56 protein-coding genes, 5 tRNA genes, 4 pseudogenes and 1 other annotated feature (1 of these 66 cut by a window edge) are annotated in these 57,671 nt (G+C 37.2%); of the genes and pseudogenes, 40 read left to right on the forward strand and 25 right to left on the reverse strand.

The genetic code is table 11. The features are described from left to right. Window positions 1-307 precede the first annotated feature (307 nt). From ACLU24_RS03975 to ACLU24_RS14645, 3 genes and pseudogenes are all read left to right on the forward strand, one after another. Window positions 308-922 (forward strand): TetR/AcrR family transcriptional regulator, encoded by a 615-nt coding sequence (locus tag ACLU24_RS03975; protein ID WP_412610478.1) that lies wholly within the window; start codon window positions 308-310, stop codon window positions 920-922. 2 nt (window positions 923-924) lie between these two features. After that, window positions 925-1,845 carry an alpha/beta fold hydrolase gene (locus ACLU24_RS03980; protein WP_412610479.1) on the forward strand — a complete coding sequence of 307 codons (921 nt, stop codon included), beginning with the start codon at window positions 925-927 and terminating at the stop codon, window positions 1,843-1,845. Between the two features lie 110 nt (window positions 1,846-1,955). Continuing rightward, window positions 1,956-2,057: pseudogene (locus ACLU24_RS14645) on the forward strand (CHAP domain-containing protein); the annotation flags it as partial. Here ACLU24_RS14645 and ACLU24_RS03990 read toward each other — a convergent pair. Then, a complete protein-coding gene (locus tag ACLU24_RS03990) occupies window positions 2,054-2,431 on the reverse strand; it encodes a helix-turn-helix domain-containing protein (protein ID WP_412610480.1) in 378 nt (125 codons plus the stop codon). The pseudogene ACLU24_RS14645 and the gene ACLU24_RS03990 overlap by 4 nt on opposite strands. Window positions 2,432-2,620: 189 nt before the next feature. Here ACLU24_RS03990 and ACLU24_RS03995 point away from each other — a divergent pair, with 189 nt between their 5' ends. The 14 genes and pseudogenes from ACLU24_RS03995 to ACLU24_RS04060 all read left to right on the forward strand — a co-directional run bounded on the left by ACLU24_RS03995 (window position 2,621) and on the right by ACLU24_RS04060 (window position 11,159). Further along, window positions 2,621-2,800 carry a helix-turn-helix domain-containing protein gene (locus ACLU24_RS03995; RefSeq protein ID WP_412610482.1) on the forward strand — a complete coding sequence of 60 codons (180 nt, stop codon included), beginning with the start codon at window positions 2,621-2,623 and terminating at the stop codon, window positions 2,798-2,800. Window positions 2,801-2,922: 122 nt separating this feature from the next. Beyond that, complete coding sequence (locus ACLU24_RS04000; protein ID WP_412610483.1) at window positions 2,923-3,498, forward strand: helix-turn-helix domain-containing protein; 576 nt, start codon at window positions 2,923-2,925, stop codon at window positions 3,496-3,498. Window positions 3,499-3,600: 102 nt separating this feature from the next. Beyond that, complete coding sequence (locus ACLU24_RS04005; RefSeq protein WP_412610485.1) at window positions 3,601-3,909, forward strand: hypothetical protein; 309 nt, start codon at window positions 3,601-3,603, stop codon at window positions 3,907-3,909. 190 nt (window positions 3,910-4,099) lie between these two features. Then, a pseudogene (locus tag ACLU24_RS04010) lies at window positions 4,100-4,204 on the forward strand (cysteine-rich KTR domain-containing protein); the annotation flags it as partial. 354 nt (window positions 4,205-4,558) lie between these two features. Beyond that, window positions 4,559-5,311, forward strand: a complete 753-nt coding sequence (locus tag ACLU24_RS04015) for a 4Fe-4S binding protein (RefSeq protein ID WP_412610487.1) — start codon at window positions 4,559-4,561, stop codon at window positions 5,309-5,311. Continuing rightward, window positions 5,301-5,852, forward strand: a complete 552-nt coding sequence (locus tag ACLU24_RS04020; protein ID WP_412610488.1) for a PadR family transcriptional regulator — start codon at window positions 5,301-5,303, stop codon at window positions 5,850-5,852. The genes ACLU24_RS04015 and ACLU24_RS04020 overlap by 11 nt, the downstream gene beginning before the upstream one ends. A 3-nt stretch (window positions 5,853-5,855) precedes the next feature. Continuing rightward, complete coding sequence (locus ACLU24_RS04025) at window positions 5,856-6,341, forward strand: hypothetical protein (RefSeq protein WP_412610683.1); 486 nt, start codon at window positions 5,856-5,858, stop codon at window positions 6,339-6,341. A 244-nt stretch (window positions 6,342-6,585) separates the two neighbouring features. Then, complete coding sequence (locus tag ACLU24_RS04030; RefSeq protein WP_412610489.1) at window positions 6,586-7,050, forward strand: helix-turn-helix domain-containing protein; 465 nt, start codon at window positions 6,586-6,588, stop codon at window positions 7,048-7,050. Window positions 7,051-7,237: 187 nt separating this feature from the next. Next, the gene (locus tag ACLU24_RS04035) at window positions 7,238-7,435 is read left to right on the forward strand and encodes a cysteine-rich KTR domain-containing protein (RefSeq protein WP_412610490.1); all 198 of its coding nucleotides are present in this window, start codon (window positions 7,238-7,240) and stop codon (window positions 7,433-7,435) included. A 200-nt stretch (window positions 7,436-7,635) separates the two neighbouring features. After that, entirely contained in the window at window positions 7,636-8,415 is a 780-nt protein-coding gene (locus ACLU24_RS04040; protein ID WP_412610491.1) for an SDR family NAD(P)-dependent oxidoreductase, read from the forward strand. A gap of 1 nt (window position 8,416) precedes the next feature. Beyond that, a pseudogene (locus tag ACLU24_RS04045) lies at window positions 8,417-8,605 on the forward strand (cysteine-rich KTR domain-containing protein). Window positions 8,606-8,846: 241 nt separating this feature from the next. Next, on the forward strand, window positions 8,847-9,074 hold the full coding sequence (locus tag ACLU24_RS04050) for a type II toxin-antitoxin system PemK/MazF family toxin (protein WP_475495302.1): 228 nt from the start codon (window positions 8,847-8,849) through the stop codon (window positions 9,072-9,074). A 65-nt stretch (window positions 9,075-9,139) separates the two neighbouring features. Next, complete coding sequence (locus ACLU24_RS04055; protein ID WP_412610493.1) at window positions 9,140-9,343, forward strand: hypothetical protein; 204 nt, start codon at window positions 9,140-9,142, stop codon at window positions 9,341-9,343. A gap of 115 nt (window positions 9,344-9,458) precedes the next feature. Beyond that, window positions 9,459-11,159, forward strand: a complete 1,701-nt coding sequence (locus ACLU24_RS04060) for a recombinase family protein (protein ID WP_412610495.1) — start codon at window positions 9,459-9,461, stop codon at window positions 11,157-11,159. On the opposite strand, the pseudogene ACLU24_RS04065 reads toward ACLU24_RS04060, so the two are convergent. The 3 genes and pseudogenes from ACLU24_RS04065 to ACLU24_RS04075 form a co-directional block, all read right to left on the reverse strand. Beyond that, window positions 11,075-11,290: pseudogene (locus ACLU24_RS04065) on the reverse strand (manganese catalase family protein); the annotation flags it as partial. The gene ACLU24_RS04060 and the pseudogene ACLU24_RS04065 overlap by 85 nt on opposite strands. Before the next feature lie 2 nt (window positions 11,291-11,292). Beyond that, entirely contained in the window at window positions 11,293-11,550 is a 258-nt protein-coding gene (locus ACLU24_RS04070; RefSeq protein ID WP_022264038.1) for a spore coat protein CotJB, read from the reverse strand. After that, complete coding sequence (locus ACLU24_RS04075) at window positions 11,547-11,753, reverse strand: spore coat associated protein CotJA (RefSeq protein ID WP_412610497.1); 207 nt, start codon at window positions 11,751-11,753, stop codon at window positions 11,547-11,549. The genes ACLU24_RS04070 and ACLU24_RS04075 overlap by 4 nt, the downstream gene beginning before the upstream one ends. A 247-nt stretch (window positions 11,754-12,000) precedes the next feature. On the opposite strand from ACLU24_RS04075, the gene ACLU24_RS04080 reads away from it, so the two are divergent. Together ACLU24_RS04080 and ACLU24_RS04085 are read left to right on the forward strand one after the other, a co-directional pair. After that, a complete protein-coding gene (locus ACLU24_RS04080; RefSeq protein ID WP_412610498.1) occupies window positions 12,001-12,696 on the forward strand; it encodes a radical SAM protein in 696 nt (231 codons plus the stop codon). 1 nt (window position 12,697) lies between these two features. Continuing rightward, window positions 12,698-13,402 carry a queuosine precursor transporter gene (locus ACLU24_RS04085; RefSeq protein WP_412610500.1) on the forward strand — a complete coding sequence of 235 codons (705 nt, stop codon included), beginning with the start codon at window positions 12,698-12,700 and terminating at the stop codon, window positions 13,400-13,402. A 171-nt stretch (window positions 13,403-13,573) separates the two neighbouring features. Here the strand turns inward: ACLU24_RS04085 and ACLU24_RS04090 are convergent, their stop codons facing one another. From ACLU24_RS04090 to ACLU24_RS04115, 6 genes are all read right to left on the reverse strand, one after another. Then, window positions 13,574-14,128 (reverse strand): phosphatase PAP2 family protein, encoded by a 555-nt coding sequence (locus ACLU24_RS04090; RefSeq protein ID WP_412610501.1) that lies wholly within the window; start codon window positions 14,126-14,128, stop codon window positions 13,574-13,576. 404 nt (window positions 14,129-14,532) lie between these two features. Next, window positions 14,533-16,134, reverse strand: coding sequence for an NAD(P)/FAD-dependent oxidoreductase (locus ACLU24_RS04095; protein ID WP_412610502.1), 1,602 nt, complete (start codon window positions 16,132-16,134; stop codon window positions 14,533-14,535). Then, window positions 16,131-16,571 carry a hypothetical protein gene (locus ACLU24_RS04100; RefSeq protein WP_412610504.1) on the reverse strand — a complete coding sequence of 147 codons (441 nt, stop codon included), beginning with the start codon at window positions 16,569-16,571 and terminating at the stop codon, window positions 16,131-16,133. Before ACLU24_RS04100 ends, ACLU24_RS04095 begins: the two co-directional genes overlap by 4 nt. A 22-nt stretch (window positions 16,572-16,593) precedes the next feature. Further along, complete coding sequence (locus ACLU24_RS04105) at window positions 16,594-17,814, reverse strand: aminoacetone oxidase family FAD-binding enzyme (protein WP_412610505.1); 1,221 nt, start codon at window positions 17,812-17,814, stop codon at window positions 16,594-16,596. 2 nt (window positions 17,815-17,816) lie between these two features. Beyond that, window positions 17,817-18,878, reverse strand: coding sequence for a hypothetical protein (locus tag ACLU24_RS04110; RefSeq protein ID WP_412610506.1), 1,062 nt, complete (start codon window positions 18,876-18,878; stop codon window positions 17,817-17,819). Next, window positions 18,875-20,650, reverse strand: a complete 1,776-nt coding sequence (locus ACLU24_RS04115) for an HSP90 family protein (protein ID WP_412610507.1) — start codon at window positions 20,648-20,650, stop codon at window positions 18,875-18,877. Before ACLU24_RS04115 ends, ACLU24_RS04110 begins: the two co-directional genes overlap by 4 nt. Before the next feature lie 363 nt (window positions 20,651-21,013). On the opposite strand from ACLU24_RS04115, the gene ACLU24_RS04120 reads away from it, so the two are divergent. The 5 genes from ACLU24_RS04120 to ACLU24_RS04140 all read left to right on the forward strand — a co-directional run bounded on the left by ACLU24_RS04120 (window position 21,014) and on the right by ACLU24_RS04140 (window position 21,485). Next, a tRNA-Val gene (locus tag ACLU24_RS04120) sits at window positions 21,014-21,089 on the forward strand. Between the two features lie 3 nt (window positions 21,090-21,092). Continuing rightward, window positions 21,093-21,169 (forward strand) — tRNA-Asp (locus ACLU24_RS04125). A 6-nt stretch (window positions 21,170-21,175) separates the two neighbouring features. Beyond that, a tRNA-Phe gene (locus ACLU24_RS04130) sits at window positions 21,176-21,251 on the forward strand. A 5-nt stretch (window positions 21,252-21,256) separates the two neighbouring features. Beyond that, window positions 21,257-21,332 (forward strand) — tRNA-Gly (locus ACLU24_RS04135). Between the two features lie 79 nt (window positions 21,333-21,411). Continuing rightward, a tRNA-Cys gene (locus ACLU24_RS04140) sits at window positions 21,412-21,485 on the forward strand. A 387-nt stretch (window positions 21,486-21,872) separates the two neighbouring features. Here the strand turns inward: ACLU24_RS04140 and ACLU24_RS04145 are convergent. After that, window positions 21,873-22,445: an adaptor protein MecA gene (locus ACLU24_RS04145; protein ID WP_412610509.1), complete on the reverse strand. Its 573-nt coding sequence runs from the start codon at window positions 22,443-22,445 to the stop codon at window positions 21,873-21,875. Window positions 22,446-22,620: 175 nt separating this feature from the next. Between ACLU24_RS04145 and ACLU24_RS04150 the strand changes: the two genes are divergently transcribed. From ACLU24_RS04150 to ACLU24_RS04165, 4 genes are all read left to right on the forward strand, one after another. Then, window positions 22,621-23,283 (forward strand): HAD family hydrolase, encoded by a 663-nt coding sequence (locus ACLU24_RS04150; protein WP_412610510.1) that lies wholly within the window; start codon window positions 22,621-22,623, stop codon window positions 23,281-23,283. Further along, on the forward strand, window positions 23,280-24,371 hold the full coding sequence (locus ACLU24_RS04155) for a DUF3810 domain-containing protein (RefSeq protein ID WP_412610512.1): 1,092 nt from the start codon (window positions 23,280-23,282) through the stop codon (window positions 24,369-24,371). The genes ACLU24_RS04150 and ACLU24_RS04155 overlap by 4 nt, the downstream gene beginning before the upstream one ends. A gap of 18 nt (window positions 24,372-24,389) precedes the next feature. Continuing rightward, window positions 24,390-24,881 (forward strand): GNAT family N-acetyltransferase, encoded by a 492-nt coding sequence (locus ACLU24_RS04160; RefSeq protein WP_412610514.1) that lies wholly within the window; start codon window positions 24,390-24,392, stop codon window positions 24,879-24,881. A 91-nt stretch (window positions 24,882-24,972) separates the two neighbouring features. Continuing rightward, a complete protein-coding gene (locus ACLU24_RS04165; RefSeq protein ID WP_412610515.1) occupies window positions 24,973-25,551 on the forward strand; it encodes a helix-turn-helix domain-containing protein in 579 nt (192 codons plus the stop codon). Here the strand turns inward: ACLU24_RS04165 and ACLU24_RS04170 are convergent. Further along, window positions 25,541-26,884: an alanine/glycine:cation symporter family protein gene (locus ACLU24_RS04170; protein ID WP_412610516.1), complete on the reverse strand. Its 1,344-nt coding sequence runs from the start codon at window positions 26,882-26,884 to the stop codon at window positions 25,541-25,543. The genes ACLU24_RS04165 and ACLU24_RS04170 overlap by 11 nt on opposite strands. Window positions 26,885-27,079: 195 nt before the next feature. Between ACLU24_RS04170 and ACLU24_RS04175 the strand changes: the two genes are divergently transcribed. From ACLU24_RS04175 to ACLU24_RS04220, 10 genes are all read left to right on the forward strand, one after another. Then, window positions 27,080-27,961 (forward strand): NADAR family protein, encoded by an 882-nt coding sequence (locus ACLU24_RS04175; protein WP_412610518.1) that lies wholly within the window; start codon window positions 27,080-27,082, stop codon window positions 27,959-27,961. Between the two features lie 56 nt (window positions 27,962-28,017). Next, window positions 28,018-28,258, forward strand: a binding site (T-box leader). 288 nt (window positions 28,259-28,546) lie between these two features. Then, a complete protein-coding gene (pheS, locus tag ACLU24_RS04180; RefSeq protein WP_022263633.1) occupies window positions 28,547-29,566 on the forward strand; it encodes a phenylalanine--tRNA ligase subunit alpha in 1,020 nt (339 codons plus the stop codon). Between the two features lie 13 nt (window positions 29,567-29,579). After that, the gene (gene pheT / locus ACLU24_RS04185; protein WP_412610519.1) at window positions 29,580-31,973 is read left to right on the forward strand and encodes a phenylalanine--tRNA ligase subunit beta; all 2,394 of its coding nucleotides are present in this window, start codon (window positions 29,580-29,582) and stop codon (window positions 31,971-31,973) included. A gap of 96 nt (window positions 31,974-32,069) precedes the next feature. Further along, window positions 32,070-32,315: an IreB family regulatory phosphoprotein gene (locus tag ACLU24_RS04190; protein WP_412610520.1), complete on the forward strand. Its 246-nt coding sequence runs from the start codon at window positions 32,070-32,072 to the stop codon at window positions 32,313-32,315. 197 nt (window positions 32,316-32,512) lie between these two features. Further along, a complete protein-coding gene (locus ACLU24_RS04195) occupies window positions 32,513-32,818 on the forward strand; it encodes a hypothetical protein (protein WP_412610521.1) in 306 nt (101 codons plus the stop codon). A gap of 123 nt (window positions 32,819-32,941) precedes the next feature. Beyond that, complete coding sequence (lon, locus tag ACLU24_RS04200; RefSeq protein WP_412610522.1) at window positions 32,942-35,347, forward strand: endopeptidase La; 2,406 nt, start codon at window positions 32,942-32,944, stop codon at window positions 35,345-35,347. A gap of 12 nt (window positions 35,348-35,359) precedes the next feature. Beyond that, window positions 35,360-35,950 carry a ribosome biogenesis GTP-binding protein YihA/YsxC gene (yihA, locus tag ACLU24_RS04205; RefSeq protein WP_412610524.1) on the forward strand — a complete coding sequence of 197 codons (591 nt, stop codon included), beginning with the start codon at window positions 35,360-35,362 and terminating at the stop codon, window positions 35,948-35,950. A gap of 20 nt (window positions 35,951-35,970) precedes the next feature. Continuing rightward, window positions 35,971-36,501: an NUDIX hydrolase gene (locus ACLU24_RS04210; RefSeq protein WP_412610525.1), complete on the forward strand. Its 531-nt coding sequence runs from the start codon at window positions 35,971-35,973 to the stop codon at window positions 36,499-36,501. A gap of 1 nt (window position 36,502) precedes the next feature. Further along, window positions 36,503-36,886 carry a DUF3783 domain-containing protein gene (locus ACLU24_RS04215; protein ID WP_412610527.1) on the forward strand — a complete coding sequence of 128 codons (384 nt, stop codon included), beginning with the start codon at window positions 36,503-36,505 and terminating at the stop codon, window positions 36,884-36,886. Between the two features lie 191 nt (window positions 36,887-37,077). Continuing rightward, window positions 37,078-38,388, forward strand: coding sequence for a CCA tRNA nucleotidyltransferase (locus ACLU24_RS04220; RefSeq protein ID WP_412610528.1), 1,311 nt, complete (start codon window positions 37,078-37,080; stop codon window positions 38,386-38,388). A gap of 56 nt (window positions 38,389-38,444) precedes the next feature. Here ACLU24_RS04220 and ACLU24_RS04225 read toward each other — a convergent pair whose 3' ends face one another. The 7 genes from ACLU24_RS04225 to ACLU24_RS04255 form a co-directional block, all read right to left on the reverse strand. Continuing rightward, on the reverse strand, window positions 38,445-39,776 hold the full coding sequence (locus ACLU24_RS04225) for a cation:proton antiporter (protein WP_412610529.1): 1,332 nt from the start codon (window positions 39,774-39,776) through the stop codon (window positions 38,445-38,447). A gap of 152 nt (window positions 39,777-39,928) precedes the next feature. Further along, on the reverse strand, window positions 39,929-41,017 hold the full coding sequence (locus ACLU24_RS04230; protein WP_412610530.1) for a CAP domain-containing protein: 1,089 nt from the start codon (window positions 41,015-41,017) through the stop codon (window positions 39,929-39,931). A gap of 17 nt (window positions 41,018-41,034) precedes the next feature. Further along, the gene (gene scfB, locus ACLU24_RS04235; protein WP_412610532.1) at window positions 41,035-42,393 is read right to left on the reverse strand and encodes a thioether cross-link-forming SCIFF peptide maturase; all 1,359 of its coding nucleotides are present in this window, start codon (window positions 42,391-42,393) and stop codon (window positions 41,035-41,037) included. A 108-nt stretch (window positions 42,394-42,501) separates the two neighbouring features. Beyond that, window positions 42,502-42,657 carry a six-cysteine ranthipeptide SCIFF gene (gene scfA, locus ACLU24_RS04240; protein ID WP_022263620.1) on the reverse strand — a complete coding sequence of 52 codons (156 nt, stop codon included), beginning with the start codon at window positions 42,655-42,657 and terminating at the stop codon, window positions 42,502-42,504. A gap of 143 nt (window positions 42,658-42,800) precedes the next feature. Beyond that, a complete protein-coding gene (secF, locus tag ACLU24_RS04245) occupies window positions 42,801-43,805 on the reverse strand; it encodes a protein translocase subunit SecF (RefSeq protein ID WP_412610534.1) in 1,005 nt (334 codons plus the stop codon). A gap of 2 nt (window positions 43,806-43,807) precedes the next feature. Beyond that, complete coding sequence (locus tag ACLU24_RS04250) at window positions 43,808-45,250, reverse strand: preprotein translocase subunit SecD (RefSeq protein ID WP_412610536.1); 1,443 nt, start codon at window positions 45,248-45,250, stop codon at window positions 43,808-43,810. Between the two features lie 195 nt (window positions 45,251-45,445). Beyond that, the gene (locus ACLU24_RS04255; protein ID WP_412610538.1) at window positions 45,446-46,726 is read right to left on the reverse strand and encodes an aspartate aminotransferase type Ic; all 1,281 of its coding nucleotides are present in this window, start codon (window positions 46,724-46,726) and stop codon (window positions 45,446-45,448) included. Between the two features lie 215 nt (window positions 46,727-46,941). Here ACLU24_RS04255 and ACLU24_RS04260 point away from each other — a divergent pair, with 215 nt between their 5' ends. Further along, window positions 46,942-47,307, forward strand: a complete 366-nt coding sequence (locus tag ACLU24_RS04260) for a hypothetical protein (protein WP_412610539.1) — start codon at window positions 46,942-46,944, stop codon at window positions 47,305-47,307. Between the two features lie 319 nt (window positions 47,308-47,626). Next, window positions 47,627-50,404, forward strand: coding sequence for a type I pullulanase (pulA, locus tag ACLU24_RS04265; RefSeq protein WP_412610541.1), 2,778 nt, complete (start codon window positions 47,627-47,629; stop codon window positions 50,402-50,404). A gap of 263 nt (window positions 50,405-50,667) precedes the next feature. Here the strand turns inward: pulA and ACLU24_RS04270 are convergent, their stop codons facing one another. The 6 genes from ACLU24_RS04270 to ligA form a co-directional block, all read right to left on the reverse strand. Next, window positions 50,668-51,330 carry a redox-sensing transcriptional repressor Rex gene (locus tag ACLU24_RS04270; RefSeq protein WP_412610543.1) on the reverse strand — a complete coding sequence of 221 codons (663 nt, stop codon included), beginning with the start codon at window positions 51,328-51,330 and terminating at the stop codon, window positions 50,668-50,670. Window positions 51,331-51,621: 291 nt separating this feature from the next. Next, window positions 51,622-52,833, reverse strand: a complete 1,212-nt coding sequence (locus tag ACLU24_RS04275) for an NADP-dependent isocitrate dehydrogenase (RefSeq protein WP_412610684.1) — start codon at window positions 52,831-52,833, stop codon at window positions 51,622-51,624. Between the two features lie 44 nt (window positions 52,834-52,877). Further along, entirely contained in the window at window positions 52,878-54,809 is a 1,932-nt protein-coding gene (locus tag ACLU24_RS04280) for an aconitate hydratase (protein ID WP_412610545.1), read from the reverse strand. Between the two features lie 411 nt (window positions 54,810-55,220). After that, window positions 55,221-55,949: a hypothetical protein gene (locus tag ACLU24_RS04285; protein ID WP_412610547.1), complete on the reverse strand. Its 729-nt coding sequence runs from the start codon at window positions 55,947-55,949 to the stop codon at window positions 55,221-55,223. Window positions 55,950-56,184: 235 nt separating this feature from the next. Beyond that, window positions 56,185-56,841: a hypothetical protein gene (locus ACLU24_RS04290; RefSeq protein WP_412610549.1), complete on the reverse strand. Its 657-nt coding sequence runs from the start codon at window positions 56,839-56,841 to the stop codon at window positions 56,185-56,187. Window positions 56,842-56,855: 14 nt separating this feature from the next. Then, window positions 56,856-57,671, reverse strand: the 3' portion of a protein-coding gene (gene ligA / locus ACLU24_RS04295; protein ID WP_412610551.1) for an NAD-dependent DNA ligase LigA. The gene runs 1,218 nt beyond the window's last position; the window shows 816 of its 2,034 coding nt (coding positions 1,219-2,034); its start codon lies off the right edge, out of view — the gene reads right to left on this strand; it ends in the stop codon at window positions 56,856-56,858.

Raw genomic sequence — 57,671 nt, forward strand, 5'->3', positions numbered from 1 at the left:
GGCTTTCTTGATAGACAGACCGATTGGCGTAAAATCGAAATCAAAATCATTATTTTTCGCCTATAAGTTCACCACCTTGTACCGATATAATATTTCTATTATATTTTACAGAAATAAGAGTTCTTATTGAACGGTCTAAAATCTCTTGTTGCAGGATATAAAATCTCTGATTATAAGAAGTAATAACACTCGACGAACTTGTTTGATTTGTATAACTACAATTTATTTACACAATTACCCTTGACAGCTAATTGAAATTAGCTTATAATAAGTGTAGCTAATGGCAATTAGCTTTAGGAGGTATTTTATGAATACAAAACAAAAAATCTTAAATGAAGCACTCACTCTTTTTTCTGAAAAAGGATATAGTTCTGTTTATGTCGGTGATATAGCCGATGCTGTCGGTATTAAAGCTCCGTCGTTATACAAACACTATAAAAATAAACAAGAAATTTTTGATTCTTGCATAAAAGTTTTTTCCGAAAGAATGGAAGACATTAGGACTTGTCTGCGATTGCCCGACACTTCTAAAGCAGATATTAACTATCAAACCGCAAATATGGAAACTATTATTGAAATAGCGAACAGTTTGTTTATGTTTTATTGGCAAGATGATGTTGCTGCAAAATTCAGAAAAATGCTGATGATTGAACGCTATCATAATCCAGAATTAAATGAGTTGTTTGAGGATTTATTTATAAATGGTGCAATAAGACACGAAGAGAAGATATTTTATGATTTAATACAAGCAAAAATCATCAAGAAAGAAAATCCACATATTATTGCGCTACGCTTTTATACGCCTATTTTCTATTTGTTGCAAAAATATGATATGCACCCTGATATGATTGAAGAAGCAAATGAGGAATTAACCTTAATGGTACAGGAATTTTGCAATACTTATGGGATAAAGGAGCACTAATGATGAGAAGAAAGGCTTGGTATAAACGGATGTGGATATATATCGTTGGAGGTATTCTACTTTTATTTGTAGTATATCTTATTGTTCAAGGAATACGGTGTAATATTGCCGTGAAAGAAAGTAAAGAACGGCTTACCACTTATGGGGCAGAAACAGTTAATTTGAGTTATGGGAAAATGAGTTATGTTGACACTGGCAAAGGCGAAGCAATCTTGTCTGTACACGGGATTTTTGGGGGCTATGACCAAGCCTATGACACCTGCAAAGATTTAAGTTCAGATTACAGGATTATCGCACCATCGCGGTTTGGATATTTAGGTAGCGATATTTTGGGTGACGGAACGCCCGCTGAGCAAGCAACAGCATATGTGGAATTGCTAGATAAATTAGGTATTGACAAGGTGTATCTACTGGCAACATCGGCAGGAGGAAGCGTTGCTATTCGCTTTGCTTTGGATTATCCGGAACGCACAAAGGGGTTGATTTTATACTGTTCTGCAATGCCTTTTATAGAAAAGCCAGAGAATTATTCTGAATATGCGGGACCGCCTGCATTTTTGTGTAATGATTTTACAATGTTTCTTATTAGTCCACTATTTGAACCCATTATGGGTATGGAGCCGTCTACGATTTACAGTATGCTTCCTGTTAGTGAGAGAAAAGATGGTGTGGTATTAGATTCCTCTGTAACCAATCTTGATATGGCAAGAAATTATGACGATTATCATATTGAAGATTTGCAAGTGCCAACATTGGTTTTTCAAGCAAAAGACGATAAATTGATAAGCTATTCAGATACCGAAAAAGCTGTCAAAAGAATTCCGAATTGTACCTTTATTCCTTTTGAAAGCGGTGGACACTTGATGGAAGGACACGGGGAAGAAATTAAGGAAGCTGTTTCAAAATTTATAAAAGAGCGGTAATTTACGCCATTATAAAATGCTTGGAGGGGGATATAAATATGGAAAAACAATTTCTGAATGTCTACATTGCCCCATCTGCGGCAATAAAACAAGGGCGTAGATATGTGATGATTGTCTATACCGTTGAGGGTAACTCTGGCGATGCTTGCAGGCAGAAGCAATACGCCGTCGGCAGCAGCGTTATCTACAGGTACGGTATTCCCGCCTATTAAAAAGGGCAAAAGAAAAACAGAGGTTTTTCCTTCCTCTGTTTTTTTGCCTTACATAAACTGTTGACGGTTGTTTCTGCAATGGACAGTTCTTTATCATCTAAATTGTCGAGCTGTGCGTCTAAACGTTTGCAGGCGGAATTCTTATTGACTTCCTTATTGGGGAATATGTACTCGTCAACCGAAATGTTGAACATCGTCACAAACTGAATAAATAACTCGATACTTGGCGTTTGTTCATCATTTTCGATAGCCTGTAAATGCTTTGGGTAATAGTCAACGATACTGGCAAGCTGTTCTCCTGTCATACCCTGTGCTGTTTTGGCTTTTTTGATAGCCAGACCGATTAGTGTAAAATCGTTATTTCTTTCGTCCATAAGCTCACCACCTTGTGCCAATATAATTCTCTTATTATATTGATTTGTGTTTTCTTATTAAACGATGTAAAAATGCCGACTGTGAGATATTTCACTTCCTATAAACAGAAACATAAATTCATATTTGAACACTTGATATATTTCGTTCAAACGGCTGTAATAGAAACAGTACGCTAAGGGGGAATAGCTATGTTTGAGTATATGACCGCACAGGAAGCCGCAGAAAAATGGAATGTATCTCTGCGTTGGGTACAACGGCTATGCAAGGCAGGACGGATTGACGGTGTTATGAGTGTTAGTCGGGTATGGCTGATACCAAAGGATACAGAAAAGCCGATAGATATGAGAAAGAAGAAAAATGTGAAATAAAAGGGAGTTTTTTGTAGTTGCAACTGTCAGTTGACATATTGAATGGTCTGGATTGGTGGTTAGCAACTTCACAAAATGCTAAAATATGAGCATAACAATCAAATTAACAGGAGGATAAAAATATGATTTTTGCCGATAAGCTTATTTTGTTACGAAAAAAAGCAGGTTGGTCGCAAGAGGAGTTAGCTGAACAAATGAATGTCACACGACAATCTGTTTCAAAATGGGAGGGAGCACAATCTGTTCCAGACCTTGAAAAAATGATACGCCTTTCCAAACTATTTGGAGTAAGTACAGATTATTTACTTAAAGACGAAATTGAAGAAGCCGAGCATATCAACTCGTCCAATGATATGCCGTCATTAAAGCGTGTATCTATGGAGGAAGCAAATGCTTTTCTTTCTGTAAAATCAAGGACAGCTAAAACAATAGCGTATGCTGCTTTTTTGTGTATCTTATCTCCGATAGCTCTTTTGATGTTGGGTGCAATTAGCGAAAGTACGGCAGGTGTCTTGAACGAAGATATTGCTAATGGAATTGGAATGATTGTTCTTATTATTCTTGTAGCAATAGCCGCCGTAATGTTTATATCAAGTGGTAGCAAAACTGCCCCCTTTGCATATTTGGAAAAAGAAAAGTTTGAAACCGAGTATGGTGTGAGTGGAATGGCTAAAGAACGCAAAGCACAATACAAATAATTGCACAAAAAGAATAATATTGCGGGAACTTGCTTGTGTATTATTGCCTTAATTCCTCTTTTTATTGGAGCAATAATTGATGCTGATAATGACCTGTTTCTAATGATTATGCTTTCTCTTTCATTTCTCATTGCAGGCGTAGGTGTGATTTGTTTTATTAAGACAGGTATTATATGGGCGAGCTATGAAAAGCTTTTGCAAGAGGGCGAATATTCTAAAGAAAACAAGGTAAAACCGTCTATTGCTGGTACTATATATATCGCATATTGGATAATTGCAACAGCAATTTATTTAGGATACAATCTATCATCAAATAATTGGGGGCAGAGTTGGATAATTTGGGTTGTTGCGGCAGTAATATTTCCTGCTATCGTTGCAATTACTAATGCCTTTGAGAAAAAATCAAAATAATAGAATGGATACTCAGTCCGATTTGTGGCAGTAAAATTCGTCAGAAATAGCGGATACATATATTGTATCACGCAGGAACGAGGATATATTATATGTAAAATCTTTTGATACGACAAATTCGCTTAATGTAAAAGAATTTTGATAGAAACATTTGCGTTTTGAGTGATAGTATGCTCTTAGGTCAAGAACTAAAACCCGTAGCAGAATTAGAGAGGATACGATATTAAGAAACTATCCTTTTTATTGTCCAAAATGCAAGCAGGAAACTTTAATCAATGCCAAGTGTTACACATAAACTGTTATCAAAGAACCAGACACAAAAACGCAGAGCCGATGAACTTGTGAGACACCTCACAGCTCGTCGGCTCTATTTTATTACATAAAGCTTTAAGGCGAAAGCACGCCATTACTGCCTAAACCTTTGTGTAAAATAAAAATCATTGTACCGATATAATACTTCTATTATATTTTACAGAAACGAGGCTTCTTAATAAAACGGTCTGAAATTTCTTTCATAGGGATATGTAGAAGTTAATTTAGAAAATTTGGCGCAAATGCTTGACTTATATATCAGGCTGATATATAATAAACATATCAGTCTGATACATTATGAGAATATAGATGAACAGACAATAAATGGAGGTGCAACATGAAAAGACAGAAAATAAGGAAATTGTTACTTATAATTTCACTACTTTTATTTCCTGTAACGCTCTATTATTTTAGCCCTGCCTTAATCATAAATGCAGGATTGCAAGGAATAATTAACGGGAGTTTTATAGTATTTGTTTTAATGTTTCTACTTTCCATTCCTTTTGGGCGACTATTTTGTTCCTATTTTTGCCCTGCGGGTGGATTACAAGAATGTTCTTTTTTAATCAATGAAAAGAAGCCCAAACAAGGGTGGAAAAATTATATAAAGTTTGTAATATGGGGAATTTGGATAGTTTCAGTTATCTTTTGTTATTTTTATAATGGCGAGGTTTTATCGGTAGATTTTTTCTTTGAAACAGAAAACGGTATATCCGTTTCTTCAATACAAAGCTATATTATATATTATGGAATTATTTGTTTGATATTTATCCCTTCTGTCCTGTTTGGTAAAAGGGTGTTTTGCCATTATTTTTGCTGGATGGCTCCGTTTATGATATTAGGAACAAAGCTCCGTCGTTTTTTGCATTTACCGGGGTTACATATCAAAACAAGCAAAATAGACAGTTGCATATCTTGTGGAAAATGTAATAAGTCTTGTCCTATGGGAATTGATATTATGAGTAAAACAAAGTCTGGAAAAGTTGATAATTCAGAATGTATTCAATGTGGAGCTTGTGTTGATAATTGCCCCAAAAATATCCTTTCCTATGGAATGATTGAAAAAAAGGAGAATAGTAATGGCAAATGAGAAAAAAATTGATTATGTAATTTTAGGTTTGTTAAGCCATGAAGACCTGACAGGATATGAAATAAAAAAAAGAATGGATACAACACTAAAATATTTTTGGGGTGCAAGCTACGGTAGTATATACCCCGCATTAAGTGATTTAGTTAATCGTGGATTTGCAACAAAGAAAGAAGATACGAAGAACAAAAGAAATAAACTGATTTATACCATAACAGATGAAGGGCGAAAGTACCTCAAAGAATGGCTAACATTTCCTGTTGAAAAAAATGAACTTCGTTACGAAACTTTGCTTAAATTATTTTTTGGAAATGAGCAAGGATCAGAGCAAGCGTTGTTACATATAAAATTATTCGAGGAAAAAGTAAAAAAAGAATTGCCATATCTTTTAGGTGCAGAACAAACTTTAAAAAATTGTCTGGACGATGATACTACCCACAAATACTATTTGCTTACAGTACAGTTTGGGATAAAAACTTATCATGCTTACTTAGAGTGGTGCGAAGAAGCCAAAAAAATTTTGATGGAAACGGAGAACGGATAAATGATAGGACATTTAGGTTTTTCATATATCGGATTGATATTTTTACTTTTATTATTTGTTCCTAATATTATTTGGACAAAAAGAAAGCCGCACGGATATACTTCTGCAAACGAAAATAAAGTATTGATGATTTTTGAAAGAGCAGGAGAAGTTTTGACCACAATATGTGTTTTGATTTTTGATGATTTTAATTTGCACAGTTTCTCAAACTGGACTTGGTGGCTTATTGCAGCTTTTGGCTTCATGGCAATGTATGAATGTTGGTGGGTACGCTATTTTCATAGTGAAAGAAACTTATCAGACTTTTATAGTAGCTTCTTGGGTATTCCGCTTGCAGGAGCAACACTGCCTGTAATTTCTTTTTTTCTACTTGGTATATATGGGAAAGTTATTTTGATGTTAATTGCAGCTATTATTTTGGGGATTGGTCATATAGGCATACACAGTCAGCACTATAAAGAAATTTGCAGAGTTAAAGAGAAAAAATGAAAAATGGCGAGGTAAGACGATATGAAAAGAAAAATCCTTAGCATCATTATAGACCTCGTGTTGATAATCGGCGTGTTCTGAGCTATGAACAAATCGAAATGGTTATTATGCTCCATCTACAAATACTTACGAGCGTAAAACAACCGAAAAAACATCTATTCCACCCATATTCGCTTTATAAGGGGTGTAGTTTTGCAAGTGAAAATGCTATTCTTATTATGAAGAAACAAAGGAGGTTTCAAAAATGGAACAAATCACAATAGGAAAGTTTATTGCAAAAAAACGCAAAGAACAAAATTTAACCCAAGAACAACTTGCCGAACGCCTGGGTGTTTCAAACAAAACCATTTCAAAATGGGAAACAGGAAAATGTATGCCCGATTATGCTGTAATCAAGAACTTGTGTGAGGAATTAAAAGTCTCGGTTTCTGAATTGATGGACGGTGAAGAAGCTGACGATAAAAGTGTTCGTGTATATGATGATGAACAAATCCTCGATTTGTTGAGAAGAACACAAGAATTAGAAAAGCAAAAAGTAATGCTAATTGGTGTTATTCTTATCGTTATGGGAATTGCTTTTCAAGCATTATCGCATACCTTGGGTGGTTCAAATGTCAAAGATTTTTTCTCAGGACTTTTATTGGGGCTGTCTATCGTTGAAATGTTGGCAGGTATTTGTGTGATCGCCAAAGAATGCAAAAGAAAATAATATAGGAAGTAACATATTATTACAAAAGAAATAATTATACTGATTGTTGGAACTTTTTGTTCATTGTAGGAATTGCGGCTGTTTGTGTTGGGCATAACGAAGCAAACCAAACTTTGTTATATGCGGGTGTAACTTTCACTACTATTGCATTTCTGTTATCTTGCATTTTAAGAAAAAATGACAAATAATGCTTTTAGAGGTAAAAATAGAATTTATTTTATGCCCCGTCTGTAAAAACAAAACTCGGTTGAAAATACGAGAAGATACCGAGCTAAAAAACTTCCCGCCGTTCTACCCTGAATGCAAGAATGAAACCTTAATTGATGTAAGAAATTTACATATAACAGTCATCAAAGAGTCCAACGCAAAGACGCAGAGCCGATGAACTTGTGAGCAATCACAGTCATTTACTCTGCGTTTTCTATTAAAATTACCTATCCATATTTCAATAATAGTATTGACTTTCTAACGATTGTTAGGTATAATTATATCTAACAGTTGTTAGAAAGGTTGGAGTGAATGATGGGTGATACAAAGCAGAAAATATTATATCGAGAAATTTTTTGCAGAGATAGAGGTGGTATAATGTCTAACATTGTAATTACTGGTGCAAATCAAGGAATTGGATATTATTTTGTGGAGCAGGCTCTAAAGGTTGGAAACAAAGTGGCTGTGTTAGATATAGATACAGGAAACCTTGAAAGATTGGCACAAATATTTCCGAATAAACTTCTTTACTACAAGGTAGATGTATGTGATGAGATACAGATACGCACCGCTATTGCAAACATTATTAAAATTTTTCAACGAATAGATATTGCTATTCATAATGCCTGCCTTTGTACCTTTGATAAAGAAACAGCTACCGATTTCAATGTATATGAACGGGTTTTTGATGTGAATTATTATGGCGCACTTCGATTGGTAAAGAGTGTATTGCCTTATATGCAAGAACAAAAATACGGAAAAGTTATTTTTACAAGTTCTGGTGTAGGAGTAACAGGCTTTATCGGAATTTCCCCTTATGCCTCGTCTAAAGGTGCAATAGAAGCATTGGCAAAGTGCCTTAATTTAGAATATGCTTCTGTCGGTGTTACCTTCCATATTATTCACCCGCCATTAACTCGAACAAAATCGGCGGAGCCGTTACCTGTTCCGAAAGAATTTATGGCTGACCCACAAAAAGTAGGTTATGGACTTGCAAAGCATATCTCGTCCAAACGATTTATTATTTGCCATAGTTTAGTGCAAAAAATCCAGACGATTGTCTGCTATCTTTTCCCAATTAAAATGGGCAGACTAATGTCAAAAATGACATCACGATATATAAATAGTGAAAATCAATCTAATATGAAGGATAAATAACTTGGATAAAACGGAATGGATATTTTGTCCTGTTTGTGGTAGCAAAAATGGTGATAGGTTTAGATAAGATACGGTATTAAAGAACTATCCTCTTTACTGCCAAAAATGCAAGCAGGAAACTTTGATAAATGCAAAGGAATTAAATATAACCGTCATCAAAGAGCCAGACGCACAGACGCAGAGCCGATGAACTTGTGAGAAAACTCACAGCTCATCGGCTCTTTTATTATCAATAAATTTGGCAGTACAGCCCACCAAATAAAAAAACGGTGCTTTGGTGGGCTGCTCTGTCACGCCCAAACAAAAATAGCGCAGCCTTCCAAGCTCGTTTAAGGTTTGGAGGGATTTTTTATGTGTTGGTCTAATATGACCGCAACGCTGCTCGTGGTACTCTTATGGTTTTTAAATAGAGATTTCATAGCCCTACGGTCATTATCGCCCCTATCACAAGTCGGGTACACACAAAAGCAAAACTGCCTACGCACACCTTAATTAAAGACTTCGACGGTCTGGATAAGAACTCAATTATACTGTTTGAGCAAATTCGCACCATAGATAAACAACGCCTGCGAGAGTACTTAGGAACTCTTGACAGGCGTTTTATTCATTGCGCAGACAAAGCCCTTGCCATCAGCATCGGGCTTGCAAAAAAGGATTAGCTCTCTCGTTATACGGTACAAGCGGTAGCTCATATACATTAGAAACGAGGGAGGTGTTGCGGCTGTTGCATAGAGAATTTGTTTATGTTGGCGACCCTGTTCCAGAATTAAACGAGCAGGAACACGCTGCGTTCCTTATGAATATCCAAAAGTCGATACTCCTTTCTTTGGAGAAAAGAAAGCTGCTGACACATTCTCAGCGGGAACGCTGTTTGGTCGAGCTTGAAAAGCAATATAGCAGGGAGCAAAAAAGCAGACGCCGAGCATAACGCTTGGCGTTTTTACATAGCCGAGTAAAAAAACAAATTTGCACATTCGACACCGCACACACTTTTTTCTATAATTAAATACAGTAACAAAGTTTACTGAGAAAGGAGCTTCGCTATGATAAATAGATATGAACGCCTAAACCAAGAGCTGAAGATGGTTGAAACGAAAAGAAAGGTAGCTGCCTACTGCCGTGTTTCAACGGATAATGAAGACCAAGCCAATTCGTTTGAAAGCCAGCAGCGGTATTTCAGACAGTATATTGAGCGCAATTCCGATTGGGAGCTTTATGAGATTTTTGCCGATGAGGGCATTTCTGGCACGAACACAAAGAAGCGCAAAGAGTTTAACCGTATGATAGCGTGCGCCAAGAACGGCGACTTTGATTTGATTATTACCAAGGAGATTTCCCGTTTTGCGAGGAACACCCTTGATAGTATATATTACACCCGTGAATTGAAAAAGCATGGCGTCGGTGTTATATTTATGAATGACAATATCAATACCTTAGACGGCGATGCAGAGCTTCGTCTGGCGATTATGTCCTCTATTGCACAGGAAGAAAGCCGTAAGACTTCCGAGCGTGTGAAGTGGGGACAAAAACGCCAGATGGAACAAGGTGTTGTGTTCGGCAGAAGTATGTTAGGCTATGATGTTGAGGGCGGCAAAATGACTATCAACGAAGAAGGCGCAAAGGTTGTTCGCCTTATCTTTCATAAGTTCGTCAATGAGGGCAAAGGAACGCATGTCATCGCCCGTGAGCTTCGTGAGGAAGGTATCAGCCCTATGCGGGTCAAGGAATGGAGCAATACGGTCATTCTGCGAGTGATACGCAATGAGAAATACTGCGGCGACTTGGTGCAGAAAAAGACCTATACGCCAGACTTCCTATCTCACGAAAAGAAATACAACCGTGGGCAAGAGGAATTTGTTATCATTAAAGACCATCACGAGCCGATTATCTCCCGTGAGCTGTTCGATGAAGCCAACCGCATTTTAGATGCAAAGTCGCTCTCTCAGGAGGGTAAGGCGAAGCATTCTAACCGCTATCCGTTCTCTGGCAAAATCAAATGCGGCTGCTGCGGTTCAAGCTATGTAGCAAGGTATAAAACCAGAAAGGACGGCAGCCGATATAAGGCGTGGCGCTGCAACGAAGCCGCAAAGCACGGAAGCCCCCATATCGACAAGGCAGGAAACCAAGTCGGCTGTACGGGCTTGTCTATCCGCAATGAGGATGCGACCCACATTATGTATCTCGTAACCAAGACCCTTAAATACAACAGAAACAAAGTCATAAATAACCTAACTGCCGTTATTCAGTCCATTATTGCTATGGATACGACGGGTACGGATGTCCTAAAGCTGCAAGAGCAGATTAAAAAGGTTGAGGGCAAGCGGGCTAATCTGATTGACCTGTATATGTCCAATCTGATTAACAAGGACGAATTTACCGCCACCCGTGCAAGCTGCGATGCGGAAATCGAGGAGCTTCAATCTATCATTGAAAGCGTTGATAAACAGCGGGAAATGATAGAGCAGCAACAGCAGCTTCTAAAAGAGATTGAGGACGCAATCAAAGAGATTGTCAGCGGCGTGGAGTACGAAGATGAGTTCTATAAGCACATTTTAGACAAGATGGTAGTTCAAGATAAGGACAACATAGATGTATATCTGAATTTACTTCCTATGAAGTGGAGCTATACGGTTGCAAAAGCATCAAAAAAAGCCGTAGCCTCTGAATGGAACATTTCAGAGGCTTCTCTACCTATGTCCGTCAATATTGCCTTAAGTTCAGGAAACGGCATAGAAAATCTTTGACTCAAATACCTTAGAGATGCTCCTAATTCACCGTCAGGACCGCCATATTGTGTGCAAATTATTTTTGCGAGCTTTGGATTAGGATTTTTTATTCTTATAGGATATTCAAGCTTTTTCTCGTAAACCCACATAGCTAATTCCCCTCCTCGTTGTTATCCCATGGCCATGGGTTTGAAATCCATGCCCAACGATTGGCATTATCTCTCTTTGCCTGAATAGGTCCAAATTTTTCCTCATATTCCTTTCTGAGGGCGTTGCTCTTAGCATTATAATCAGCTAACTTATCCGCAACAGCTTTATCATTCGGATGTGTATCAAGATAAATATGAAGTTCAATAACAGCAAAATCATATGACGAGATTCGTTTCATAAGTCTTTCTCGTTCAGTCATTCTTCAGCACCTCCGCACTTTTCGCAGTTCGGACAGAAAGGCTTGTCTAAGCAAGGAAACATAGTTCCGCTTGAAATTCCCTGCTCTACGCCATAAAGTCTTTGAGCATTTTGATATGGAACATAAGCCATAGCTATCACAGGGTTATCAGGAAGTGGAGAAATATTATATTCCATAGCCTTTTGCCTTACAATATCTTCCATAGAAACAAACTCCTTTCACAAATTATCAATACATAATATGCAAAATCCTAAAAACTGCTACCAGAAAAATTGACACTAATTGAAATATATGATATTATAAAAAATACGGCAGTTCGTAACCATCCTGCCGAGATAAAGCCAATAGGTACTTTGTCTAATCAAAACTAAGGAGGAAAAGGCATAAGGCATTACTATGCCCTTTTTAGTGCACCTCTTTTTAGGGTGCATTTTTTATGCCGAAAAAAGTATGGAAAGGTATAGCATTATTCCCGAAAAGAACAAACGAGAAATAGTTCTTCTGCGAGGCTCAGGTTGCATTTATAAAAAATGCACATTCTGTGACTATTATACAGATAGCTGTAAAAATCCGCAGGAAAACTATCTTCTCAACAAATCTGTCTTGGAACAAGTCACTGGTCAGTATGGCAATCTTGAGGTCATTAATTCAGGTTCAGTCTTTGAGCTTGACGAAAAGACGCTCCACTTAATTAAAGATATTTGCTACGAAAAAAAGATTTCAACTATTCATTTTGAGTCGCATTATCTCTATCGAAAGAAAATCCCTGATTTAAGAAAGGATTTCTCAGATTTCGACCTTAAAATGAAACTTGGTCTTGAAACATTTGATTATGATTTCAGAGAATCGGTTTTGCATAAGGGTATCAACGAAAAAAATCCTACTATTATTGCAGAACGCTTTGATGAAGCAAACTTTCTTTTTGGAATCAATGGTCAAACTGTTGAAAGTATGAAACGAGATATTGAGCTTGGTTTGGAAAATTTTGAACGAATCTGCCTTAATATTATGTGTGATAATACAACAGGAGTTTCACCGGATAAAGTAGTTATAAACAACTTTATTGAACGTCTCTATCCTATTTATAAGAATAATGAGCGTGTTGACATTTTGATTAATAATACTGATTTTGGAGTGGGTGATTGATATGAACGAGATTTTACTTATTTGTTCTGTAATTTTTATCTATGGTATGGCACTTATTGGCTATAAATTCTTTGGAAAAACCGGTCTTTACTGTATTTCAGCAGTTGCTACTATTCTTGCAAATGTTGAAGTTATATTACTTATAAATGCTTTTGGAATGGAACAAACTTTAGGAAATGTACTCTTTGCTGTAACCTTTCTTATAACTGATATTTTATCGGAATGTGAAAGCAAAAAATCAGCAAATAAAGCTGTATTTGTCGGAATGTTTTCTTCAATATTCTTTTTGATTTTATCACAAAGCTGGATGTTATACACTCCAAGTGTAAATGATACTATGATGGATTCCGTAAAATCGGTTTTCGGAAATACACCAAGAATGATTATTTCATCACTTCTTGTTTATACAATAAGCCAGTTATTCGATGTATGGCTTTATCATAAGTGGTGGGGCTTTACCGAAAAGAAATTCGGTGATAAAAGAAAATTTCTATGGTTAAGAAACAATGGTTCAACACTTATCAGCCAAATTCTTAATACTGCACTCTTTACATTTCTTGCTTTTGTAGGTACATATGACTTACAGACAATGATTTCTATATTCTTCTCAAGCTATGTAATTTATGTATTTACAAGTCTTTTGGACACACCATTTGTCTATTTGGCAAGGCGAATTAAGGATTCTGAAATGAAAAAATCAAAATAATATTAATAATAAATTGAAAAGTTTGTAGGGGTTAAGTATAGCGTCCTTTGTAGGGTTTAAGGGCGATGCTCTTAATATTTCTTTATTAATTTTTTCGTCCCTATTTATATACTTTTTCAGTAAGATAAAAGCGATAAGGCTAAATAAATTGCCTTATCGCTTTTATATGTTTTATTTAGTTTTTTCGTGCTTTGGCTTGTGTTTTCTGTTTGAGATAAAATTGTATAGAGCTTTTTCAATGAAATATCCTGCTATACCAAAGCCAATTCCAAATATAGCTCCCGCAATAACATCGGTAGGATAATGTACATATAAATACATTCTTGATAATGCCATAAGTATAGCAAGAATATAACAGCATATACCAATTTTTTTATATCGCATAAAGATTACCGTAGCGGCTGTAAATACAAAGTAAGTATGAGCCGATGGGAATGAAAAATCGTGTGGAGCGTTTACTATTATTTGAATCGCGGTATTGACATCATAAGGTCTGATTCTTGCGATTGCAGGCTTTAGAATCAAATTTCCTATGATAAAAACAGATACAGTTGAAATCAGTAGGGCAATACCTGTTCGCCTGGTTTTTTTGAATATAATCAAAAGAATCATAGCAACAATTATAATAGGAATAACAGCACTGCCAAAGAATTTTGAAATTGCATCAAAGACAGGATTTGAAAAATTGGCTCTGATAGAATCAAGAAAAGCAAATTCCCAATCCATAAAAATAACCCCCTTAGATATATAAATAATATATTTTACACAAAATGTGTTCAAATACTTGACATATAGAAATTTTCATTCTATAATTGAAGTATAGATATACACATTAAGTGTAACTACAAACTTTTAATTGTATTTGCGGTGAATAAGTTGCTAAAAGTAGGTGCATAAGAGCGTTGCCAATTAAAAGTTTTTTAAAAATTTAATATAGCTAATAAGTGTTAGCTTATAGCAATTCTATGGAAAATATATACTATTTAAGTGCTTAATTAACAATGAACTACCGTAGAATTAGAATCGTGTCAAGTGACTATCTGCGATAAGTTTTGCTTAAATTTTTTTCAAAATGACTATGCACTAATAACTATCATCAAAATTATGTTGATATAACAAAGCTATGTTTACTATTGTTGTTTTTGAGAAATGAGCATTTCAGCACATTTTATGCCGTCAACTGCGGCGGAGATTATTCCTCCCGCATAACCGGCACCCTCTCCGCATGGATAAAGTCCACGAAGTGTTGGAGATTGCAAGGTATCATCACGCATAATTCTCACAGGAGATGAACTTCTGCTTTCAACTGCGGTCAAGAGAGCGTCATTTGAAGAAAAACCTTTCAAACGCTTATCCATTTCAAGAATACCTTCACGCATAGACTCTGTTATGAAATCAGGTAGACAGTCATCAAGATTAGAAAGCGTAACACTTGGCTTATATGTTGGAAGAACTTCTCCAAAAGCCGTACTCTTTGTATGGTTCAGAAAATCTCCCACACGCTGACAAGGTGCTTTATATCCGCCGCCACCGAGTAAAAAAGCCGAACTTTCAAGCTTTCTTTGAAGCTCCATACCGGCAAGAACGCTGTCACTTCCAAAATCCTTTGGTGAAATTCCAACAAGTAGGGCACTGTTCGAGTTTATATTGCTTCGGTCATAAAGGCTCATGCCATTGGTTACAAGGCGGTTTTCCTCGCTTGCAGCAGCAACAACGAAGCCACCGGGACACATACAAAATGTGTAAACACCTCTGCCGTTTTTAAGATGAACGGCAAGCTTATAATCGGCAGGTGGAAGTCTAAGTTTTTCAGCTTCTGCACCGAACTGCACAATGTCAGTTGTTTTTTGCAGATGTTCAATTCTTGCTCCAACAGAAAAAGGCTTTGCCTCCATCAATATTCCGCTTTTATCGAGCATTTCAAAGGTATCTCTTGCACTGTGACCTATCGCAAGAATAATATCATTTGTTTCGATTATTTCGGCAGATTCTTCATGCTGAATCTCAGCACCGATAACAGTATTGTCCTTGGTGAGAATTTTAGTCAATTTGGTTTCAAAGAAAACCTCTCCGCCGAGAGATATTATTTTTTTGCGAATGTTCTTGACAGTAGGTCTCAGCTTGTCCGTACCGATATGGGGCTTCGCAAGATAGAGAATATCTTCGGTAGCACCATTTTCGACAAACTCCTCAAGAACTTTTCTTGCGCGAGTATCTTTAGTGCCGGTGTTTAGCTTCCCGTCAGAGAAAGTTCCTGCACCGCCCTCGCCGAACTGAACATTTGATTTTGTATCAAGAATACCAGTTTTCCAGAAGTTTTCTACATCTCTTATACGGGAATCTACATCTCTGCCACGCTCGATAAGTATAGGTTTTTCACCTGCCTGAGCGAGAATAAGAGCCGCAAAAAGTCCCGCAGGACCGCTCCCGACAACAAGCGGTCTTTGATTTAGTTTTCGTCTGTTTTCTGGAAGCTGATATTTATATGGTTCGGCTTTAAAAATACTTGAAGAACCATAGCGTTTAAGAATGGTATTTTCACCGACTGAAAGTTTTACATCAATAGTTGCGGTATAGTGGATATTATCCTTTTTTCGAGCGTCAATGGAACAGCGATAAAGAGATGCACCGCTGATTTGTGACTCGTCAATTCTAAGTTTCCTGCAAACGGCTTTTCGCATAGTTTTATCTGTAAAGCCAATCGGCAGAGAAACAGAAGTAATTCTAATCATATTTTCTTACCTTTCTTGGCTTTTGCTATATATATCAATGTACTGACCAATGCGGTTATTATTAGTAAATGTAAAATTGTATGATATAAATCAGGTATGTATTTTCCATCAATATTAAGCCATTTTATAGTTCCTGAAAAGAACTTAATTTTTCCATCTAATGAACCCATAATTCCGCTGTTGAATATGGTATACCATTCGTGACATAAAAATTGTATTAAGAACCATATCGACAACCAGAGCGCAGTAAGCCATTTGCTAATTTTTTCTTTAAAAATGAATATAAGAAAAATCACGAAATAAATTATAAAGAAAATCCCATCATCTTTATATGATGTTGTTACTAAACAATTTTCTCCGAAATATAAGCCTGTCATATCAAGAAAAAACCATATCAATAATGCTGTTAAAGGAATCATACAATATTTTTTTTTCATTTTTAACACCTCTTTTTATAGCTTAAATTTCTGCACAAAGCATACCGCTTGCCCACGCAAAGGATAGATTATAGCCTCCGCAATCGCCGTCAATATCTAATATTTCACCACAGAATTTTATTCGCTTATCTGATTTTAATGCAAGCGATTTTACATCAATTTCTTTGCTTGTGATACCGCCTGCTGTAACTTGTGCAGTAGCGTTATTGTCAGATTTTATAGGCATGAAATCCATTCTTGAGAGAATATTCGCAAGACGCTTGATTGCGCTGTCGTTTATCGACTTTATATTAATTTTCTTTGCGATATAATTTGCTAATTTCTCATCAAGGATTCCTGCAAGAAGTTCTTTACAATCGGCTTTCGGAAAGGCTTTTCGGCGATTTTGCAAGGTTGAGATTATTTCCGAGAAGGGATATTCGGGCATAAGATTAAGCTCAATTCTGATATTTTCACAGATGTTGCCGTTGACAGTGCCGAGCTTGAAAAATTCTCCAGCATATCTTGAAATATTAAAAACGCATATTCCTGAAAGTGATTTATCGGTGAATTGAATTTCGCCGTCCTCACTGTGAATTATTTGCTTATCGGCAAGAAATTTAACATTTCCACGAACACGAACACCTTTAAGCATTGAAATATTTTCAGAAACGGCAACGCTTGTAAGTGACGGAAAGAGTGGGGAATAACTTACACCGATTTTCCCGAGAAGTTCGTAGCCAAGGTTACTGCCTAAGCCCTTATTGGCTCGTGAACCACAGGCAATTATTACGCTTGAGGCTGAAATTTTACGGCTTTCGGAGATGATTTCAAGCTTGTCCTTATGACGCTTTATATCAAGAACAGTAAAATCGGTTATAATTTCAATTCCGTACTGCTTACAGGCAAGTAATAGCGTTGAAAGCACAGTATCAGCTCGGTTTGAGTATGGATAAACTCTACCCATAGAATCGGTTCTTATGAGAAGTCCGAGAGATGAGAAAAATTCTGATATTTCTTTATAGCCAAAGCGAGAAAAAACGCTTTCTGCGATTTTAATGTCGCCGTGAAAACTTGAAAGCGAAATATTCTCATTCATAAGATTACAGCGACCGTTTCCGGTAGCAAGTAGCTTTCTGCCGACCTTTTGACTGCGTTCAAGAACGGTTATTTTACCTGATAAACCTTTTTTTCTGATATTTCTTGCGGCACATATTGCGGAACAAAGACCACTTGCACCACCGCCGATTATTGCAATATCCATATTTACTCCATAGCGTAGTTGTATTCTTTCATATAGAAATCACTTTCGTTTCGCTTGTCAAATTTGTTGATTAAATCAAGAGCTTTGCTCTGATAATATTCAGCAAGAACCTTTGTACTGTAAATGCCGTCAGCTTTATAAAGCTTGAATTTTTCAGGGAGTTTTAGCTTAACTTCATCTTTTTTCTGTGCAAGCTTTGTAAATACTGCCGCCGCACCCACATAAAACTTCATATTTGAATGAGAGTTTTTGGAATCAAATTCCCAAGCTAAATGATTTTCAAAGAGTTTTACACCTTTAGTTAAATCTGTTTTTGAATAAAGTTTAAGCATATCACCTATAACAAACAGATAGGTGCTGTCTTTTGAAATCCTGCGGTAGCATTTTTTACGATATTCTTCAGCTTTTTCAAATTCGCCAAGCTCATAGTAACGGTACATAATATTTTTATATGTAATATCAGGTATTTCAGCACAACTTACTTGTCCTGAAAGTATAGGATAAGCTGTTTCTAAAGCTCTTTCCATAGAGGCTGTATTAAGTTCGTATTCAACCATTGTATCTAATTCACAGGCATAGCAATCGGCTAATTCGTCACGCTTTGCAAGAATAAATTGCTGATATGCTTTCTTGGCGGCTTGTTTATCGCAGGCTTCTTCAAAGCGGTAGAGATTTTCATAGTAAGGTCTTAGGGAATAACCGTATCTTTCACAACGCTTTCTAAATTCGGCGAAAAGTTCATAAACCTTTGCTTTCGAAACTTGGTAAAAGTCTTCACAGTCTGAAAGAATCCACTTAAATTCCCACATATAGTCATGTTTGTACTCGTCAAGCCTTTCTTCGTGTTCATCGAAAATCTTTATCATTTCCGGAAATGTAAGAAAAGCTTGAAAACTGTCGCCATAAAGCTCGCTTTCACTCATAAGGTCACTTCTAAAAATATACATAAATTCATAATCTTTTTCAGCATCAGCAAGTGCAATAGCATTTTTAATAGCCTGTAAGCGTTGTTCACCATGCGGCAAGTTTTCATATCGTTTTTGTATTTCAAATCCATCAATCATTTTAATATACCTCCGTTTATAAGTCCTTCGATACTCTTATTCATAATTGTAATCTCGTTATTTCTGAGCGGATAATGTCCAAGCAATAATGATTGAACATAAAGTATCTTAATAATATTTGTAAGTTGAGCTTTGCTTATATTTTTGAGATTTTGTATGAGAGTATTTTCGGTATTGAATACAAGCGTAGTGGTGTGGTTATCGTCAATTTCGTCTGCAAAAGCGTCATAAATATCTGCAAAAAGTGAATCGCTGTTTTCTTTTGCGTGGAGAATTTGTCTGAAAAGTTCTGCCTGCTCGTCCATAACATAAAGAGCATAAAGCTCATGAGGCTGAAATGCTTTGATTTCCGCTTGGCAATCAAAGTCTTCAAGTGTTTCATTGGCAATATCAAGAAAGTTGTGGTATTCACTATACTCTGATTGTGGAATATCTTCAAGAGTCTGCATGAAAACTTCTTCATCAAGTTCTGCCGCATTAAGCTCATATTCCTCAATCAGCTTGATTATAAGCCTATCATCATAGACATAGCCAGCATTGACCAAAAGGTTGTTTTGTGCAGAAAATATCGGTGAATACTGCTTGAATTTATCTGTTTGAAAGGAGAATGTGAAAGGCTCATCTAAATTTCTTATCTGAGAACCCGTCATAATTCCAGAAGTTGTTTCAAACTCAAGATAGTCTATAAAGATATTGAAAAGCTCGTCATTGTCGATAGCCATGCTCTTTATAGCAAGGTTATGTATGGAAACCATTTTTCTTAATATATCGGGTTTTGTCTTGGAAAGGCTTATAAGATAACTTTCGATACATTCTCCAATTTCTTCTTTTGCAGCTTCGAGAGCATCTTCTTCGTAGAAATCTTCACGAGATGCTGTCGGACGCAGAGAATTTGTGTTTATAAAGCATCTTACAAAAAATGCCCATTCCGGCAAAAGCGTACTGCCGTTTTCGGTGAGGAGCATATGCTTGAGATAGATTCTATGGCTGTTCTTTGCCGTGGCGGCTATTCTATATGGAAGAATATATGCAACACCACTGAAAAGCCCTGTAGGGGAATTTAATGGGATATAATCCATAAATTCAATGCCAAAAAGGTCCTTGCCGAATGACATTATGGAATCGTGCATATCGCTATTGTAGTCAACAACAGTATTTATGCGTTGAGAGCCTTCTTCGGTTTTGAGCATAATAGGGAATGGAAGCGGAAGTCCGTAATATCTTACAAGTTCGATAATTCTACCAGCCTCAAAGTATTCTTCGGAATTTTTATTTAAAGCTATATAGAAAGAAGTTCCTTCAGGACAGCTTTCAAGACGATTTATCTTATAAATGCCATCGGGAGTACCTATCCATTCAAGATATTCGCCAGTTTTGGCAGAATGTGTTGTTAAACGGATTTCATTTGTAACCATAAAGCAAGAGAGCAAACCTATTCCGAAACGACCGATAAATTCTTCGGAGATTTTTCCTGTGATAATATCACGCTTTGAGGATTGTCCGATAACAGCTAAAAACTGGTTTATTTCATCATATGAAAGTCCTATACCGTTATCGCTGAATATAATAGTTTTCTTGCCGTTTATAATTTTAGGCTCAATAGTGATTTTGCCGTTGTTGAATTTTTTATCAAAAAGTTTTCTTGCGGAAATTGCATCTGTACCGTTTTGAAGAAGTTCACGAATGAAAACATCCGGCGAACTGTAAAGATGGTTGGAGAGTATATCAATCATACCACGCAGATTGACCTTGAATCTGTTTTCTTCTGACATAAATATCACTCCTAAAAATAGATATAATAAGGATATCACAGTAAGGATAGTGTAAAATTCTTATATAGAATAATTCTTATGCGATGCAACTTTAATTTTCTAATCTTACTTTTAAAATCGGAATAGCAATATTTGTCTTAAGTATCTTAAAATAAGATGTAAAACTATTTATTTGAAAATTTCAGAAGATTTTTGAAAAAAATCTTAAAAATATAATTCCTGAAAACCTCATAAAATAGGGGTTTTTAGATTTTTTAAAAAAATTTTTAAAAAAATTTAAAAAAAGTGTTGACATTCTGATGGGGTTGTGATAATATAATACCTGTCGCTGGCGAGAACGCCAGATGACAAACCCAGACAGATGGGAGCATAGCTCAGCTGGGAGAGCACCTGCCTTACAAGCAGGGGGTCACAGGTTCGAGCCCTGTTGTTCCCACCATTTGGCCCGGTAGTTCAGTTGGTTAGAACGCTAGCCTGTCACGCTAGAGGTCGTCGGTTCGAACCCGATCCGGGTCGCCAAAATTTGCCTCTGTAGCTCAGTCGGTAGAGCAGGGGACTGAAAATCCCCGTGTCGGTGGTTCGATTCCGCCCGAAGGCACCATATCTGCGGATGTAGCTCATCTGGTAGAGCGCCACCTTGCCAAGGTGGAGGTAGCGAGTTCGAGCCTCGTCATCCGCTCCAGTTCTAAACGGAATGTTTAATACATATATTTTATTAAGCTTCCGAAAGGTGCTTAGAAAGTTAAGCACCTTTTTTATTCGGTGCCATAGCCAAGCGGTAAGGCGTGGGTCTGCAAAACCCTGATCCCCAGTTCAAATCTGGGTGGCACCTCCAAGTTAAAATCCCGAACGCTTATGCGTTCGGGATTTTTTGTGCTTGTTTTTTAAATTTGAGTTAGATGTTGGTTTATAAAAACTTTGAAAAAGCTCAAGTGAAATTTTTGAGTGTCTTAGAGAAATTTTGAAACTAAACGGTAGTTTAGTCCTACGCGTGTGTAGACTTCCCATACTCACTACGAGCGAGACTTGTCGAGCGATTACGCGTCTTGTCCTGTGCGGTCACGCACCGCGTCTTGGGGGCGGCGGCTCGCCGCCTTGAGTGAAACTTTTAATTTAAAAACTTCGACGCGAATAGTTAAGCGCTAATTTAACGAAAAAGCGGAACGCGTCTTGACTGCGGAGGCACTCCGCCTTGAGCGAAACTTTTAAGTTTTATGAGTGATTACTTTTTGACAAGGGCTTTGCCGATTTTTTCGATAGCCGTATCTTTTGTGATAATTTTGCCATATTCTCTTAACTTGGATATGGTTAAGTTTCCTCCTGAAATTTTTTCACCGTATTCATATAGAAAGGATTCAAGCTTGCGTGAAATTCCTCGAACAGGTTTTATTATTAAAAAATATCGAGAACCGTATTTATATAAATCTGAATGAATATATTGTATTTTTGCTTTATAGACAACAGAAATACACCGAAGCATATCTTCGGCTTCTATGAATCCTATTATTATTGGACGAGCGTTTTTGATTTTATATATCTTCCTTTTGTGAGCTTTCTGCGTCAGAGTGATAAGAAAAAGACAGCCGTTTATATACGGAATGGCCTCTATAAGCATTTTTTTGTTTTTTACGGAAATTCCTGTTTCTTTACTTGCAAATTTTAATAATCGCTGTATCATTTCTTTTACATGAGGGTCGGAAAGTGTCATACTTTCAAATTCAAGTGAAAAGGATTTCATATCATCGTCACAGAGTGCAATAAGTATTCGATTGTTATCTATCTGTTCAATAGTCATATCAAGCACCACCGTAGTTTTTATCTCTATAATATAATATTAGATAGACAGGCAGTGTGCAAGTGGATATTTAAGGTTGTAAATCATTACCTTGATATATAATTGAACCTCATATTGACAGCAAGGGGATAATGTTGATAAAATTATTTTATAGATGATTTCAGGGGGAGAGATAATGTTGAATAAAGGTGCAATTTTTGATATGGACGGTTTGATGATAGATTCTGAAAAAATCGTGTTTATGGGATATGAATTCGCTATGAATAAGTTTGGTTATAGTAAGAAAATTCTTGATTTGGCTAAGAGTTGTATCGGACTTACATATGATGATACATGCAGAAAATTTAATGAAGAAATGGGCAAAGGTTTTGATTATGACAGTTTTAAACCTAATGTTTCTGAATTTGTACATAATTATTTCAAAACAAATGGAGTTCCTGTAAAGAAAGGGCTTTTTGAGCTTTTGGAGGCTTTAAAGCAAGAGGGTTACAGACTTTGTGTTGCAACCTCTACAAGAGCATCTACGGCAAAAGAAGAGCTTATTGACGCAGGAATACTTTCGCACTTTGAAGACTTAGTCGGAGGAGATAGCATAAAGAACGGAAAGCCTGCACCTGATATATTCCTTGAGGCGGCAAGAAGAATTTCTGTTGAGCCTGAAAACTGTATTGTATTTGAGGATTCTATAAATGGAATTAAGGCGGCTTATAATGCCGGAATGAAGCCTATTATGGTGCCTGATATGGTAGAGCCGACAGATGAAATTCTTCCTATGATTTATAGGCGTTTTAATAGTCTTGATGAGGCTATTCCGCTTATTAAGGGTGAATTGAAGTGAAAATCTTAAAAGCTATTTTCGGCTATAAGAGATTATTTATTGTATTACTTACTCCGATAGCCTTTATTTTGATTTTAATTGCAAAAAATAATTCCGCCTTTGCAGAATGGTATACAGTTAATATTTATCATTATATATCTTTGTTTTGGAACTTTCTTTCATCGTTATTACCGTTTTCACTTGCGGAAATTATAGTGATTATGCTTATTCCGCTTGCATTAACTTACATAATGGTTTCCATTGTGAAAATTGTAAGGAAAAAGGGAAGTAGGGGAAAAACAGCATATAAAGCATTTTTGAATGTTGTCTGTGCAGTGAGTCTTGTATTTTTTCTGTTTATAACGAATTTTGGGATTTGCTATTACAGAAACACTTTTGCGGAAACAAACGGCATAGCAATTTGTGAATCTACTGTTGATGAGCTTTATTCTTTATGCGTAGACCTTGCAAAAAGTGCATCTAAGGCTCGTGAAAATCTTTCTGAAAATGATGGAATTATGACGCTTACAAGCTTAAATGAATCAAAGACTGAAACTCAAAAAGCTATGAACAGCTTATATGAAAAATATCCGACTATTTTTGGCGGATATTCAAAAACAAAATCTGTTATGCTCTCTGAATTGATGTCATATACTCAGATAACGGGAGTCTTTTTTCCATTCACATTTGAGGCTAATGTAAATGTAGCTGTGCCTGAATTTAGTATACCGGCAACAATGTGCCACGAGCTTTCACATCTAAGAGGTTTTGCGAGAGAGGACGAGGCTAATTTTATAGCTTATCTTGCTTGCATAAACAGCGATAATGCAGAGGTGCAATATTCGGGATATATGCTTGCTTTTATTCATTCGGTAAATGCTTTGTATAGTTCTGACATAGAAAAATATCAGGAAGTTTTCAGTTATTTAAGTGACAAGGTTCAAGCTGATTTGAATGCAAATAACGAATATTGGGCTAAGTATGAAACACCTGTTGCTGAGGCGGCATCAAGCATAAATGATTCATATCTTAAAGCTAATTCTCAAGATGACGGAACTAAAAGCTATGGTAGAATGGTAGATTTACTTTTGGCTTATTCGAGAAAATAACAGAAAGGAAGGTTTTGAATGAATATAGAAATAAGGGAATATAGAAAAGAAGATGTTTCTGATTCAATAAAAATATGGAATAAGGTTGTTGATGACGGAATGGCTTTTCCACAGACAGAACCCCTTGATGAAATTGATGGAGATAAGTTCTTTTCTTCGCAATCATTTACAGGTATCGCATATGATACTGAAAGCGGAAATATAGTAGGACTTTATATTTTACACCCTAATAATATAGGACGCTGCGGACATATCTGCAACGCAAGCTATGCTGTGAAATCTGATTTAAGAGGGTATCATATAGGAGAAAAGCTTGTTAGTCATTCTCTTTCTAAAGCTAAAGAACTTGGTTTTAGAATTATGCAGTTTAATGCTGTTGTTGAAAGCAATACATATGCATTAAAACTATATAAAAAGCTCGGTTTTATTCAGCTTGGAGTTATTCCTAAAGGTTTTCTTAATAAAAACGGAAAGTATGAAAATATCATATTGCATTATATAGAATTATAACCTTTGCTGAGCCGTTTTCAATTCTACTTTTAGTAGGTTGTCTGCTTGTATTTTCTGATGTATGATTTAGTCAACAAAAGGAGTTGATTTTATGAATTATATTACAGGAAATATTATTAAAAATCTTAGAGAACAAAAAGGTATTACTCAAAAAGAACTTGCAGACAAACTTTGCGTCAGTGACAAAACTGTATCAAAATGGGAAACAAACAGAGGCTTGCCGGATATAAGCGTTATTGCGGAATTGGCTGAGGCTTTGAATGTTTCGGTTACAGAATTATTTACCGGAAACATAGCTAAAAATAATAATCGTTCTGCGAATATTATGAAATCGGAAATTTATGTTTGCCCCTTGTGTGGAAATGTTATTTACTCTTTTGGAGAGGGGAGTTTTAGCTGTTGTGGAATTTCCTTGCCAAAGCTTGAAGTTGAAGATGATTCAAAGCATATAATTTCAGTCCAGATTGCAGACGGCGAATATTATATTACTGTTAATCATGAAATGAGTAAGGAACACTACATTTCATTTATTGCATATTTTTCAGGGAATTCTATGCAGATAGAGAAGCTTTATCCTGAGCAAAATGCTGAATGTCGTTTCAGAATGAACGGTCATGGGATTATTTATGCTTATTGCAACAGAGATGGTTTATTTATGGTTAAAGTCTGAGTCGGTATTTATCATACTCTTTTTTGACTACACCGGAAAGCAAGACAATGGCAATCATATTTGGTATAGCCATAAGTCCGTTGAAAGTATCGGAAATTTCCCAAACAAGATTGAGGTTGATTATACAACCAACGAAAGTAATAAGGGTATAGGCGATTCTATATGAGCTGATAAAGCGTCCATTTGTCAGATATTCAACAGAGCGTTCACCGAAATATGACCACGAGACAAGTGTCGCTACTCCGAAAAGAGTTATTGAAAGCGACATAAAGTATTTTCCGAAATCGCCGAAAACGCTTTCAAAACAGTAGGAGCTTACTGCAACTGCATCAAGATTTGTTTTGTGCGAGCCTGTACAGATTATACACAGAGCCATAAGCGTACACAAAACAATCGTATCAACAAAAACCTGAAATATGCCCCACATTCCTTGTTTGCATGGATTATCTGTATCGGCGGCGGCGTGAACTATCGGCGAGCTTCCTAAACCTGCTTCATTAGAAAATACGCCCCTTGATATTCCGTATTTCAAGGCTCTTGACATTCCGTAACCCATAAAGCCACCAGCCATAGAGCTTATATCAAAGGCCGATGAAAAAATTTCCCCGAACGCTTCGGGGATTTTTTTTATGTTTATGAATACAACAATCAATGCTCCCAGAGTATAGAGAATTGCCATAAAAGGCACTATTTTTGCCGTAAATGACGATATTCTTTCTATACCGCCAAATATTACAACTCCGACTAAGGCGGTAAGAAATGCTCCTGTTACAACAGGTGAAACATCAAAGCCGATCTCCAATGCTCCTGCGACAGCGTTGGATTGAGTCATATTTCCCATTCCGAGAGAGGCTAATGTACAGGCTATTGCAAAAATAGCCGCAAGCCATTTGCAGTGAAGTCCGTTTTTTATGTAGTACATAGGTCCGCCGACATATTTACCGTTTCGTGTTTCACGATATTTTACGCCGAGAACATTTTCGGCAAATATGGTTGCCATACCGAAAATGCTTGAAATCCACATCCAGAATACAGCTCCTGCACCGCCAAGTGCAATAGCACTTGCTACACCGACGATATTGCCTGTACCTATTGCACCTGCAAGAGCGGTTGCCATTGCTCGAAATGGTGTTATTTTGCCTTTTTCGGCGGATTTATTTTCTTTGGAAAAAAGTGAGCCGATAGTTTCTTTCCACCAAAGTTTGAATTTAGTTATTTGTAAAAAGCCAAGTCTGAATGAAAAAAATATTCCAATTAAAAGTAATGCGACTAAGGCAACAGGTCCCCACACAACCGAATTTATAGTATGGTTTATTTTTACGATAAATTCCACGAACTCACCTTCCGCAAAGCATTTATAATTTATATGCTTGTATATGGGGGAGTATGTTGTTATTTTTATGGATTAGATAAATATCCTCCTTATTGTAAATGCTTTGTTTTAATGCTATAATAACATCGAGCTGAAGCTTATATTCTTTGTAATACAAACTGATGACAGCATAAATTGAAATCAGGTGGAAAAACTATGCAGGAAAAGAAACTTATGCCACCGCTTTGGATGGCTTATCCTTATATGGAAAGATATTCTATAGGTTGGCGAATGGGTTCTGGAGAAGAGTATAGGTATAATATCTATGATTGGTTTGAAACTCTTTCGCCAAGTGAACAGAATGAATATATGGAACTATTTCCTGAGCCGAAAAGCTGGTGTGGATTTTGGGACGAATTTTTAGAAAGAGATTATGACGAATTTAAGGTTGAAAAACTATTCTATTTTCATAATGATTTTTCAACTCATTTTTGGCAAGAAAACGGAAAACCGCTATATGATATTGATTGGCTGAGAAAGAAATATAAAAGCGGTGAAAAAACTGAATTTGTTTTCTTTTGGGGACATAGACCGTCTAAAAACGGTATTACAAAATCTTGTTTTAGTCAGTGGTGGAAATCTGAATTTTGTGAGGAGCATTATAAATATTGTTGTATGGAACAATATATGATGTCCAAAAAAGCTTTGCTTTTTGATGATAAGGAAGTTTTTGAGCAAATTATGGCTTCTGATGAACCAAATGAAATAAAATCTCTTGGCAGAAAAATTCGTAATTTTGATGAAAAAATATGGAATGATGTAAAATATAGCATTGTTCTGAATGGTAATTATCTTAAATTTACTCAGAATAGAAATCTTATGAATTTTCTGTTGAGTACAGGTGATAAGATTCTTGTTGAAGCAAGTCCTTTTGATAAAATTTGGGGCATTGGTATGAGTGAAAATGATGAGCGAATAAATAATCCTGATGAATGGCAGGGTGAAAATCTTCTTGGCTTTGCTTTGACAGAAGTAAGAGAGGAAATTAAGTCCGTTTATGCAAATGAAGGCTTGGTTGATTATTCGTTTGTAAAATAGCTGAAATATGTTATCAAATTCCTTGCAAGTTTTTATTTTTTATGATATAATCTACTATAAACGCAATGACGAAGAGAGTAGTCTGTTTATATGCAGTCTAAAGAGAGAAATTGTCGAGGGCTGAAAGCAATTTTGTCTGTGAAATGAGATGAAGTTCACTTCCGAGCGGTACTGCTGAAATGCTTATGCAGATTAGGTGGTAACGGAGAAAAGCACCGTTAAAGGCATAATGAGAGTTTGCATATTGCAAAAACAAGGGTGGTACCACGGAAGATTATCTATGCTTTCGTCCCTGACACTAAAAAGTCAGGAACGAAAGCATTTTTTGTGTGGCGGCGGCGAGCCGCCGCACCCGAGACGCGGAATCGGTTTTGCAAGCAAAACCTCAACATTGATATTAAGAAGATTGTTGACGCGGTCGAAGTAACTACCGGACAGGCGAACGAAGTTCGCTCCTACATTTCTTCCTATAAGACAGTTAAAAGTTTCGCGCAAGCCTTTTCAAAGGCTTGCGGTTTCCAAAGGCAGAACCTTTGGTGGGTTTTAAGGGCAAAGCCCTTAATATAAATTTTTGAGGTGAAAAGTATGAAAGAACAGCTTGAAAACATCAGGCAACAGGCACAAGAAGAACTTGCAAAGGCGAGTTCAAAGCAAGAGCTTGAGGCTCTTCGAGTAAAATATCTCGGAAAGAAAGGCGAACTCACAGCTATTCTAAAGCAAATGGGTAAGCTTTCTCCTGAGGAACGTCCGGTAATAGGACAGCTTGCAAATGAAGTAAGAGAAAATATAACACAGCTTCTTGAATCTGCACAGGCTGACATCAAAACTAAGGAAAGAAATGCAAAGCTTGCAGCAGAAAAGCTTGACGTTACACTTCCGGGAAAGAAACATGAGCTTGGCAATAAGCACCCACTTTCTATTGTTCTTGATGAGATTAAGGAAATCTTTGTCGGAATGGGATTTGATATTGTTGATGGTCCAGAGGTTGAGTATGATTACTATAACTTCGAGGCGTTGAATATTCCAAAGGACCACCCGGCTCGTGATACTCAGGATACATTCTATATCAATGATAATATTGTTCTCAGAACACAGACATCACCTGTTCAGATTCGTGTTATGGAAAAGCAAAAGCCTCCTATTCGTATAATCTCTCCGGGTAGAGTTTATCGTTCTGATGCAGTTGATGCAACACATTCACCTCTTTTCCATCAGATTGAGGGACTTGTTGTTGATAAGGGTATTACCTTTGCTGACCTCAAGGGTACGCTTGAAACATTCGTAAAGCGTCTTTATGGTGAGGATTCAGTTGTTCGTTTCCGTCCGCATCACTTCCCGTTTACAGAGCCTTCTGCCGAAGTTGATGTTCAGTGCTTTAACTGTAAGGGTGCCGGCTGTCGTCTTTGCAAGAACGAGGGTTGGATTGAAATTCTCGGTTGTGGAATGGTTCACCCTAAGGTTCTCGAAAACTGCAACATTGATCCTGAGGAATATACAGGCTTTGCACTTGGTCTTGGTCTTGAGAGAGTTGCAATGCGTCGTTATAATATTGATGATATGCGTCTTTTCTATGAAAATGATGTAAGATTCCTGTCGCAGTTCTAAGGAGGTATAAGAAATGAATTTATCTATGAGATGGCTTCGTGAGTTCGTTGACATTGATGAAGATATCAATATGAGAGAATTTTCCGAAGCAATTACAATGAGCGGTTCTAAGGTTGAGAGCTTTGAAAAGGAAGGCTCTGAACTTAAAAATATAGTTGTTGGTCGAGTTCTTTCAACTGAAAAGCACCCTGATGCGGACAGACTTACAGTCTGCAAGGTTGATGTTGGCGAGGCTGAGACTATTCAGATAGTTACAGCCGCAACGAATGTTGTTCCTGATGCGCTTGTACCTGTCGCAAAGGATAATTCTGTTGTCCATAGCGGTCAGAAGATTAAGAAAGGCAAGCTTCGTGGAGTATTGAGCCAAGGTATGTTCTGTTCTGTTGCAGAGCTTGGAGTAACTGTTCATGATTTCCCTTATGCTATTGAGGACGGCATTTTCCTTATTCAAGAGGATTGCAAGGTCGGCGATGATATCAGAGATGCAATAGGTCTTAATGATACAAAGGTTGAGTTTGAAATTACTTCAAACCGTCCCGATTGTTTCTCTGTTATTGGTCTTGCAAGAGAGGCTGCCGCTACTTATAATAAGCCACTCAAGCTTCATACACCTGTCGTAAAGGGTATCGGCGAAAGCTGTGAGGGTATGCTCGATGTTAAGATTGAAAACAAAGAGCTTTGCAAGATGTATAGTGCAAAAATTGTTAAGAATGTAAGAGTAAAGCCATCGCCACGCTGGCTTCGTGAAAGACTTCGTGCTATGGGAGTTCGTCCTATTAACAATATCGTTGATATTACCAACTATGTTATGCTTGAGTATGGTCAACCTATGCACGCTTTTGACTTGCGTTTTGTTGATGGCGCTAAAATCCGTATAAGAAATGCAAAAGCAGGGGAAACTATTACAACTCTTGACGGAATTGAGCGTAAGCTTTCTGAAAAAAATCTTATTATAGCTGATGAAAATAAGCCTATCGCTATTGCCGGCGTTATGGGTGGAGAGTTCAGCGGAATTGTTGATGATACAAACACTATCGTTTTCGAGTCTGCTAACTTTGACGGCGCCTCTGTCCGTCTTACAGCTAAAGAGCATGGTATGAGAACAGACGCTTCCTCACGCTACGAAAAGGGACTTGACCCGAATAATTGCTTGCCTGTACTTCAGAGAGCTTGTGAGCTTGTAGAGCTTCTTGACGCAGGAGATGTATATGACGGAGAGATTATCGACTTTGCCGGTGAATCTATCGACAAGATAAATGTAAGAAAGAGAATTGCTCTTGAGCCTGATTGGATTAACTCATTCCTTGATACAAAGCTTTCTGTTGACGAAATGAAGGCTATTCTTACAAAGCTTGAATGTGAATTTGACGGAGAAGATGTTCTTCCACCAACATTCAGACCTGACCTCCAGCATAAAGCTGATATTGCAGAGGAAATTGCTCGTTTCGTAGGTTATAACACAATTCCATCAACTTCTATAAGTGGTGGTGCTCAGGGTAAGTATACAGCTCGTCAAAAGTTTGATAGCAAGATTGCAGCAACAATGCTTGCTCTTGGTTTGAGCGAGATTATGACATATTCTTTCGTAAGCCCTAAGTATTATGATAAGATTCTTATGCCAAAGGACAGCGAACTTCGCCGTTCAGTTGTTATAACAAATCCGCTTGGTGAGGATACAAGCGTAATGCGTACAACTGCACTTCCTTCAATTCTCGAAATTCTCGCAAAGAACTATAACAACAGAAATGAAAAGGCTTATCTCTACGAGCTTGCTCGTGAGTATATTCCTATAACAGACGATAAGCTTCCTATCGAAAAGAATAAGCTTATCGGCGGTTTCTATGGCTTGTCTGATTTCTTTGAGTTAAAGGGTATTGTAGAGGAAACTCTCGACAGACTTTCAATCTATGATTATGATGTAGAGGCTTCTGCTGATGAATTTGCATATCACCCTGGTCGTTGTGCAGTTCTTACTATTGACGGCGAAAGAATTGGTGTATTCGGCGAACTTCACCCACAAGTAGCTGAAAACTATGGTATCGGTGAGAGAGTTTATGCTTTCGAGCTTGAGGCTGATTTACTCTTTAAGTATACAAAGTCTGAAAAGCAATATACTCCACTTCCTAAGTTCCCTGCTGTAACAAGAGATATTGCGGTTATATGCGATGAAAATATCCCTGTTCTTACACTCGAAAAGGCTATGAAGAAGTCAGCCGGCTCTACTCTCGAATCTGTTAAGCTCTTTGACGTATATCAAGGTGAACAGATTGAAAAGGGTAAGAAGAATGTTGCATTCAGAATCACAATGCGTTCTCATAACGAAACCCTTACAGATGAACACGCTAACAGCACTATGAAGAAGATTATGAAGGCTCTTGAAAATGAGGGTGCAGTTCTTAGAGCATAATGCACAATATATTGGTCATTTTAGTGTCAAATTTACAATTTGTACTTGAAATCCTATAATGTATATGCTAAAATAAGCAGTATGGAGGTGGTACTCGTGCAGGACAAAACTATGGTCTTTTCTATTAACGGCAATAAAGATGAGAGCATAAGAGTTATTCTTACGACGGTTTATAAGGCTCTTGAAGAAAAGGGCTATAATCCTCTGAATCAGATTGTCGGATATATTTTGTCTGAGGATCCCACTTATATAACTACTCACAATAACGCGAGAAATCTTATAAGAAAAATTGATCGTGATGATTTGCTTGAAGCTTTGCTAAAGAATTATTTAAATCTTTAAGACATCATTGCTAAAAGGAGTGCCTGATGGTTTTAAATAAAATCTGAATGCATATCTTACCAAAAGAAAGAGTATTATGGTAAGACCTTAATTTGTGAATCTACTGCGTTTTTGTGCCTTGTGCAATTTCTCTTGCACAAGGCACAGTAGTTTCTTTAACCGTTTATAAATCATACTTACTGCGATTGGAGGATTATATGTCTAATACTAAAACTGCATTTCCGCTTTATTACAGAGGAAAACCGCTTGTAAGAAATAACGACACGATTTTTTTCGGAGATATGAAAGACCCTTATGTTATTAAGCTGCAAATCAAGTCTAAGGAAAATTCTAATAATCTTGATTGTGCCAATAAGGTTACAATTCAGCTTTTAAGCACAGATACAGAAATCAGTGCAAGAAAGCAGATTATCAAGACAGGTGAGAAAGAAAATCTTGCAGTTGCACTTGATTTAGCTGTTGCATGGCTCGAAAGAGAACTTGCAAAATCTTCTAAAAAGTAAAATTCAGTCTAAGAATAGTATATTAGACTTAACAAAAGGGGAAAATCTATTCTGTGGATTTTCCCCTTTATGCTAATTATTTTTAAAAATACGATATAGATATAAAATTTATTGGAGGACAATATGGATACAGAGATTATTACATTACCTGCTATTCCGACGAGGGGTTTAGTTGTATATCCGCTTTCAACTACTCAATATGATGTAAGCTCTAAGAAAGCAGTAATAGCTTTAACTGAGTCTATAAAAAAAGACCAGAGAGTATTTATGCCGGCTACTATAAATGTCCTTGAGGATGATGAACTTGAAAGCAATCTTACAAATATTGGTACGGTTGCAGAAATAAAGCAGGCAATAAGAATTTCAGATTCGGAAATCAGAATAATTGTTGAAGGCTTATTCAGAGCAAATACTGTTAGGTATACTGAAACGGAATCCTTTATGGAAGTTGAGGTTCAGAAGGCTGAGCTTACTAATACAGATGATAATATAACAATATCAGCCTTGAAACAGGCAGTAAAAATAGCATTTGTAAAAAATGTTCAGATTTTACCGCAGTATCTCAGGCTTTCTAATGATACAGTTACAATGATTCGTTCTTGTGAGGACGCAGGCATTTTATGCGACCTTATAGCCGAACACGCTATTGTAAATCTTAATTACAAAATGGATATTCTTAATGAGCTTGATATAGAAAAGCGTCTTAATATACTGCTTGAATATCTTAATGAAGAATTTATAATACTCAATACAGAACACGATATAGGCGAGAAAGTAAAAGCGTCTATGGACGAAAATCAGCGTGAATATTATCTTAAAGAGCGTTTGAAGGCTATAAATGATGAACTTGGCGAAAATATGTTCGAGGATTCTGATTTGGCAGAGGAACTTGACAAATATACCGAGGAGGTTGATAAGCTTCAACTTTCTGAAGAAAACGAGCAAAAGCTTAAAAAGGAAATTGAAAAGCTTTCTAAACTTCCGTCAATTTCTCAGGAGGCAGGAATTATTCGCTCATATCTTGACGCCTGCCTTTCTTTGCCTTGGAATACGTCTACTGTTGACGAAACAGACATTGCAAAAATCAGAAGTAAACTTGACAGCGACCACTATGGAATGAAGGAAGTTAAGGAAAGAATTATTGAGGCAATAGCTGTAAAACAACTTTGCAAAGAGAAAAATAATCAAATGATTCTTTGTCTTGCAGGACCTCCTGGAGTTGGTAAAACTTCAATAGCAAAATCTATTGCCGAGGCATTGGGCAAAAGCTATGCAAGAGTTGCGCTTGGTGGCGTACACGATGAAAGCGAAATTCGTGGACACAGAAGAACCTATCTTGGTGCTATGCAGGGTAGAATTATGCACGCTATGACTCAGGCTAAAACTAATAATCCACTTATACTTCTTGATGAGATAGACAAGCTTGGAAATGATTTCAGAGGTGACCCGACTTCCGCCTTGCTTGAAGTTCTTGACAGCGAGCAGAATTTCTCGTTCTACGACCATTATATAGATATGCCGTTTGATTTGAGTCAAGTGCTTTTTGTAACTACTGCAAATAATCTTTCTGCAATTCCTGCACCGCTTCGTGACAGAATGGATATAATAGAACTTTCAAGCTATACAAGCGAAGAAAAGCTGAATATTGCTAAAAAGCACCTTATCAAGAAACAGCTTAAAAAGAATGGTTTAACTTCTAAGAATTTTAAGATTACTGATAGTGCTTTGGTTGATTTAATCGAGAATTATACAAGAGAAGCCGGTGTAAGAACTCTCGAAAGATATATAGCAAAGCTTATGAGAAAAGCTGCTGTAAAAATTGTTTCCGGTGAAGAAAAGAGTGTAAGAGTTTCCGTTAAGAATATTGAAGATTTTCTCGGTGCAAGAAAATTCACTAAGGACGAAATGAATGATAAGGACGAAGTAGGTTTGGCTACCGGTCTTGCATGGACTTCTGTTGGTGGAGTAACATTACCTGTTGAGGTTGCTGTTACAAGCGGAAGTGGAAAACTTATTCTTACAGGCTCTCTTGGTGATGTTATGAAAGAATCTGCTCAAGCAGCATTTACTTGTGTAAGAACTCGTGCAGAGGCTCTTGGAATTGAAAAAGATTTCTATAAGATTTACGATTTTCATATTCATGTCCCTGAGGGAGCAACACCAAAGGACGGTCCGTCAGCGGGTATAACCATTGCCACTGCAATTACATCTGCGTTGACGGGCAGAGCAGTTCGCCGAGATATTGCAATGACGGGAGAAATTACACTTAGAGGCAGAGTTTTGCCGATAGGTGGATTAAAAGAAAAATCCCTTGCAGCATATAGGCTTGGAATCAGAACCGTTATTATTCCAAAGGATAATGTGCCAAATCTTGAAGAGATTGATGAAACCGTCAAGAATGAAGTTAAGTTCGTACCTGTAAGCACTATTGACGAGGTTTTGGATACAGCTCTTTGCTCTAAAAAGCAGACAGGAAAAAAACACGCAAAAAAAGAGCCTAAAACAGAAGTGATTGAAACTCGTATATAAAGGAGCATAACTATGAATTTTCAGATAGCAAGTTTTGAAGCGGCATATGGAAAATCTTCGCAGATTCCGCCGTCGGATTTACCGGAAATAGTATTTTCAGGGCGTTCAAATGTCGGAAAATCATCGCTTATAAATAAAATTCTCAACAGAAAATCTCTTGCAAGAGTTAGCGCCACTCCGGGTAAAACTGCAACAATAAATTTCTTTAACCTCAAAACTGCAAGACTTGCAGATTTGCCCGGTTATGGCTATGCCAAGGTATCGGACAGCGAAAAAAGACGATGGGCAGAGCTTGTAGAGGGTTATTTTGCAATGGATAGAGATATTCGTATGGTTATACAGATTTGCGATTTGCGTCACCCTGCCACAAAAGACGATATGAATATGATAGATTTTCTTTCACACAATGGCTTTAATTTTATTGTTGCTATGACTAAGCTTGATAAGTTGAAAAAATCCCAGCGTGCCACAAGAATTGAGGAAATGCGTCAGCAGATGTCTGTATTTGGTGATGTAAGATTATTCCCTTGTTCATCAGAAAATGGAGAGGGTGTGGAAGAAATCCGCAAGGCGATTGAAGCTGCCGCAGAGGGAGAAGTTTAAGAAATTAAATGAGGTAAGCTATGGAAATTTGGGATTTATATGATATAAACAGGATTCCAACAGGCGAAACTATGATTCGTGGCGAAAAAATAAAAGAAAATCGCTATCATTTGGCAGTTCATGTCTGTATTTTTAATAAACGGGGTGAAATGCTGATTCAGCATAGACAGCCTTTTAAATCCGGTTGGTCAGATTTGTGGGATATTACTGTCGGAGGTTCTGCGGTCAGCGGAGATACAAGTCAGACTGCCGCTGAACGAGAGGCTTTAGAAGAAATAGGATATAAGCTTGATTTGAGCAATGTTCGCCCATCATTTACAATAAACTTTCAAAATGGCTTTAATGACATTTATTTAGTTGAAAGAGAAGTTGAGATAGATGCTTTGAAACTTCAATACGAAGAAGTCAAAGAGGTTAAATGGGCAACGGCTGATGAAATCAAGTATATGATTGAGAGCGGAGAATTTATTCCATATGATAAAAGCTTTATAGATATGCTGTTCTTTTTGAGAAATCACAACGGATTGCATACGAGAGAGGATAGAGTATAATATGATACAAACTGTACTGCTATTTAATGTTCCTAAGCAGAAAGCTGCTAAAATAACTCGTGCGGCACTTCCGCTAAAACTGCGTGTAAAGACTGTTCCTAAATCTGATTTTGCCAAAACTCTTGGTGAATTTGCAGGAATTTCAGAAGCAACAGAGCTTGCATATGATGGTGACGGGATTTCCGAGGAAATGATGGTATTATGCGGATTTTCAGACAATCTTATAGACAAGCTATTCTTTGCAATGAGAAAAACAGGTGCAGGACTTGTTAAGCTTACTGCGATTCTTACCGAAACTAACAAGGATTGGAATGTAAATACTCTTTTTGATGAGCTTAAAAAAGAGCGTGAACAAATGGCTGAATTAAAAGCTAAGAAAGAATAATTTTGAAAAGCTATCAGTTTCAAAGTAGTTTTAGTCAATATTTGGCTTTCAGAGAATTCACTACGAGGCTTAGGAGAGATATAAAGTATTTCACTGTTAAGGATATTGCCCTTTGACCTACAAATCTTTGAAAAGGTTTGAGTGAAACTTTTTTAAGTTGATTTTGCTTTAATTTATTAGGTGGCGATTTTATGATGAATATACCGAAATATGTTTCTGATGTTTTAAACCGACTTGAGGAAAATGGCTTTTCTGCATATGTCGTTGGAGGCTGTGTCAGAGATTATCTGCTTGGACGACCAATAAATGATTTTGATGTTGCAACCTCAGCTTTGCCAGAAAAAATGCTTGAAATTTTCAAGGACTATAAAACAGTGGATAATGGCATAAAGCATGGAACAGTTGCAGTTGTATCCGAGAACAAGCTTGTCGAGGTTACAACATTCAGAAGTGATGGTATTTATACTGATTCACGCCGACCTGATTCTGTTTCTTTTGTGCGAAGTATAGAAGAAGATTTGGCAAGGCGTGATTTTACGATTAACGCTATGGCTTATTGTGAATCTGAGGGAATAATAGACCTTTATGGCGGACAGGAAGATTTAAAAAATAAGTTAATCCGCTGTGTCGGAAATCCGCATAAGAGATTTTCTGAGGACGCTTTAAGAATTATGCGTGGAATGAGGTTTGCCTCGACTTTAGGATTTAGAATAGAGGAAGAAACTCTTTCAGCTATGATTGAAACAAAACATTTACTTCAAAAAATTGCAAAGGAAAGAATTACAAGCGAATTTAGAGGTATGCTTTTAGGTGAAAGTATTTATGATGTGCTTATGTCATGCAGAGAGGTTATATATGAATTGATTCCTGAATTGCGTGTTGAGGATAATTATATTATGAAAAAATATCCTGATATGACGCTTTGGGAGCATACTGTAAGAGCGGTTTCGATGTCAAAAAATCTATATGAGAGATTATGTATGCTTTTACACGATGTTGCAAAACCATATTGCAAAGTAATAGTTGACGGCAAGGAAAAATATCCTAATCACGCTGAAAAGGGTGCAGAGATAGCAAAGGAAATTCTTTCACGATTCAAATTTGAAAAAATAGTTAATACAGCAGTTTTGAAGCTTATAAAAAATCATAGTATAAGATTTCCGAAAACTCTTGCTGATATGAGAAGATTTGTGCGTGATTTTGGCTATGATTTTACAAAGGATTGGCTTGATATAAAATATGCTGTTGTCTTTTCAAAACCTCATAAAGAAAGTACAGCACAACTATATTATAATGCTATCAGATTCTTTGATGAAATATATGAAAAAAATCTTTGTTGCATTATATCCGAGTTGGATATTTCGGGCGATGACCTGAAAGAAATTGGTATAGTCGGAAAGAATATTGGTGTTATACTTGATAAGCTGCTTGAAGACGTTATTTCTGAAAATTGCGAAAATAAAAAAGAAATGCTTTTAAAACAAGCATTTCTATATAAATGATAACAGTAAAAAGGACGCTCAAATTCGAGCGTCCTTTTTGAATTTATAATACGATTTTATTTTTTCTTACTTCTGATTTTTTTATCTGAAAGAGGGAGTTCAGGAATTTCTGCTTTAACTGTTTCATTGACATAGCTATCTTGAATTCTTTCTGTAACGGAATTGATGGTATTTTCCGCAGGCATAGTCTCATCAATATGCTTTGTCTTTTTGCTTGAGTAAACAATTTTTAAGAGAATAGGAGTTATGATAGTAGTTGCGATAACCATAATAACTATTGGTCCAAGTATTACAGAACCAAGTAATCCCATAGACGCACCTTTATTCGCAACTATAAGAGCAACTTCACCACGAGAAATCATACCTATACCGATTCTTTTGCACTGATAATTTTTATATCCGCAGAGCTTTGCACCAAGTCCGCAGCCGATAATCTTTGTTATAATAGCAACAATCGTTATTACGACAGCGAAAACTACAATCTGTATGCTCATTGATGGAAGAACAACATTCAAGCCAATGCTTGCAAAGAAGATAGGTGAGAGTAAGAGATAAGAAAGAACATCGAATTTTTTTGCAAGATATTCCGAACTTTGAGTAAGAGAGATGATAAGTCCAGCAAAGAATGCACCGGTAATATCTGCAACTCCGAATACAGCCTCTGCAACATAAGACATAGCAAGACAGAAAACAAAGCAAATGATTGTGTGTCTGTGTTTGAGGTGTTTAGAGCGGTTAGCCCACCAAATATATAACTTATAGAACGCATAGCCTGCAACTACAACCATTGCGAAGAAGCCGAGAATTTTGAGCAAGACAAGCCATACATTAACGCTTGAGTCAGCAAGGCTTGTAATAATTGTAAGTGCGATGATACCAAGAATATCATCTATAATTGCAGCACCGAGGATAGCATTACCTGATTCGGATTTTAGTCTGCCGAGTTCTTTAAGTGTTTCAACTGTAATACTTACAGAAGTTGCTGTGAGTATTACACCGATGAAAACATTTTGTAAGAATATATTGCAAGTAGCGTCAGAATCTATTATACCGGGTTTGTTAAAGAAATATGCAACTCCAAATCCGCCTATCAGAGGAACAATAACACCAAGTAAGGCTATAATAAATGAAGCCTTTCCGCATTTTTTAAGTTCCTTGACATCAGTTTCAAGACCTGCACAGAACATTAAAACGATAACACCGATTTCTGATGTTGTGGTGATAAAATTGGATTTTTGCACGATATTAAGTATTGCAGGGCCTAATATTAAACCTGCAAGCAAAGCGCCGACAACTTGTGGCATTTTAAATTTTTGCGAGATTAAACCGAATAGCTTTGTTGTAAATAAAATCAAAGCTAAATCTAAAAGATAACGATACTCCTCCATAATAAAACTCCTCTTAATAATTTAAAAATGAACAGCAAATGACTGTCCGTTTTAGATGAACATCATTGTTCATAAATCAGACGGACAGTCAATCAAAGACCATTTTTAAAAATTATAACACATTATTCGGCGAATTTCAACATAAATATTAATTAACCACCAAAAAGCTGTGTCCAATATACCCAACCATCACTTGCTATATAACAGCCTACACCTGTATGAGTAAATTCAGGATTTAGGATATTTGCACGGTGACCGGAAGAATTCATCCAGGCTTCAACAACTTCTTTCGGAGTGTTTTGACCTGCGGCAATATTTTCACCTACGATTGAATAATCAAGGTTAAGAACAAAAGTGTAACCGGGGTCTCCATTAGGACGCTTATGGCTGAAATTTGTTTCAAGCTCTGCTGAGCGTGTATAGGCATTATTCATAAGGGTATGGTTGATTTTTAAAGGAGTTACGCCATTTTTTTTGCGTTCTTCATTAATAAGTTTTACAACTTCTTCAGCAAAATCAGAATTTGGAGAATTTTTGATTTCCAATTTTTCAATATATTTATAGTCCTTTGCCGAACATCTTAAGCAAATTCTTTGCTGAAATCCCTTGCTTGTTACAGTAGCTTCAGAAATAGTTTCCCACTCGCCCCATTGATGTCCGAGGGCTTTTTTATAATTATCAGCATAAGAATTTCCGCAATCACAGCTATGCAGGGTATATCCTTTTGATGTACAATTTGGGGATATAATACGCTCAACATAACTATGCTGATGAGTAGAAGTTCTTTGTGCGATTTGTTGAGTAGTTTCTTCTTTTTCAGAGTTTTGAGTTTTAGAATCTGCTTTTGATGAGGCTACATAGTTTGCTGAACTTGAAACAGATTGCTTATTCGAAGAATTACCAATTTTTTTTGATGACTCTATGTTTGATGAAGAGCTTATGGGGCTTGAAACTGAATTATTTATTGAGCTTTCAAGAATGGAACCATCATTAGGATTAAATACATTTTCAGATGCAGAAGAATTTTGCTTAGAGTCTACAGTGTAGGAATCGCCAGATGTAGGTGTATAGTTACGATTAGTAGAGAGAGAGTAGGTTTCGTAGCTTATCATAGGAGTATGTTCATTATCTATCAGATGAAAAGAATTTATTATTGAACTTGAAATAATAATTGTAGATAATAAAAATGCAAGTATTATAAGTATTATTGCAATGATTTTTTTTAGCTTACGATGTTCCATAAGCTTTGCCTCCTAAATTATTCAGCGAGAGCAGCTTTAATAGCAATCGCACACTCAAGACGCTTTTTTTCTAATTCACAAGATGTTTCGTGAGATTTGCGAATATCACCTTCATATTTGAAGTTATTTGCATTACAACCACCGCTACAGTAGAATTTAGCCCAACAGTTCTTACATTTATCCTTTGAGTATACATTAGCAAGGGCGAATCTCGCCTTCATATCCTCATCAAAAGTACCATCATTGAGATTACCCATCTTATAATCGTCTTCGCCGACAAATTGATGACATGGATAAATATCGCCTTCAGGAGTTACAGCAACATATTCATTTCCGCAGCCACAGCCACGAAGGCGCTTAACTGCACAAGGACCTTGGTCTAAGTCAATCATAAAGTGGAAGAAATTATAAAATTCTCCTTTCTTTCTGCTTTCGACAATAGTTTTTGCAAGTCTTTCGTACTCATCGAATACAGCTGGTAAATCTTCTGTTTTAATAGAATAGGAAAGAAGAGGGTCGGATACAACAGGCTCGATAGAGAGCTGTTCAAAGCCGAGGTCTTTCATATGAAGAACATCGTTTGTGAAATCAAGATTATATCTTGTAAATGTACCACGAATGTAGTAGTCTTTATCACCACGATTCTGAACGAGTTTTTGATATTTAGGGACAATAATATCGTAGCAACCCTTGCCATTAGGAGTTATACGAAGTCTGTCGTTTACTTCCGTTCTTCCATCAAGAGAAAGAACGACATTATTCATCTCTTTGTTAATATATTCAATTTTATCATCTGTGAGAAGCAATCCATTTGTTGTTATAGTGAAGCGGAAATTCTTGTTGTGCTGTTTTTCTATACTTCTTGCATATTCTATAACACCCTTGACAACGTCAAAGTTCATAAGTGGTTCGCCACCGAAGAAATCAAGCTCAAGATTTCTTCTTGAACCGGATTTTTCTATAAGGAAGTCGATAGCTTTTTTGCCAACTTCAAGCGGCATAAGACAGCGACCTTTGCCGAAATCACCTTTTGCAGCAAAACAATATTCACAGCGGAGGTTACAATCGTGCGCAACATTAAGGCACATAGATTTAACAGGAGCACCTTTCATAAGATTAGCGAACTTCTCATAGTCATCGTCAGAAAAAAGTTGTCCAATTTTATAAAGCTCGTAAAGGTCGTTATAAGTTTCGGTAAGGTCTTCCTTAGAGTATTCTCCACTCATAGCCTCAATTACTGAATCGGGAATATTTTCGGTCATATTTTCGTCGAGGTAGTCGAGCATCTTATAGGAAATATCATCAAGGATATGTACGGCACCACTGTGTACATCAAGGCAGATGTTGTTTCCTAAGAGATTATATTTATGTATCATATTTTAGTCACGCTTTCTATTATCAAATGATTTAAATTGGCATAAATAAAGAGCGAACTAAGTCCGCTCTTTTTAAGATTTGGTTTTGCGTATTAGAATTAGCAATAATTAGCGATTAGCGGACTCGCACTTCTGGTTAGCAACTGTGCAAGAAGTTTTGCAAGCACTCTGGCAAGAAGCTTGACATTCGCCGCAACCGCCCTTAACTGCTGATTCTTTAAGATTTGCGCTATTAAGTGTCTTTATGTGCTTAGTTTCTTTCATAAGAAATTACCTCCGTATAATGTAATGTAATAATTTTAACATATTATTTCAAAAATTTCAACTGTTATTTTGACAATATATAAAGGTCTGCATAAAAGATAAACAAAAAATCGGGAAGTTTTTAAACCTCCCGATTTAGTAAATTATTTTTTCTTTTTGCTTTCTTTAGTTTTTTGGTTAGCTTTAGTTTTCTTTTCAGCATCTTTTCTCTTTTTATAGTTTGTCCACATAACCCAAAGAGGAGCGGAGATAAAGATTGAAGAATAGCAACCGAAGATAACTCCAACCATCATAGGAAGTGCAAAGCTTACGACAGTCTGAATATCATAGATAAGTGCAACAACAAGGACTGATCCGATTGCGAGGAGAGTTGTGAATGCAGTGCAGATTGTTCTTGCAAGTGTCTGGTTAAGACTTTGATTTACAAGCTCTGCGGTTGAAGCCTTAGGACCTATATACTTACGATTTTCTCTGATTCTATCGAAGATAACGATTGTATCATTAAGAGAATAACCTATGATAGTCAGTATAACGGCTATAAAGTTATCATCAAGCGGCATTCTGAAAATAACGAAAGTAAAGTATGCCATAATTATATCGTGTATAAGCGCGATAACGGCTGTGCAACCAGCGGAAAGACCACCGATTTTTCTGAATCTGAAACCAACATAGAGAATCATCAGGAGAGCGGCAATACCGACGGCTGCCATACACTTCCAGAAGAATGTTGCACCCTTTGAAGGGTCAACTGATGTGATTTCGGTTCTTGTGAAATTGTTATCAGGAAAAGCCTCTTTAAGTGCGTCTGTAACACCTTTTTCAGTTTCAGGGTCAATAGTTTTTGCCTCTGTAAGTTCGATGGAAAGTGTGTTCGCATTTTCTTCAGTTGCTGCGGCAGACATATTCTTACTATACTGGAATGAAACATCTTCTTTAGTAGCAGCCTGAACTACTTTAGAAATTTCATTTTCTGAGAGGTTATCACCAGAGTAGCTATATTTCATAATAGCACCGCCGGTGAACTGAATATCCAGTTCTGTGTGGAAAACGAAAATATTAAGAATAAGGCAGATAAGCATAAGGCTGAGTGTTAGTATAAAGAACTTCTTGGAATTTCCAACGAAGTCAAAATGAAATTTTTGTCTCATAGTCACTTACCTCCATAAAGTTTCTTGTTTCGCAGGAACTTGAAGCGTGAGAGTGACATAAGCATCAATCTTGAAGCAAAAACGCCCATTACGAAGTTTGCGATAACACCGACAAGCAGTGTGTAGCCGAATGCGTAGATAGCGCCTGTTGTAGAAGCGCCGAAAATACCTGAAAGGATATTTGCAGGACCAAATACAAGCATAAGGATAAGAGCAACTATGATGTTTGTGATATTGCCATCAAAGATAGCTGAGAAGCTATTTTTTGTACCATATCTGATACAGCCGTCAAGTGTCTTTCCTTGATAAAGCTCGTCTTTAATTCTTTCTGAGGTAATAACATTGGCGTCAATACCCATACCAACTGAAAGAATGATACCACTTATACCGGCAAGCGTCATAGTAAAGCTTGAAGCGAATGGGAAGTAACCCGATACAGCTGCAAGTGACAATGCAACTTGACCAATAAGTGCAATAGAAGCAACGAAACCAGGAAGTCTGTAATATACTATCATAAAGATAATAATAAGTGCGAGAGCGATAGCTCCTGCAAGAGCCATTGCATAGAGTGCATAGTCACCAAGAGTTGGGTTTATTGAGCCGTAGCTGTCAACTTCAAGCTCGAATGGCAAAGCACCTGCGTTAATCTTATTTGCGAGAGCTGTTGCTTCAGAAGCGGAGAAGCCAGCAGAGCCGTCAGATTTGTCTCCACCAGTAATCATACAACTATTGCTGTCGATAACACTGTTAACAGTAGGAGCAGAAATCATAGTGTCGTCCATCCAGATGGACATAACATTTTGGCCTGAAGATTTAGCAGAAAGCTCTGTTGTAGCTTCTTTGAAAAGCTTTCTTCCTTCATCGGTGAGTTCAAGAGAAACTATGTACTGTGCCTTACCACCGTTCTCAAGCTGTACATAATCGGCACTTGCACTTTTAATAGCACTACCATCGAGGTATATGTGAGAAGCTGTTGTTCCTGACGGTGTCTTATATACTAATTCGCCGTTAGAATCATATTCCCTTGAGGTATAGCTATTGCCTTCTCTGAAAGTAAGCTTTGCTGTTGCGGCAAGCTCTTCAATAGCTGTGCTTGGGTCGAAGTTTTCTTCGTCCTCTTTCCATGGATAACGGACGATGATAAGACCGTTATCGTTGTCCTGATAAAGCTCATAGTCAGTAATGTTATTAGTGACAAGTCTAAGCTCTATAACAGACTTTGCTGCGGACATCTGTTCTGCTGTTGCCTTGACATCTCCGGCAGGCTTGAAGGTCGCTTCAACGCCGCCCTTAATGTCGATTCCCCATCTTATGTCGCTGACACCCTTGATGTAGGTAATCTTAAAATCGCCGTTTTCGCCATATATGCCGAAGATTGACGTATACGCCAATGCGAAGATAAGAATAGCGACGATGAAAAACACTGGTTTTCCAACTTTTTTCATACGGTATCCTCCAATAAATTCATTTGTCTGTTTTAGTAGCTTTAAGGAATTTTTTAAAATAAAAAACCTTGTCACTCACGAAAACAGAGGTAACAAGGTTAATTATATATTTTATGGTCGAAAAAGTCAATGTGATTAAGACAAATTCATATCAAATAAAGCTAAAAGCTTTCATAATAGGGAGGAATTTATATATTATTTATCCAAAAGCTTTTCTGCAGCTGCAATCTTTGTGCATAGGCAGAAAATATCAAGAGCCTTAGCAAGTTCGTCAAGAGGAGGGAAGCTTGGTGCAATTCTGATATTAGAATCGTTAGGGTCGATGCCATAAGGATATGTAGCACCTGCACCAGTGAGGTTGATTCCGGCTTCTTTGCAAAGAGCAACGACTTTCTTTGCGCAACCATTTAGAACATTTACGCTTACGAAATAACCACCATTAGGCTTATGCCAGCTTGCGATATTCTTGTCACCAAGTTCTTCTGTAAGCTTGTTTATAACAAGCTCAAACTTTGGAGCAAGAATAGCCTTATGCTTTTGCATATGTGCAACAACGCCTTCATAATTATTAAAGAACCTGATATGACGGAGCATATTAAGCTTATCATAACCGATTGTCTGGAATTTATATCTGCTCTTGAGAACATCGAGGTTATTCTTTGACGCTGCGAGAGCTGCAACACCGGAACCTGGGAAAGTAATCTTAGAAGTAGAGCAGAACATAATTGGCAGATCTTCATTACCGTTTTTAAGGCATTCGTCATAAAGATTAAGGAGAGTATCAGGGGTATCAGTAAGGTCGTGTATGCAGTATGCGTTATCCCACATAATTCTGAAATCCTTAGCGGCAGGCTTTAACGATGCAAAACGCTTAACAGTTTCGTCAGAATATGTTATACCGTCTGGGTTTGAATACTTAGGTACACACCAGATTCCCTTAACAGTAGGGTCCTCAACATACTTTTCTACCATATCCATATCAGGACCGTTTTCAGTCATAGGAATAGTAATCATTTCGATATTTTTAAAGAAGCCTGTAACACCGAAATGTCTGTCATATCCCGGAGCAGGACAGAGAAATTTAATTTTTCCCTGAAGAAGCCAAGGATCTTCTCCGCCAATACCATTTTCAGAGAAGCAAGCGATTGTATCGAACATCATATTAAGGCTTGAGTTACCGCCGATGAATACATTTTCAGGATTAACACCGAGCATTTGTGCGAAAAGCTCTTTTGCCTCATCAATACCATCAAGAATACCGTAGTTACGGCAATCTGCACCTGATACAGAAAGGCAATCACTACCGCTTTTAAGTATATCAAGCATAGGAAGTGAAAGTTCAAGTTGAGCGGTACTTGGAACACCTCTCGCCATATTGAGTTTTAGGCCCTGAGCCTTATAATCCTCATATTCTGCTTTAAGATTTTTAAGCTCTGATTCAAGAGCATTTTTGTCCATAGACTGATAGTCTGACATTATTAATCCCCCTAAAATAGAATAAATTATTTTATGAACTGCAAAATACAGTCGATTTCCGCTTAATATTTTAATATAATATATGTAAAAATGCAAGTCTTATTTTATAATCTTGCAAAATTTATTATTTTATTCAAAAATAATCAGATATTAATGAGTTTTGCTTGCCTTTTTGACGGATAAAAATTCCATTTAATAAAAAACGGAGGTTTATTATGAAACGAATGGCTTTCATACTTGCAATTATTCTCGTGACTATACTGTGTAGCTGTACGGTATCGCCACCGGATTCTGCCGCAGAAGAAATTGTACTCTATTCGTGGAAATTAAAAAATGAAAGTGACGATAACAACAAAGAAAGTAACGGTACGCTTAACTTTGAAAATGGAAATATTATTTTTAATATAAGTAAACCTGATAAAAGCAAATTGAAATTGAATGAACATTATGAAATAGATAATGAAAAAATCATAATAGTTTCTGAAAATTACGGAAAGCTTATATTTAAATATAAGCTTTATGGAAATGAACTTGAGCTTTCATATAATAATTCTGCTTTGAGATTTATAAAAGCAGATTAAACAAGGCAACAAACAGCTTTCAAGACACATAATTGTTCTACAAGCGTTTGTAGGGAATGGGTTAAGCTGCCAAGCGGGCGGACGAAATTAGTTATTACATGAGATATTTGTGTAATCTGGAAAATAGTTACTTTAAATTGTTTTAAGCACCAAATATTAACAAAAAAGTTTGTGCAAATTAGACAGATTGCTTGTTAATAATTTGTATGAAAAAAATTTATAAATTCTTTTAAATTTTTTATAAATGTGGTATAATCAACTTAATTTGAAACCACTTTTAAGCGAGGTTTCAGATAATAAAAAAAGGAGAATTTGAAAAATGGCAACAAGAACAATGAAAAAATTCTTAGCGCTACTTCTGTCACTTATGATGATTGCAGCAGTATTTGTTGTACCATCTGTTTCAGCGGCAGATGACCTCGAAATCACTGTTCATTATCAAAGAAGCGATTCTAACTATGATAAGTGGAATCTTTGGATTTGGGCAGAAGGCAAAGACGGAGGTCAACAGGACTTCACATCAAGCGATAGCTTTGGTGCAGTATCCAAGTTCAACATGGACGCAACCGGTGTTGACAAGATAGGCTTCATTATCCGTAAGGGCGAATGGGAAGCTAAGGATACAGACGGTGACCGTTTCATCGAAACAGCTAATGCTGAAAACGGAAAGGTAGATATCTATGTTCTTCAAGGACAAGTTGAGTTTGGCTATACAGAAGCTGAGCTTACGGCTCCAAGAATCAAGAAGGCAAAGATGGTTTCTACAAATCAGATTGATTTCACACTTTCTCAGGAAGCAAATCTCAAGGCAAGCGATGTAACTGTTAAGGATTCCGAAGGAAACACTTATGCAGTAGCTTCTGTCACAACAGACGGCAAAAACGGTAGCTTGACAACTTCTGATGAGCTTTCTTACGGCAAGAGCTATAAGCTCTACATCGACGGCTTTATTGAGCTTGATGTTTCTACTGCTAATGTTTATGACACAGATGAGTTCGAGCAGAAGTATACTTACGATGGCAACGACCTCGGTGCTAACTACACAGCAGAGAAAACAACATTCAAGACATGGTCGCCACTCGCAGAGAAGGTTACACTTAACCTCTACTCAACAGGCGATGGCGATACACTTATTAAATCTGTTGATATGACACTTGGCGATAAGGGTGTTTGGACAGCAGAAGAAGCAGGCGACCTCAATGGTAAGTACTACACCTACACATTTAAGATTAACGGCAGCGAAAATGAGGCTGTTGACCTTTATGCAAGAGCAGGTGGCGTAAACGGCGACAGAGGTATGATTATCGATCTCAAGTCTACAAACCCTGATGGCTGGGATAACGATGTTCGTCCGGAGTTTGGCGGAAACGCAACAGATGCTATCGTTTATGAGCAGCATATAAGAGATTTCTCTATTGATAAGAGTTCAGGCGTTTCTGACGCTCATAAGGGTAAATATCTTGCATTTACAGAAACAGGTACAAAGAATTCAAATGGCGATTCTACTTGCCTTGATTACCTCAAGAATCTCGGAATCACACATATTCAGATTATGCCTGCATTCGACTTTGCAAGCGTTGACGAAACAAAGCTTGATACAGCTCAGTACAACTGGGGTTATGACCCTAAGAACTACAACTTCCCAGAGGGTTCTTATTCAACAGACCCTTACAACGGTGAAGTAAGAATTAACGAGTTTAAGCAAATGGTTCAGTCACTCCATAAGAGTGGTATCAGAGTTATTATGGACGTTGTTTACAACCACACAGCAGCTACATATGACTCTAACTTCAATAAGTCATTCCCTAACTACTATTATAGAACAAACGAAGACGGTAGCTTCTCAAATGGTTCAGGTTGCGGTAACGAAACAGCTACTGAGCGTTCAATGGTTAGAAAGTACATCGTAGAATCTGTTGTTTACTGGGCAACAGAATATCACATTGATGGTTTCCGTTTTGACCTTATGGGACTTCATGATCAGGAAACAATTAATGAAATCAGAGCAGCCCTCAATAAAGTTGACCCAACAATCATCACATACGGTGAAGGTTGGACAGGCGGTTCATCTACTCTTCCATCTTCACAAGCAGCTTTGAAGGCTCAGATTTCTAAGATGCCCGGCTTTGGTGCATTTAGCGATGACATCAGAGACGGTCTTAAGGGTAATGTATTTGATGAAGAAGACACAGGTTTTGTAAGTGGTAAGAGCGGTATGGAAAGCACAGTTAAGTCTGGTGTTCTCGGTGCAACTGATTCATGGGCAGGCGCTCCTACACAGACAATTAACTATGTTTCTTGCCACGATAACAACACACTTTGGGATAGATTTACAAATTCTTGCCCAGATGCAACAGACGAAGAAAAGGCAGCTATGACTAAGCTTGCAAGCTCAGTTATCTTTACATCACAGGGTGTACCATTCTTCCTCGGTGGCGAAGAAATGTGCAGAACAAAGCCTCTTGCTAATGGCAAGCTCGATAGCAACAGCTATAAGTCACCTGATTCTACAAACAGTGTTAAGTGGGATACACTCTCAAGTAACCTTGTTTCAGGTGTAAGCAACTACTATAAGGGTCTTATCGAATTCAGAAAGGCTCACCCATCACTCAGACTTACAACAACAGAAGATGTCAACAACAGCATCAAATTCTCCGAAGATGTTGGCGATAATGTTGTTGCTTATGAAGTAAGCGGCAAGCCAAACGGCGAAAAGGCTGATTCTATCTTTGTAGCATACAATGCTAATAAGGAAGATGTTCAGGTTAAGCTTCCAAAGAGCGACAAGTGGCAGGTTTGCGTTAATGGCGAGAAGGCTGGTACAGATGTTATCGAAACAATCAACGGTGACACAGTAACAGTTAAGGCTCAGTCAACAATGGTACTTGTTCTTGGCGATACAAAGGGTAATCCTGATAATTCTAATCCGGAAGATACAAGCAAGGTTACACCTACACCATCTGATAATGATAATTCAAATGGTGTAAACACAGGCGACACAAGCACACCAATCGTTTGGTTTGCAATCGCAGGTGTAGCACTTCTTGCAATCGCAGGCGTAGTATTCCTCACAGCAAAGAAGAAGGCTAACAGATAATTGAGTTTAACAATTCAATAAATCTATAAAACAAAAAGCTATGAAGCGGAAATCCGTTTCATAGCTTTTTTGTGTTTAAGTTATTGAGAAATCAATGGTAGTTTTTAATTCATAATAACTTTGAAAAAACTTAAGTGAAATTTTAAATTTAAGAAAACTCAAAACACGAATAACAAGTGTTAACTTAACGAAAAAGTAGAACACGTTTTGATAGCGGAGGAGTTACACTTTGAGCAAAACTTTAAATTTTTATAAGTTTATGCTTAGTTGATTGTTTTTTCATCATTTTTGTTTCGGCTATCGGTTATCATATAGCAAAGAACCATAAGACTATCATTGAGATGAACATTCTGTACAATAATATCATCAAAATCAAGCGTAAGGTCATAGTGGCTGAAATTCCAATAATTTTTTACGCCATATGAATGAAGTTTAGCCGCAAGCGATGGTGCTGCAGCCTTCGGAACGCAGAATATTGCAACATCAGGGTGATTTTCTGAACAAAACTTCTCAAGAGATTCTGTATCCATAATGCTGATGTCACGAATTTTCTGTCCGATTTTATTTTTATCACTATCAAAAATGCCTGTGAGCTTGAAGCCACGCTTTTCAAAAGACATATGCGTTGCAACAGCTTTTCCGAGATTTCCGGCGCCAATCATTATGGCACTGTATTGATTATCAATGCCAAGAATGTGGCCTATTTCATCGTGTAAAGCCTCAACAGAGTAGCCGTATCCTTGTTGACCAAAACCGCCGAAACAGTTTAAATCCTGACGGATTTGCGATGCGGTTAAGTGCATTCTGTTTGAAAGCTCTCTTGAAGAAATTCTTGTTATATTTTTATCAAGCAATTCACCAAGAAAACGGTAATATCTTGGCAAACGATTGATTACCTGAACTGATATATTTTCGTGCTTAGACAAGTTTTATTCACCGACTTCCAAAAAATAAGGTATAGAAGAATTTTTCACACCTTATCTTGTTAAAAAATCACAGAATATTTGTAGGGGTGGACGAAGTTCGCCCTTAAGCCCCCACGAGGGACTCTGGTCCTCAAACCCTGCGAGCAGTTTACACAATCAAAGCTGGTGCAAAAAAGTTTGAGCAAAACTTTTGAGTGTTTTTATGATATTTTTTCAACAAAATAAGGTGCGGGATAAATTCCCACACCTTATTATAGCACATTTTTTACTGATTGAAAGAGATTTTTTACATTAAGCCATTTTTTTATCTAATCTTTTTGCAATTTCTGTAAGGAATGTTTCTGTGTCAACCTTAGTGATATTATCAAGGCTTGAAAGAGCAGCGAGGTCGCCTGTCATAACGCCGTCCTCGATTGTTTCAATAGAAGCCTTTTCAAGCTTATCAGCAAAGTCGATAAGCTCAGGAAGATTATCGAGTTCTCCACGCTTTCTCAAAGCGCCAGTCCAAGCAAAGAGAGTTGCCATAGAGTTTGTAGAAGTTTTTTCGCCCTTGAGATGTTTATAGTAATGACGCTGAACAGTTCCGTGTGCAGCTTCATACTCATAAACGCCATCAGGAGAAACAAGAACAGAAGTCATCATTGCAAGTGAACCGAAAGCAGTAGCAACCATATCGGACATAACATCGCCATCATAGTTCTTGCAAGCCCAGATATATCCACCCTCTGAACGAACAACTCTTGCAACAGCGTCATCAATCAAAGTATAGAAATATTCGATACCAGCCTCGTTGAATTTATCCTTATATTCAGTCTCAAAGATTTCGTTGAAAATATCCTTGAAGCGGTGGTCGTACTTCTTAGAAATAGTATCCTTAGTAGCGAACCAAATATCTTTCTTTTGGTCGAGGGCAAAGTTGAAGCAAGCTCTTGCAAAACTGCTGATACTCTTATCAAGATTGTGAAGACCTTGGATAATACCAGGAGTCTTGAAATCGTGGATAAGTGAACGAGTTTCAACACCGTTTGCGTCTGTTACAACAAGCTCAGCCTTGCAGTCAGCAGGAACAACCATTTCAGTATTCTTATAAACATCGCCATAAGCGTGACGAGCAATAGTAATAGGCTTTTTCCAGCTTGGAATAAATGGTGTAATACCCTTAACGAGGATAGGAGTTCTGAAAACCGTACCATCAAGAATTGCACGAATAGTACCATTAGGTGACTTCCACATTTCTGTGAGGTTGTATTCTTTAACTCTTTCAGCGTTAGGAGTAATAGTAGCACACTTTACAGCAACGCCATATTTTTTAGTAGCTTCTGCGGAATCAAAAGTAACTTGATCCTTAGTAGCCTCTCTATGCTCAAGTCCGAGGTCATAATATTCAGTCTTGAGGTCGATATAAGGGAGGAGAAGAATATCCTTAATCATCTTCCAGATGATACGGGTCATTTCATCGCCGTCCATCTCGACTAAAGGTGTTTTCATCTGAATCTTTGCCATCATTATCATTCCTTTCTTATATTAAAGGGGGTATGCTTGGAATATCAAGAATTTTCCTTAGTGTAGTTAAGAAGTCCGCCGGCAAGAATAATATCTCTTGTACGGTCGGAAAGCTCGCAAAGTACAGGGATTTCCTTACCTGTTGTCTTATTGATAACAGTAAGTTCACTGCCGTTCATAATAAGCTTCTTAACATCAGGAATAGCAAACTCGTCGCCCTCGCTGATAGAATCATAATCAGCTTCATTTACGAATGTAAGTGGAAGAATACCTGCATTGATGAGGTTAGAACGGTGAATTCTTGCGAAGGACTTAACCAAAACAGCCTTAACTCCAAGATAGAGAGGAGCAAGAGCAGCGTGTTCTCTTGAAGAACCTTGTCCATAGTTTACGCCACCAACAATGATACTTCCGCCGAGTTCCAAAGCTCTCTTAGGGAATTCCTTATCGCATACTGTGAAGCAGTATTGTGAGATAGCAGGAATATTTGAACGGAGAGGAAGAATTTTAGCACCGGCAGGCATAATGTGGTCTGTTGTGATGTTGTCGCCAACCTTGAGTGAACAAGGAACATCAATAGAATCTTCGAGCGGAGAAGTCTGTGGGAAAGGCTTGATGTTAGGCCCACGAAGAATTTCGACAGTATCCATAGTTTCTTCCGGCTCCGGAGCAACAACCATATTGTCGTTGATTTCAAACTTTTCAGGAAGCTTGATGTCTATAGCATCACCAAGAGTTCTTGGGTCTGTGAATACACCTGCAATAGCAGAAACAGCAGCAGTTTCTGGGCTGACAAGATAAATTTGACCATCAGCAGTACCGGAACGACCCTCAAAGTTTCTGTTGAATGTACGGAGAGAAATACCCTTAGAGTTAGGGGATTGTCCCATACCGATGCAAGGACCGCAAGCACACTCAAGGATTCTTGCACCAGCCTCAATAAGGTCAGCCAAAGCACCATTTCTTGCGAGCATATTATAAACCTGCTTAGAGCCAGGAGCGATACCAAAGCTTACATCAGGGTGAACAGTTTTACCCTTCATTATATGAGCAACTCTCATAAGGTCGAGGTAAGATGAGTTCGTGCATGAACCAATAAGAACCTGGTCAATCTTTTGTGGACCGATTTCCTCAATAGTCTTAACATTGTCAGGGCTATGTGGACATGCAGCCATAGGAACAAGTGTTGAAAGATCAATATTGATAACCTCATCATAGAAAGCATCAGCATCAGGCTGGAGCTCAATCCAATCTTCTTCACGGCCCTGAGCTTTCATAAATTCTCTTGTGATTTCATCAGAAGGGAAGATAGAAGTAGTAGCACCAAGCTCAGCACCCATATTTGTGATAGTAGCTCTTTCAGGAACTGTAAGAGTTTTAACACCCTCACCGCCGTATTCGATAATCTTACCTACGCCGCCCTTAACAGACATAATCTTAAGAACTTCAAGAATAATATCTTTAGCAGCAACCCATGGCTGAAGTTTACCTGTGAGGTTAATTCTAACCATTTTAGGCATAGAGATGTAGTAAGCACCACCGCCCATAGCAACAGCAACATCAAGACCACCCGCACCCATAGCAAGCATACCGATACCGCCGCCTGTTGGAGTATGGCTGTCAGAACCTATAAGAGTCTTACCGGGCTTGCCGAAACGCTCGAGATGAACCTGATGACAGATACCGTTACCAGGACGAGAATAGTAGATACCGTGTTTCTTTGCAACAGACTGAATGAAGCGGTGGTCATCAGCATTTTCAAAGCCGGTCTGGAGAGTATTATGGTCGATATAAGCAACGCTCTTTTCTGTCTTAACTCTCGGAATACCAATAGCCTCAAATTCAAGATAAGCCATTGTACCTGTTGCGTCCTGAGTAAGAGTCTGGTCGATTTTAAGACCAATTTCAGAGCCGACAGTCATTTCGCCACTAAGAATGTGTTTTTTAATAATTTTTTGTGCGAGTGTATAACCCATGGTTAATCCCCCTTATAAAGATTTAGTGTAAAAACTCAAAATGAATTTTCTACACATATAAAATTCACTTAATATTATCCGCCAAAACGTGTAATTTGTCAATGCTTTATGCGAATTTATACCATATATGTAAGAAACTTTTAAATAGTAGAAGAATAATGCTCAAAGTCAAGGTTGAAATGAAAGATTAAACGAAATAAAATTCAAAAATACAATATATAATTTGATAAGCTTAGCTATTTTGCAAAATGAACGAAGCTAAAATTCAAAGTATCTACACAATAGATTAGTATTAAAGAAAAAGGACTGCTATATCAGAATGAGTTTATATCTGATATAACAGTCCTTCCGCTTGTACTCTATACAAGCAAAGGGGTGGTGTATAAAAAATGTTTAGGAGTAAGCTAATTATTATGAAAGCCTTGCAATGTTAAGGCTGCTATCAACTTTAAGAACCATAGGAACAGTTACAATACTCTTATCAGAGGTATAATACTTGAAGTTCATATTGCAAGTCCCCTCTCTAAGACCTGTGAATGTGCAGGTATACTTATTTGTACCGAAATCATACTTAACATCGACCTTGATGTTAGTATTGTCAGCGGAATATGTCCAGTCATAGCCATAGGAGGTTTTGCCGTAGGCTGTGAATACATACGAGTTAGCTGTTTTAGAGCTTGTACTTGATGAAGTTGAAGAACTACTTTCTTTCTTAGAAGTGTTTGAAGAAGAGCTTGATGAACTTGAAGCATCTGTTCTTGTGATGTTAAGATTCTTATCAACCTTGAGAATCATAGGAACAGTTACAATATTCTTATCAGAGGTATAATACTTGAAGTCCATATTGCAAGTACCTTCTCTAAGACCTGTGAATGTGCAGGTGTACTTATTTGTGGCGAAATCATACTTAACATCGACCTTGATGTTAGTATTGTCAGCGGAATATGTCCAGTCATAGCCGTAAGAAGTTTTACCGTAGGCTGTGAATACATATGCTTTAGAAGACTGATTAGCCTGAGTTGAAATTGCTGTATTATTAGCTGCAAAAGCGACTGTTGCTGCACCTATTGTTGTGCCTGCGATAAGAGCTGCACCGATTGCTACTGTTGCGAATGTCTTTATAACCTTATTGTTTTTCATTTTATTTTCCTCCGAAATTTATATTTTAATTTTAATTTTTCTTTTTGCACTCTCTTGTGCTTTCACTTATATATACGAATGGGAGGAAAAAAATCCACATAGTTTTTTGAAAAAATTTATAAATTAAAATAAAAATCGCTACTCAACAATTATGAGTAGCGATTAAGCTTTTGTAAAGTATATATAATTTTGTAGGGGCGAACTTTGTTATTTCCTTAATACTTTTTAGATAATATTATACATTATATAGTTCAGCAGGTGTATGTCCACAGTGCATACTCATTCTTGTATGATTACATAAATCGTTGCATAATTTTGAAAACTCAGAGCGAATACTTGCATTGTCAAAGTCTAAGCCATATTGAGCCGCTCTTTGTATAGCAGGTGTAAGACTTCCTTTTTCCATTGAAATGATTAGCTGAATATCATCTGCAAGACTATCAGCTTCTTCTTTTTCGAGATTAGGCAGATTTCTAAGAAATGCTCTAAGACTGATAAATTCAAGAGTTTTCTCAAAATAACCGTCATTGGCATATTTCAAGAACTGTTTCTTATCAGGAATATAATACGGCTTCCCTTTTTGCAATTCAATTATATCAAAATATTCATCGCAGTTACCAAGACAAAGATTTTCAGCAACTAAATTCTTATCAATAGTTTTTATCTTAGGAGGATTAGGAAATAATTCGTCTGTTGCAAAGATTGAGTAGCATCTCATATCAAGATAGATGCTTTCAACGAATTTTACGAAATCTTCCTCAGAGATAGGTTCATTCTGACTGTTATATATTCTAAGCAGGGTGCGAAGTGGAATTACGCCGTAGAGATTTGCTGCAGCATCAAAATATTGATATAAAAGCTGTGTAGTTTCTTTTGAAAGCGTTTCGCTCATAAAAATTTCTCCTTTTATTCTTGTGCTGAACGCATACGTTCAAATTCTTCCTCGTCAATTACTGTTACGCCAAGTGATTGAGCTTTTGTCAGCTTACTTCCGGCTTCTTCACCGGCAAGTACAAAGTCAGTTTTCTTAGAAACGCTTGAAGAAGTTTTTCCGCCAAGCTGTTCTATGATAGCGGCTGCTTCTGTACGCTTGTAATTTTTGAGAGTACCGGTTATAACAAAGGTTTTGCCCTCAAAGAGTGCATTAGTTTCGCTTTTTGACTTCTTTTCAGCTTGTGTATTAAGACCAAGAGTCTTAATTTCTTCAATCAAAACCTTAGTTTCGGGCAATCTGAAATAATCATATACACATTCTGCCATAATACCGCCAAATCCTTCAATAGAAGAAATCTGCTCGATACTTGCTTCTGCGATGGCGTCAAGAGTGCCAAATTCATCAGCAAGCAATTTAGCGGCTTTTTGTCCGATGTGTCTTATTCCGAGTGCAAATACAAGTTTGTATAAGTCATTCGATTTGGATTTTTCTATTGCATTTATAAGGTTATTGGCAGATTTTTCACCCATTCTTTCAAGAGATTGAATCTGTGCAGAATTTATTCTGTATAAATCAAGCGGAGAGGAAATCATTTCATTGTCAACAAGCTGTTCAACAACAGCTGAGCCAAGTCCGTCGATATCCATAGCGTCACGAGAAACAAAGTGTATTAAGTGTCTTATGAGCTGTGCAGGGCAATCGGTATTCGTGCAACGGAAAGCGGCTTCATCAGCTTCACGAGTTACAGGCGAACCGCAGGACGGACATATTTTAGGAAACTCAAAAGG

The organism is Pseudoruminococcus sp. (assembly GCF_047012705.1).
Taxonomy (GTDB): Bacteria; Bacillota; Clostridia; order Oscillospirales; family Acutalibacteraceae; genus Pseudoruminococcus.

What these genes read in the sequence shown, in the direction of transcription:
- ACLU24_RS04150 (WP_412610510.1), top strand. Translation starts at nt 22,621, where the DNA reads ATGTTGAATAAAGGTGCAATTTTTGATATGGACGGTTTGATGATAGAT.
- ACLU24_RS04015 (WP_412610487.1), top strand. Translation starts at nt 4,559, where the DNA reads ATGAAAAGACAGAAAATAAGGAAATTGTTACTTATAATTTCACTACTT.
- ACLU24_RS04250 (WP_412610536.1), bottom strand. Translation starts at nt 45,250, where the DNA reads ATGAAAAAAGTTGGAAAACCAGTGTTTTTCATCGTCGCTATTCTTATC.
- ACLU24_RS04060 (WP_412610495.1), top strand. Translation starts at nt 9,459, where the DNA reads ATGATAAATAGATATGAACGCCTAAACCAAGAGCTGAAGATGGTTGAA.
- ACLU24_RS04115 (WP_412610507.1), bottom strand. Translation starts at nt 20,650, where the DNA reads ATGTCAGAAGAAAACAGATTCAAGGTCAATCTGCGTGGTATGATTGAT.
- ACLU24_RS04280 (WP_412610545.1), bottom strand. Translation starts at nt 54,809, where the DNA reads ATGGGTTATACACTCGCACAAAAAATTATTAAAAAACACATTCTTAGT.
- ACLU24_RS04075 (WP_412610497.1), bottom strand. Translation starts at nt 11,753, where the DNA reads ATGGAAGATATTGTAAGGCAAAAGGCTATGGAATATAATATTTCTCCA.
- ACLU24_RS04095 (WP_412610502.1), bottom strand. Translation starts at nt 16,134, where the DNA reads ATGATTAGAATTACTTCTGTTTCTCTGCCGATTGGCTTTACAGATAAA.
- ACLU24_RS04035 (WP_412610490.1), top strand. Translation starts at nt 7,238, where the DNA reads ATGCTTTTAGAGGTAAAAATAGAATTTATTTTATGCCCCGTCTGTAAA.
- ACLU24_RS04020 (WP_412610488.1), top strand. Translation starts at nt 5,301, where the DNA reads ATGGCAAATGAGAAAAAAATTGATTATGTAATTTTAGGTTTGTTAAGC.
- ACLU24_RS04085 (WP_412610500.1), top strand. Translation starts at nt 12,698, where the DNA reads ATGAACGAGATTTTACTTATTTGTTCTGTAATTTTTATCTATGGTATG.
- ACLU24_RS04290 (WP_412610549.1), bottom strand. Translation starts at nt 56,841, where the DNA reads ATGAGCGAAACGCTTTCAAAAGAAACTACACAGCTTTTATATCAATAT.
- ACLU24_RS04225 (WP_412610529.1), bottom strand. Translation starts at nt 39,776, where the DNA reads ATGGAGGAGTATCGTTATCTTTTAGATTTAGCTTTGATTTTATTTACA.
- scfB (WP_412610532.1), bottom strand. Translation starts at nt 42,393, where the DNA reads ATGATACATAAATATAATCTCTTAGGAAACAACATCTGCCTTGATGTA.
- ACLU24_RS04285 (WP_412610547.1), bottom strand. Translation starts at nt 55,949, where the DNA reads ATGAAAAACAATAAGGTTATAAAGACATTCGCAACAGTAGCAATCGGT.
- ACLU24_RS04005 (WP_412610485.1), top strand. Translation starts at nt 3,601, where the DNA reads ATGATTATGCTTTCTCTTTCATTTCTCATTGCAGGCGTAGGTGTGATT.
- secF (WP_412610534.1), bottom strand. Translation starts at nt 43,805, where the DNA reads ATGAGACAAAAATTTCATTTTGACTTCGTTGGAAATTCCAAGAAGTTC.
- ACLU24_RS04195 (WP_412610521.1), top strand. Translation starts at nt 32,513, where the DNA reads ATGTCTAATACTAAAACTGCATTTCCGCTTTATTACAGAGGAAAACCG.
- ACLU24_RS04145 (WP_412610509.1), bottom strand. Translation starts at nt 22,445, where the DNA reads ATGACTATTGAACAGATAGATAACAATCGAATACTTATTGCACTCTGT.
- pheT (WP_412610519.1), top strand. Translation starts at nt 29,580, where the DNA reads ATGAATTTATCTATGAGATGGCTTCGTGAGTTCGTTGACATTGATGAA.
- ACLU24_RS04210 (WP_412610525.1), top strand. Translation starts at nt 35,971, where the DNA reads ATGGAAATTTGGGATTTATATGATATAAACAGGATTCCAACAGGCGAA.
- ACLU24_RS04080 (WP_412610498.1), top strand. Translation starts at nt 12,001, where the DNA reads ATGGAAAGGTATAGCATTATTCCCGAAAAGAACAAACGAGAAATAGTT.
- ACLU24_RS03975 (WP_412610478.1), top strand. Translation starts at nt 308, where the DNA reads ATGAATACAAAACAAAAAATCTTAAATGAAGCACTCACTCTTTTTTCT.
- scfA (WP_022263620.1), bottom strand. Translation starts at nt 42,657, where the DNA reads ATGAAAGAAACTAAGCACATAAAGACACTTAATAGCGCAAATCTTAAA.
- ACLU24_RS04220 (WP_412610528.1), top strand. Translation starts at nt 37,078, where the DNA reads ATGATGAATATACCGAAATATGTTTCTGATGTTTTAAACCGACTTGAG.
- ACLU24_RS04255 (WP_412610538.1), bottom strand. Translation starts at nt 46,726, where the DNA reads ATGTCAGACTATCAGTCTATGGACAAAAATGCTCTTGAATCAGAGCTT.
- ACLU24_RS04275 (WP_412610684.1), bottom strand. Translation starts at nt 52,833, where the DNA reads ATGGCAAAGATTCAGATGAAAACACCTTTAGTCGAGATGGACGGCGAT.
- ACLU24_RS04090 (WP_412610501.1), bottom strand. Translation starts at nt 14,128, where the DNA reads ATGGATTGGGAATTTGCTTTTCTTGATTCTATCAGAGCCAATTTTTCA.
- ACLU24_RS04040 (WP_412610491.1), top strand. Translation starts at nt 7,636, where the DNA reads ATGTCTAACATTGTAATTACTGGTGCAAATCAAGGAATTGGATATTAT.
- ACLU24_RS03995 (WP_412610482.1), top strand. Translation starts at nt 2,621, where the DNA reads ATGTTTGAGTATATGACCGCACAGGAAGCCGCAGAAAAATGGAATGTA.
- ACLU24_RS04030 (WP_412610489.1), top strand. Translation starts at nt 6,586, where the DNA reads ATGGAACAAATCACAATAGGAAAGTTTATTGCAAAAAAACGCAAAGAA.
- ACLU24_RS04175 (WP_412610518.1), top strand. Translation starts at nt 27,080, where the DNA reads ATGCAGGAAAAGAAACTTATGCCACCGCTTTGGATGGCTTATCCTTAT.
- ACLU24_RS04165 (WP_412610515.1), top strand. Translation starts at nt 24,973, where the DNA reads ATGAATTATATTACAGGAAATATTATTAAAAATCTTAGAGAACAAAAA.
- ACLU24_RS04215 (WP_412610527.1), top strand. Translation starts at nt 36,503, where the DNA reads ATGATACAAACTGTACTGCTATTTAATGTTCCTAAGCAGAAAGCTGCT.
- ACLU24_RS04160 (WP_412610514.1), top strand. Translation starts at nt 24,390, where the DNA reads ATGAATATAGAAATAAGGGAATATAGAAAAGAAGATGTTTCTGATTCA.
- pheS (WP_022263633.1), top strand. Translation starts at nt 28,547, where the DNA reads ATGAAAGAACAGCTTGAAAACATCAGGCAACAGGCACAAGAAGAACTT.
- ACLU24_RS04105 (WP_412610505.1), bottom strand. Translation starts at nt 17,814, where the DNA reads ATGGATATTGCAATAATCGGCGGTGGTGCAAGTGGTCTTTGTTCCGCA.
- lon (WP_412610522.1), top strand. Translation starts at nt 32,942, where the DNA reads ATGGATACAGAGATTATTACATTACCTGCTATTCCGACGAGGGGTTTA.
- ACLU24_RS03990 (WP_412610480.1), bottom strand. Translation starts at nt 2,431, where the DNA reads ATGGACGAAAGAAATAACGATTTTACACTAATCGGTCTGGCTATCAAA.
- ACLU24_RS03980 (WP_412610479.1), top strand. Translation starts at nt 925, where the DNA reads ATGAGAAGAAAGGCTTGGTATAAACGGATGTGGATATATATCGTTGGA.
- ACLU24_RS04000 (WP_412610483.1), top strand. Translation starts at nt 2,923, where the DNA reads ATGATTTTTGCCGATAAGCTTATTTTGTTACGAAAAAAAGCAGGTTGG.
- pulA (WP_412610541.1), top strand. Translation starts at nt 47,627, where the DNA reads ATGGCAACAAGAACAATGAAAAAATTCTTAGCGCTACTTCTGTCACTT.
- yihA (WP_412610524.1), top strand. Translation starts at nt 35,360, where the DNA reads ATGAATTTTCAGATAGCAAGTTTTGAAGCGGCATATGGAAAATCTTCG.
- ACLU24_RS04110 (WP_412610506.1), bottom strand. Translation starts at nt 18,878, where the DNA reads ATGATTGATGGATTTGAAATACAAAAACGATATGAAAACTTGCCGCAT.
- ACLU24_RS04100 (WP_412610504.1), bottom strand. Translation starts at nt 16,571, where the DNA reads ATGAAAAAAAAATATTGTATGATTCCTTTAACAGCATTATTGATATGG.
- ACLU24_RS04230 (WP_412610530.1), bottom strand. Translation starts at nt 41,017, where the DNA reads ATGGAACATCGTAAGCTAAAAAAAATCATTGCAATAATACTTATAATA.
- ACLU24_RS04260 (WP_412610539.1), top strand. Translation starts at nt 46,942, where the DNA reads ATGAAACGAATGGCTTTCATACTTGCAATTATTCTCGTGACTATACTG.
- ACLU24_RS04070 (WP_022264038.1), bottom strand. Translation starts at nt 11,550, where the DNA reads ATGACTGAACGAGAAAGACTTATGAAACGAATCTCGTCATATGATTTT.